General features: G+C 71.7%; 43 protein-coding genes. 17 read left to right on the plus strand and 26 right to left on the minus strand.

Annotation, left to right across the window (positions count from 1 at the left end; translation table 11 throughout):
- Window positions 1–31 precede the first annotated feature (31 nt).
- The gene (locus BIU96_RS13030; RefSeq protein ID WP_071293046.1) at window positions 32–1,561 is read right to left on the minus strand and encodes a catalase; all 1,530 of its coding nucleotides are present in this window, start codon (window positions 1,559–1,561) and stop codon (window positions 32–34) included.
- A gap of 95 nt (window positions 1,562–1,656) precedes the next feature.
- Window positions 1,657–2,100, minus strand: a complete 444-nt coding sequence (locus tag BIU96_RS13035; protein ID WP_071293047.1) for a Fur family transcriptional regulator — start codon at window positions 2,098–2,100, stop codon at window positions 1,657–1,659.
- A 241-nt stretch (window positions 2,101–2,341) separates the two neighbouring features.
- Between BIU96_RS13035 and BIU96_RS13040 the strand changes: the two genes are divergently transcribed.
- On the plus strand, window positions 2,342–3,142 hold the full coding sequence (locus tag BIU96_RS13040; protein WP_071293048.1) for a cytochrome c oxidase assembly protein: 801 nt from the start codon (window positions 2,342–2,344) through the stop codon (window positions 3,140–3,142).
- A 288-nt stretch (window positions 3,143–3,430) separates the two neighbouring features.
- Here BIU96_RS13040 and BIU96_RS13045 read toward each other — a convergent pair whose 3' ends face one another.
- Together BIU96_RS13045 and BIU96_RS13050 are read right to left on the minus strand one after the other, a co-directional pair.
- Window positions 3,431–5,071 carry a DHA2 family efflux MFS transporter permease subunit gene (locus tag BIU96_RS13045; protein WP_083402896.1) on the minus strand — a complete coding sequence of 547 codons (1,641 nt, stop codon included), beginning with the start codon at window positions 5,069–5,071 and terminating at the stop codon, window positions 3,431–3,433.
- Complete coding sequence (locus tag BIU96_RS13050; protein WP_071293049.1) at window positions 5,068–5,676, minus strand: PadR family transcriptional regulator; 609 nt, start codon at window positions 5,674–5,676, stop codon at window positions 5,068–5,070. Before BIU96_RS13050 ends, BIU96_RS13045 begins: the two co-directional genes overlap by 4 nt.
- Window positions 5,677–5,821: 145 nt before the next feature.
- Between BIU96_RS13050 and purS the strand changes: the two genes are divergently transcribed.
- The 4 genes from purS to BIU96_RS13070 are packed head-to-tail and all read left to right on the plus strand — an operon-like array spanning window position 5,822 to window position 10,126.
- Window positions 5,822–6,073, plus strand: a complete 252-nt coding sequence (gene purS / locus BIU96_RS13055; protein WP_071293050.1) for a phosphoribosylformylglycinamidine synthase subunit PurS — start codon at window positions 5,822–5,824, stop codon at window positions 6,071–6,073.
- A gap of 5 nt (window positions 6,074–6,078) precedes the next feature.
- Window positions 6,079–6,774 (plus strand): phosphoribosylformylglycinamidine synthase subunit PurQ, encoded by a 696-nt coding sequence (gene purQ / locus BIU96_RS13060; RefSeq protein WP_071293272.1) that lies wholly within the window; start codon window positions 6,079–6,081, stop codon window positions 6,772–6,774.
- A 32-nt stretch (window positions 6,775–6,806) separates the two neighbouring features.
- Window positions 6,807–9,188 (plus strand): phosphoribosylformylglycinamidine synthase subunit PurL, encoded by a 2,382-nt coding sequence (gene purL / locus BIU96_RS13065; RefSeq protein WP_254786145.1) that lies wholly within the window; start codon window positions 6,807–6,809, stop codon window positions 9,186–9,188.
- A 17-nt stretch (window positions 9,189–9,205) separates the two neighbouring features.
- Window positions 9,206–10,126 (plus strand): 2-hydroxyacid dehydrogenase, encoded by a 921-nt coding sequence (locus tag BIU96_RS13070; protein ID WP_071293052.1) that lies wholly within the window; start codon window positions 9,206–9,208, stop codon window positions 10,124–10,126.
- 118 nt (window positions 10,127–10,244) lie between these two features.
- Here the strand turns inward: BIU96_RS13070 and BIU96_RS13075 are convergent, their stop codons facing one another.
- A complete protein-coding gene (locus tag BIU96_RS13075; protein ID WP_254786160.1) occupies window positions 10,245–11,231 on the minus strand; it encodes a beta-propeller fold lactonase family protein in 987 nt (328 codons plus the stop codon).
- 5 nt (window positions 11,232–11,236) lie between these two features.
- Window positions 11,237–11,560, minus strand: a complete 324-nt coding sequence (locus BIU96_RS13080) for a chorismate mutase (RefSeq protein WP_071293054.1) — start codon at window positions 11,558–11,560, stop codon at window positions 11,237–11,239.
- Between the two features lie 105 nt (window positions 11,561–11,665).
- Here BIU96_RS13080 and BIU96_RS13085 point away from each other — a divergent pair, with 105 nt between their 5' ends.
- Window positions 11,666–12,070 carry a DUF1304 domain-containing protein gene (locus tag BIU96_RS13085; RefSeq protein ID WP_175477550.1) on the plus strand — a complete coding sequence of 135 codons (405 nt, stop codon included), beginning with the start codon at window positions 11,666–11,668 and terminating at the stop codon, window positions 12,068–12,070.
- 131 nt (window positions 12,071–12,201) lie between these two features.
- Here the strand turns inward: BIU96_RS13085 and BIU96_RS13090 are convergent, their stop codons facing one another.
- On the minus strand, window positions 12,202–13,209 hold the full coding sequence (locus tag BIU96_RS13090; protein ID WP_071293055.1) for an iron-siderophore ABC transporter substrate-binding protein: 1,008 nt from the start codon (window positions 13,207–13,209) through the stop codon (window positions 12,202–12,204).
- 56 nt (window positions 13,210–13,265) lie between these two features.
- Between BIU96_RS13090 and BIU96_RS13095 the strand changes: the two genes are divergently transcribed.
- Window positions 13,266–14,132 carry a shikimate dehydrogenase gene (locus BIU96_RS13095; protein ID WP_071293056.1) on the plus strand — a complete coding sequence of 289 codons (867 nt, stop codon included), beginning with the start codon at window positions 13,266–13,268 and terminating at the stop codon, window positions 14,130–14,132.
- A gap of 38 nt (window positions 14,133–14,170) precedes the next feature.
- On the opposite strand, the gene BIU96_RS13100 is transcribed toward BIU96_RS13095, so the two are convergent.
- The 3 genes from BIU96_RS13100 to BIU96_RS13110 are packed head-to-tail and all read right to left on the minus strand — an operon-like array spanning window position 14,171 to window position 15,973.
- Window positions 14,171–15,124 carry an SDR family NAD(P)-dependent oxidoreductase gene (locus BIU96_RS13100; RefSeq protein WP_071293057.1) on the minus strand — a complete coding sequence of 318 codons (954 nt, stop codon included), beginning with the start codon at window positions 15,122–15,124 and terminating at the stop codon, window positions 14,171–14,173.
- A 27-nt stretch (window positions 15,125–15,151) separates the two neighbouring features.
- Window positions 15,152–15,538 carry a YchJ family protein gene (locus BIU96_RS13105; protein WP_071293058.1) on the minus strand — a complete coding sequence of 129 codons (387 nt, stop codon included), beginning with the start codon at window positions 15,536–15,538 and terminating at the stop codon, window positions 15,152–15,154.
- A gap of 9 nt (window positions 15,539–15,547) precedes the next feature.
- Window positions 15,548–15,973 carry an organic hydroperoxide resistance protein gene (locus BIU96_RS13110; protein ID WP_071293059.1) on the minus strand — a complete coding sequence of 142 codons (426 nt, stop codon included), beginning with the start codon at window positions 15,971–15,973 and terminating at the stop codon, window positions 15,548–15,550.
- Window positions 15,974–16,226: 253 nt separating this feature from the next.
- Here BIU96_RS13110 and BIU96_RS13115 point away from each other — a divergent pair, with 253 nt between their 5' ends.
- Window positions 16,227–16,898, plus strand: coding sequence for a hypothetical protein (locus tag BIU96_RS13115; RefSeq protein ID WP_071293060.1), 672 nt, complete (start codon window positions 16,227–16,229; stop codon window positions 16,896–16,898).
- A gap of 157 nt (window positions 16,899–17,055) precedes the next feature.
- Window positions 17,056–17,787, plus strand: coding sequence for an SOS response-associated peptidase (locus tag BIU96_RS13120; RefSeq protein WP_071293061.1), 732 nt, complete (start codon window positions 17,056–17,058; stop codon window positions 17,785–17,787).
- A gap of 87 nt (window positions 17,788–17,874) precedes the next feature.
- Here BIU96_RS13120 and BIU96_RS13125 read toward each other — a convergent pair whose 3' ends face one another.
- The 7 genes from BIU96_RS13125 to BIU96_RS13150 all read right to left on the minus strand — a co-directional run bounded on the left by BIU96_RS13125 (window position 17,875) and on the right by BIU96_RS13150 (window position 25,297).
- The gene (locus BIU96_RS13125) at window positions 17,875–18,201 is read right to left on the minus strand and encodes a hypothetical protein (protein ID WP_071293062.1); all 327 of its coding nucleotides are present in this window, start codon (window positions 18,199–18,201) and stop codon (window positions 17,875–17,877) included.
- 88 nt (window positions 18,202–18,289) lie between these two features.
- The gene (locus BIU96_RS13130; protein WP_071293063.1) at window positions 18,290–18,619 is read right to left on the minus strand and encodes a hypothetical protein; all 330 of its coding nucleotides are present in this window, start codon (window positions 18,617–18,619) and stop codon (window positions 18,290–18,292) included.
- A gap of 212 nt (window positions 18,620–18,831) precedes the next feature.
- Window positions 18,832–19,266: a hypothetical protein gene (locus tag BIU96_RS13135; protein ID WP_071293064.1), complete on the minus strand. Its 435-nt coding sequence runs from the start codon at window positions 19,264–19,266 to the stop codon at window positions 18,832–18,834.
- A 63-nt stretch (window positions 19,267–19,329) separates the two neighbouring features.
- Window positions 19,330–19,887 carry a low molecular weight phosphatase family protein gene (locus tag BIU96_RS13140; RefSeq protein WP_175477551.1) on the minus strand — a complete coding sequence of 186 codons (558 nt, stop codon included), beginning with the start codon at window positions 19,885–19,887 and terminating at the stop codon, window positions 19,330–19,332.
- Between the two features lie 2 nt (window positions 19,888–19,889).
- Entirely contained in the window at window positions 19,890–21,182 is a 1,293-nt protein-coding gene (locus tag BIU96_RS13145) for an adenylosuccinate synthase (protein ID WP_071293066.1), read from the minus strand.
- Between the two features lie 200 nt (window positions 21,183–21,382).
- Entirely contained in the window at window positions 21,383–21,553 is a 171-nt protein-coding gene (locus BIU96_RS19895; RefSeq protein ID WP_158521898.1) for a hypothetical protein, read from the minus strand.
- A 108-nt stretch (window positions 21,554–21,661) separates the two neighbouring features.
- On the minus strand, window positions 21,662–25,297 hold the full coding sequence (locus BIU96_RS13150; RefSeq protein ID WP_071293067.1) for a S8 family serine peptidase: 3,636 nt from the start codon (window positions 25,295–25,297) through the stop codon (window positions 21,662–21,664).
- A gap of 159 nt (window positions 25,298–25,456) precedes the next feature.
- Here BIU96_RS13150 and BIU96_RS13155 point away from each other — a divergent pair, with 159 nt between their 5' ends.
- The 3 genes from BIU96_RS13155 to BIU96_RS13165 are packed head-to-tail and all read left to right on the plus strand — an operon-like array spanning window position 25,457 to window position 28,889.
- Window positions 25,457–26,107 (plus strand): TetR/AcrR family transcriptional regulator, encoded by a 651-nt coding sequence (locus tag BIU96_RS13155; protein ID WP_071293068.1) that lies wholly within the window; start codon window positions 25,457–25,459, stop codon window positions 26,105–26,107.
- Window positions 26,104–26,823, plus strand: a complete 720-nt coding sequence (locus BIU96_RS13160; RefSeq protein WP_071293069.1) for a hypothetical protein — start codon at window positions 26,104–26,106, stop codon at window positions 26,821–26,823. The genes BIU96_RS13155 and BIU96_RS13160 overlap by 4 nt, the downstream gene beginning before the upstream one ends.
- Window positions 26,820–28,889, plus strand: a complete 2,070-nt coding sequence (locus BIU96_RS13165; RefSeq protein ID WP_071293070.1) for a YhgE/Pip domain-containing protein — start codon at window positions 26,820–26,822, stop codon at window positions 28,887–28,889. Before BIU96_RS13160 ends, BIU96_RS13165 begins: the two co-directional genes overlap by 4 nt.
- A 140-nt stretch (window positions 28,890–29,029) precedes the next feature.
- Here the strand turns inward: BIU96_RS13165 and BIU96_RS19495 are convergent, their stop codons facing one another.
- A complete protein-coding gene (locus BIU96_RS19495) occupies window positions 29,030–29,833 on the minus strand; it encodes an NAD(P)-dependent oxidoreductase (protein ID WP_071293071.1) in 804 nt (267 codons plus the stop codon).
- 10 nt (window positions 29,834–29,843) lie between these two features.
- Window positions 29,844–30,521 carry an endonuclease domain-containing protein gene (locus BIU96_RS19500; protein ID WP_175477552.1) on the minus strand — a complete coding sequence of 226 codons (678 nt, stop codon included), beginning with the start codon at window positions 30,519–30,521 and terminating at the stop codon, window positions 29,844–29,846.
- A 470-nt stretch (window positions 30,522–30,991) separates the two neighbouring features.
- On the opposite strand from BIU96_RS19500, the gene BIU96_RS13180 reads away from it, so the two are divergent.
- Window positions 30,992–31,990, plus strand: a complete 999-nt coding sequence (locus BIU96_RS13180; protein WP_071293073.1) for a LacI family DNA-binding transcriptional regulator — start codon at window positions 30,992–30,994, stop codon at window positions 31,988–31,990.
- 251 nt (window positions 31,991–32,241) lie between these two features.
- Here BIU96_RS13180 and BIU96_RS13185 read toward each other — a convergent pair whose 3' ends face one another.
- Together BIU96_RS13185 and BIU96_RS13190 are read right to left on the minus strand one after the other, a co-directional pair.
- Window positions 32,242–32,883 (minus strand): TrmH family RNA methyltransferase, encoded by a 642-nt coding sequence (locus tag BIU96_RS13185; protein ID WP_071293074.1) that lies wholly within the window; start codon window positions 32,881–32,883, stop codon window positions 32,242–32,244.
- Window positions 32,884–32,962: 79 nt separating this feature from the next.
- Window positions 32,963–33,655, minus strand: coding sequence for a TetR/AcrR family transcriptional regulator C-terminal domain-containing protein (locus tag BIU96_RS13190; RefSeq protein ID WP_175477553.1), 693 nt, complete (start codon window positions 33,653–33,655; stop codon window positions 32,963–32,965).
- A gap of 163 nt (window positions 33,656–33,818) precedes the next feature.
- On the opposite strand from BIU96_RS13190, the gene BIU96_RS13195 reads away from it, so the two are divergent.
- Together BIU96_RS13195 and BIU96_RS13200 are read left to right on the plus strand one after the other, a co-directional pair.
- A complete protein-coding gene (locus tag BIU96_RS13195) occupies window positions 33,819–34,616 on the plus strand; it encodes an HAD-IIA family hydrolase (RefSeq protein ID WP_071293075.1) in 798 nt (265 codons plus the stop codon).
- A 2-nt stretch (window positions 34,617–34,618) separates the two neighbouring features.
- On the plus strand, window positions 34,619–35,395 hold the full coding sequence (locus BIU96_RS13200) for a methyltransferase domain-containing protein (protein ID WP_071293076.1): 777 nt from the start codon (window positions 34,619–34,621) through the stop codon (window positions 35,393–35,395).
- Window positions 35,396–35,523: 128 nt separating this feature from the next.
- Here BIU96_RS13200 and BIU96_RS13205 read toward each other — a convergent pair whose 3' ends face one another.
- The 3 genes from BIU96_RS13205 to BIU96_RS13215 all read right to left on the minus strand — a co-directional run bounded on the left by BIU96_RS13205 (window position 35,524) and on the right by BIU96_RS13215 (window position 39,328).
- Complete coding sequence (locus BIU96_RS13205; RefSeq protein WP_139200033.1) at window positions 35,524–36,402, minus strand: L,D-transpeptidase; 879 nt, start codon at window positions 36,400–36,402, stop codon at window positions 35,524–35,526.
- Window positions 36,403–36,474: 72 nt separating this feature from the next.
- The gene (locus BIU96_RS13210) at window positions 36,475–38,274 is read right to left on the minus strand and encodes a phosphatase PAP2 family protein (protein WP_071293078.1); all 1,800 of its coding nucleotides are present in this window, start codon (window positions 38,272–38,274) and stop codon (window positions 36,475–36,477) included.
- A 169-nt stretch (window positions 38,275–38,443) separates the two neighbouring features.
- Window positions 38,444–39,328, minus strand: a complete 885-nt coding sequence (locus tag BIU96_RS13215) for a CPBP family intramembrane glutamic endopeptidase (protein ID WP_071293079.1) — start codon at window positions 39,326–39,328, stop codon at window positions 38,444–38,446.
- A gap of 22 nt (window positions 39,329–39,350) precedes the next feature.
- Here BIU96_RS13215 and BIU96_RS13220 point away from each other — a divergent pair, with 22 nt between their 5' ends.
- Window positions 39,351–40,040: a metal-dependent transcriptional regulator gene (locus BIU96_RS13220; RefSeq protein ID WP_071293080.1), complete on the plus strand. Its 690-nt coding sequence runs from the start codon at window positions 39,351–39,353 to the stop codon at window positions 40,038–40,040.
- Window positions 40,041–40,164: 124 nt separating this feature from the next.
- Here BIU96_RS13220 and BIU96_RS13225 read toward each other — a convergent pair whose 3' ends face one another.
- Both BIU96_RS13225 and BIU96_RS13230 read right to left on the minus strand, forming a co-directional pair.
- The gene (locus BIU96_RS13225; RefSeq protein ID WP_254786146.1) at window positions 40,165–41,472 is read right to left on the minus strand and encodes a sodium:proton exchanger; all 1,308 of its coding nucleotides are present in this window, start codon (window positions 41,470–41,472) and stop codon (window positions 40,165–40,167) included.
- 374 nt (window positions 41,473–41,846) lie between these two features.
- On the minus strand, window positions 41,847–42,491 hold the full coding sequence (locus BIU96_RS13230; RefSeq protein ID WP_071293082.1) for a HEAT repeat domain-containing protein: 645 nt from the start codon (window positions 42,489–42,491) through the stop codon (window positions 41,847–41,849).
- A 94-nt stretch (window positions 42,492–42,585) separates the two neighbouring features.
- Here BIU96_RS13230 and BIU96_RS13235 point away from each other — a divergent pair, with 94 nt between their 5' ends.
- On the plus strand, window positions 42,586–43,539 hold the full coding sequence (locus BIU96_RS13235) for an aldo/keto reductase (RefSeq protein ID WP_071293083.1): 954 nt from the start codon (window positions 42,586–42,588) through the stop codon (window positions 43,537–43,539).
- The last annotated feature ends 43 nt before the right edge of the window (window positions 43,540–43,582 follow it).

Genomic DNA, 43,582 nt, shown 5'->3' on the forward strand with positions numbered 1-43,582 from the left:
GCCTCCCGTCCGTCAGGTGGTGGACCGGGGCTTACGCCTCGACGGCGACCTTCTCGGGGTCCTCGTTGGACCCCGGGGCGCTCGGTGAGACCGCGGCGCGCACGCGCGCGCCGAGCTCGGCATCGACGTTGGTCCAGTAGGCGAACACGCGCTCGCGCAGGTCGTCGCGCGTCACCTTCGAGACGTGCCCGGCGATGTTGCCGACCAGGCGCTCACGGGCGGCGTCGTCGAGGACCTCGCGGACGAGCGTGCCGGCCTGGCCGAAGTCGTCGTCCTCGGGGTGGAGCGTCGCGGCGGAGCGCTGCAGTGCACCGTCGGACTCCCAGCCCGGGGCGTCGTCGGTCGCGTTCGGGTCGGCGTGCGCGCCACCGAGCGAGTTCGGCGCGTACACGGGGACCTCGGACTTCTGGAAGTCGAAGCGCATGGCGCCGTCCTTCGAGTACGAGTGCACCTCGTTCTTCGGGGCGTTGACCGGCAGCTGCGCGTGGTTCGTGCCGACGCGGTAGCGGTGGGCGTCCGCGTAGCTGAAGATGCGCGCGAGGAGCATCTTGTCCGGGCTCGCCGCGATGCCGGGCACGAAGTTCGAGGGGGCGAAGGTCGCCTGCTCGATCTGCGCGAAGTAGTTCTCCGGGTTGCGGTTCAGCTCCATCGTGCCGACCTCGATGAGCGGGTAGTCGCCCTTCGGCCACACCTTCGTCAGGTCGAACGGGTTGAAGCGGTAGCTGGCGGCGTCCTCGTAGGGCATGACCTGCACCTTGAGGGTCCAGCGCGGGTTGTCGCCACGCTCGATCGCGGCGTGCAGGTCGCGGATGTGGAAGTCCGCGTCCTCGCCGGCGATGCGGTCGGCGTCCTCCTGCGTCAGGGTCTTGTGGCCCTGCTGGGTCTGGAAGTGGTACTTCACCCAGAAGCGCTCGCCCTCGGCGTTGATCCACTGGTAGGTGTGCGAGCCGAAGCCGTCCATCTCGCGCCAGCTGGCCGGCAGGCCGCGGTCACCCATCAGCCACGTGACCTGGTGCGCCGACTCGGGCGACAGGGTCCAGAAGTCCCACTGCATGTCGTGGTCGCGCAGGTGCGAGCCCGGCAGGCGCTTCTGCGAGCGGATGAAGTCCGGGAACTTGATGCCGTCGCGGATGAAGAAGACGGGGGTGTTGTTGCCGACGAGGTCGTAGTTGCCCTCTTCGGTGTAGAACTTCAGCGCGAAGCCACGGGGGTCGCGCCAGGTGTCCGGGGAGCCCTGCTCACCGGCGACGGACGAGAAACGCGCGAGCATCTCGGTCTGCTTGCCCGGCTGCAGGAACGCGGCACGGGTGAAGCGGCTGATGTCCTGCGTGACGGTGAAGGTACCGAAGGCGCCGCCGCCCTTGGCGTGCACGACGCGCTCCGGGACACGCTCGCGGTTGAACTGCGCGAGCTTCTCGACCAGGTAGTGGTCGTGGAGGGCGATGGGGCCGTCGGCGCCGACACCCATGGAGTGCTGGTCGCTCGAGACGGGGGCGCCGGAGTTGGTCGTCGTGGTGGGGGTGCCGGCCGGCTGGCCGGTCGTCGTGTTCTGGTCGGACACGGTTCCTCCTCAGGTGGAACGGTTGGTTCGGTCAGGGTGCTCGGGTTGTCTGTGGGGCCGGTCCGCGTCCGACGCGCTCGTCGCCGCGGGGCTGGCTACGCCGTGACGGGCTCGGCGTCGTCGCGTTCCGCCGCTGCGCACCGCTCGCAGATCCCCCAGTAGGTGACCTCGGCGGTGGTGACGGCGAAGCCGTGCGTCTCGGACGGCGTCAGGCACGGCGAGTGACCCACCGCGCAGTCGACGTCCTCGATCGTGCCGCACATCGTGCACACGATGTGGTGGTGGTTGTCGCCGGTGCGCCGTTCGTAGCGCGCGGGGCTGCCGGCCGGCTCGATCCGGCGGACCAGCCCGACGCCGGTGAGCGCCGCGAGGACGCCGTACACCGCCTGGTGGCTGGTCGTCGGGAGCTCGGCGGCCAGGGCCGTCACGATGTCGTCGGCCGTGGCGTGCGGCATCGTCTCGGTCGCGCGGAGGACGGCGAGCCGCGGGGTCGTCACCCGGAGTCCGGCGGTGCGGAGCAGGTCGGCATCGACATCCATGAGGACCCCTTCTTTTGCAGCGATCAAGACAACAGCCACTGTACACGCTCCCGGAGGCGGTTCGGATCTGAACCGGTTCTCACCACCCGGAGCCCGGCGCAGACCCTCGGGACCGCGCTCCGGGCGGAGGATCGTCATCGGCCGCACGATCCGCAGGAGGCACCCCACGCCGTCGACACCCGAGTTCTGGAGCTCCTGGCACGCCGATCCGCTGGCTGCCGTCCTCATCGCCGTCGCCGCGGTGGCCTACGGCTGGTGGGTCGTCGGCGCGGCGCGGCGGGGGACGCCGTGGCCGTGGTGGCGGAGCCTGGCGTTCCTCGCGGCGCTCGTCCTGTTCGGGATCCTGCAGTTCGGCATCGTCGGCCTGTACGACCGCGAGCTGCGCTGGGCGTTCGTGCTGCGGCTGGCCCTGCTCTTCTTCGCGGTCCCCACCTTCGCCGAGCTGGCCGCGCCCGTCTCGTTGCTCCGGACTGGAGGCCCCGCTCGCCTCGCGCAGGCCGCCACCGCGGTCCTCCGGTCACGTCCGGCGCGGTTCCTCGGCAACGCGATCGTCTCGCCACTCATCGCCCTCGCGTTGTTCTGCGTCCTGCTCACCCCGCTCGCGGCCACCATCCGCGAGTCCGCCGGGTGGGCGACGGCGATCACGGTGCTGGTGCCCATGCTGGGCTTCGGGCTGCTCACACCCCTGTCCGAGCCGGGGATCCTGCGCTCGTCGACCTTCGTCACCGTCGAGTTCCTGCTCGCGTTCGTCGAGCTGCTGGCCGACGCGGTCCCGGGCATCGTCCTGCGGATCACGAACCACGTGATGGACCACTCGGTCGTGCAGGCGGTCGGGCAGTCCTGGTTCCCGTCGCCGCTGCGCGACCAGCACCTCGCCGGCGACCTGCTCTGGTTCATCGCCGAGGTCGCCGACGTCCCCGTGCTCATCGCGCTGTTCGTACGGTGGCAGCGGAGCGACCGCCGGGAGGCCCGCAGCGTCGACGCCCTCAGCGACGAGGAGATGGAGGCGCTGACGCGGGCGCACCTCGAGCGGCGCGGCTGAGGGGGCGGGCGGAGGGGCGGGCGGGCGCGCGCGTGCGGCGGCAGGCCCCGCTGGCGCGGCTGAGCGTGCGGCGGCGGCGACGTGCGTCGAAACATCACACGCATCTGCCGACAAAGCACGCGTCGATCAACGGGTGCGGTGTCGGAACATGCGTGTACATGTTTCGATAGGGCCCGACCCTGGCCCCGACCCGACCCCGACACCGACGCCGACCCCGCGGGCGCGCACACGAACGGGCCCCGAGCCGCTCGTGTGAGCAGCCCGGGGCCCGTTCAGCGACGACGCTACCTAGGCGTCGGCGTGCTTGCCGTGGTGGTCGATCGACGCGAGTTCGTCCTCGGGCGTCGACGGAGCGGCAGCCGCAGCGTGCACGCCGTGCCCGACCTTCGGCGAGCCCTCGGCATCGGCGTCGGCGTCCGGCTGCGTCGCGACCGACCCGGTCTGCTGCCAGGCGACGGTCTGCTTCGGCTTCGCCAGGAACAGTGCGGCGACGATCGCGATGACGAGCACCACGGCCGGCAGCACGAGCGCCTGGCCCATCGCGGTGGCGAACGGCTGGAGCAGGAACTGCGGCAGACCGCCGACCTGCTGCTCCGCACCGCCGGCCGAGACCCCGCCGGACTGCGCCGGGAAGTTCGCCGTGATGCGCGCCTCGATCAGCGCCGCGATGCCCGCCGAGCCGAGCACGGCACCGATCTGCCGCGTGGTGTTGTAGACGCCCGAGCCGGCACCGGCCAGGCGCGGCGAGAGGTTCCGCGTCGCCGAGACGGACAGCGGGCCCCACATGCAGGCGTTGGCGAGGCCGAGCAGCGCGCTCGGCAGGAGCACCCAGCCCCAGTCGGCGCCGGACGCGAGGAGCGCACCGAACCAGAACAGGCCGGCCGAGAAGCAGGCGAGGCCGAACGACGCGACCCAGCGCGGGTTCCACACCGTGAGCTTCTTGCCGATGAACGGGGCGAGACCGGCGGAGATGACGGCCTGCGGCACGAGGAGCAGCGCAGCGCCGGTCGGCGAGAACTTCTCGACGTCCTGCGCCCAGAGCATGATCGGCAGCGCGAACGACGAGATGGCGACGCCGACCGCGGTGATCGCGATGTTCGCCAGCGTGAAGTTCCGGTCCTTGAACAGGCCGAGCGGCAGCAGCGGCTCGCCCTTCTGCACGCCCTGCCAGACGACGAACGCGGCGAGCACGACGATGCCGGCGATGATGAGCGACCAGACGCTGATCGGCCCGGTGATGGTGCCCCAGTCGTAGGTCTCGCCCTCTTGGATGCCGAAGACGAGCAGGAACAGACCGGCGGCGGAGAGCACGATGCCGAGGTAGTCGAACCGGTGGCCGTGGCGCTCGAACTTCGGCACGAAGCGCTGCGCGAGGATGAACGCGACGACGCCGACGGGGACGTTCACGATGAAGATCCACTCCCAGCCGAAGCCGTCGACGAGCAGGCCGCCGAGGATCGGGCCGACGAGGGACGCGACACCGGCGACGGCACCCCAGAGACCCATCGCCGCGCCACGGTTCTGCGGCGGGAACATCCGGGTGATCACGGACATCGTCTGCGGGGTCATCATGGCGGCGCCGAGGCCCTGCACGACGCGGGCGACGATGAGCATCTCGATCGAGCCGGACAGCCCGCACCAGAGGCTGGCGAGCGTGAACACGACGAGCCCGGTCTGGTAGAGCACCTTCGGGCCGAAGCGGTCACCGAGACGGCCGGTGATGAGGAGCGGCACGGCGTACGCGAGCAGGTACGCGCTGGTCACCCAGATGACGGCGTTGATGTCGGCGTCGAGCTTCTCGGCGATGGTGGGGGTCGCGACGGACACGATGGTCGAGTCGACGAGGATCATGAAGAAGCCGACGACGAGCGCCCACAGGGCGGGCCACGGCTTCTTCTCGGTCGTCCGCGGAGGCGTGACGGTGGTCATCGAGTGGTTTCCTTGCTGTTCGGTTCGGTGTCGGTGGCGAGCGCCGGTCCGTCCCAGGGGACGTCCCCACGCTCGATGCGCTCCGCGGTCGCGGTGAGCCACTCGAGTTGCGCGGTGAGCATGGCACGGACGTACGACACGTCCAGCCAGTAGCGGGTCGCCAACCCCTTGGCCTGGAGGCCCGTGGCCGCTTCCGTGAACCCGGCCAGTCGGGCGCGGATCGCGTCGGCTCGGGCCCGGAGCGCGGTGACCGCGTCGTGGTCGCTCAGGTTGTCGACGTGGGAGAGCGCCAGGTGGAACTCGGGGTACTCGTCGGCCGGTTCGGCGACCATGCGCCGCAGTCCGGACTCCAGGGCGGCCCGCCCGTGGTCGGTGATCGCGTACGTGGTGCGCTCGGGACGGTTGCCCGCGCGCTCGGTCCCGAGCGGTTCGGCGTACCCGAGGTCGACGAGTCGTCCGATCTGGTGGTAGAGCGTGCCCGGTCGGACCTTGACGTTCTCGTCCTCCCGGCGCTGGAGCATGAGCTGGAACATCTCGTAGGGGTGCATCGGCGCCTCGTTGAGGAGCCCGAGCGCGGCGAACGCAAGCGGCGTGAGTGACGCCATCCGTGCCTCCAGTCCGGTGTTCCAACGTGACTATTCGACTTCGAATATACGCCTTCGATCACTTCTCCACAAGCGTGCGGGCGCGACGCGCCCGCCACGTAGACTGGTCCGGTCCCACCCACCCCCCAAGTGCTGGAGTGAACACGTGCCAACGATCGTCGTCGAGGTCATGCCGAAGGCCGAGATCCTCGACCCCCAGGGCAAGGCGGTGGGCAACGCCCTCGCCCGCCTCGGCAAGGCCGACCTGACCAACGTCCGCATCGGCAAGCGCTTCGAGGTGTCGGTCGACGGCCCGGTCGACGACGCCAAGCTCGCCGAGGTCCGCGAGATCGCGGCCGACGTCTTCTCCAACGCGGTCATCGAGGACGTCGTGTCCGTGACCGTCGAGGGTCAGTGACCCGGATGCGCATCGGCGTCATCACCTTCCCCGGCTCCCTCGACGACCGCGACGCCCAGCGCGCCGTCCGGCTCGCCGGCGCCGACCCGGTCGCCCTCTGGCACGGTGACCACGACCTGCAGGGCGTCGACGCCATCGTGCTCCCGGGCGGGTTCTCCTACGGCGACTACCTCCGCGCCGGCGCGATCGCCGCGAAGGCCCCGATCATGGCCGAGGTCATCGACGCCGCGGGCAAGGGCATGCCCGTGCTCGGCATCTGCAACGGCTTCCAGATGCTCGCCGAGGCACGACTCGTGCCCGGCGCGCACACCCGCAACGCGCACCAGCAGTTCATCCGGCGCGACCAGAAGCTCCGCGTCGAGACGACCGGCACCGCGTGGACCTCGGGCTTCACCGCCCAGCAGGAGATCACGATCCCGCTCAAGAACGCCGACGGCCGCTTCGTGGCGGACGCCGACGAGATCAAGCGCATCGAGGACAACGGCCAGGTCGTGTTCCGCTACGTCGGCGTGAACCCGAACGGCTCGATCGACGACATCGCCGGCGTCTCGAACGAGCGCGGCAACGTCGTCGGCCTGATGCCGCACCCCGAGCACGCGACGGAACCCGGGTTCGGCCCGGACACCCCCGCGGCGATGGCCTCCGGCACGGACGGCCTCACCTTCTTCACCTCCGTGATCGAGTCGACGCTCGTCAAGTGACGACGACTCCAGTGACAGGGAACAACGACACCGTGACCACTTTCGTGCGCCCGAAGCCCGACACCGTGCAGGACGCGGCGGCCACCCCCGACAAGGACCAGCCGTACGAGGCCCTCGGGCTGAAGGCCGACGAGTACGCGAAGATCCGCGAGATCCTCGGCCGCCGCCCCACCTCGGGCGAGCTGGCGATGTACTCGGTGATGTGGTCCGAGCACTGCTCGTACAAGTCGTCGAAGAACTACCTCCGGCAGTTCGGCAAGAAGGTCACGCCGGAGATGACCAAGAACCTCATGGTGGGCATGGGCGAGAACGCCGGTGTCATCGACGTCGGCAACGGCTGGGCGGTCACCTTCAAGGTCGAGTCGCACAACCACCCGTCGTACGTCGAGCCGTACCAGGGCGCCGCGACCGGTGTCGGCGGCATCGTCCGCGACATCATCTCGATGGGCGCACGCCCCGTCGCCGTGATGGACCAGCTCCGCTTCGGCGCGATCGACCACGAGGACACGGCGCGCGTCGTGCACGGCGTCGTCGGCGGCATCTCGTTCTACGGCAACTGCCTCGGCCTGCCGAACATCGGTGGCGAGACCTACTTCGACTCGGTCTACCAGGGCAACCCGCTGGTGAACGCCCTCGCGGTCGGCGTCCTCCGCCACGAGGACCTGCACCTGGCCAACGCCTCGGGTGCCGGCAACAAGGTCGTGCTCTTCGGCGCCCGCACGGGTGGCGACGGCATCGGCGGCGCCTCGATCCTGGCGTCCGACACCTTCACCGAGGGCGGCCCAACCAAGCGCCCCGCAGTGCAGGTCGGCGACCCGTTCGCCGAGAAGGTCCTCATCGAGTGCTGCCTCGAGCTGTTCCAGAAGGAACTCGTCGAGGGCATCCAGGACCTCGGAGCCGCCGGGATCTCGTGCGCCACGTCCGAGCTCGCCTCCAACGGCGACGGCGGCATGCACATCTCGCTCGACGACGTCCTGCTCCGCGACCCCACGCTCACCGCGGAAGAGATCCTCATGTCGGAGAGCCAGGAGCGCATGATGGCGGTCGTCCGCCCCGACAAGCTCGATGAGTTCCTCGCGGTCGTGGACAAGTGGGAGGTCGAGACCAGCGTCCTCGGCGAGGTCACCGGCACCGGCCGCCTCGTCATCGACTGGCAGGGCCAGGAGATCGTGAACGTCGACCCGCGCACGGTCGCCGTCGACGGCCCCGTCTACGACCGCCCGGTCGCCTACCCGACGTGGATCGACGCCCTGCAGGCAGACGGCGCGGAGTCGCTCGAGCGGCCCGAGACCGGGCCGGCGCTGAAGGCGCAGTTCCTGCAGCTCCTCGGCTCGCCGAACCTGGCGTCGAAGAACTGGGTGACGAACCAGTACGACACCTACGTGCTCGGCAACACCGCGCTCTCCTTCCCCGACGACGGCGGCATGATCCGCGTCGACGAGGAAACGGGGCTCGGTGTCACCATCGCGACCGACGCGAACGGCCGCTACTGCCAGCTCGACCCGAAGCAGGGCGCGCGCCTGGCCCTCGCCGAGGCGTACCGCAACGTCGCCGTCACCGGTGCCGTCCCCGCGGCCGTCACCGACTGCCTGAACTTCGGCTCGCCGGAGAACCCCGAGGTCATGTGGCAGTTCGCCCAGGCCGTCGAGGGTCTCGCGGACGGCTGCATGGAACTCGGGATCCCGGTCACCGGCGGCAACGTGTCGTTCTACAACCAGACCGGCTCGACGCCGATCCACCCGACCCCCGTCGTCGGTGTGCTCGGGGTCATCGAGGACGTCGCACTCCGCGTGCCGTCCGGCTGGCAGGACGACGGCCACAACATCTACCTGCTCGGCACCACGTCGCTCGAGCTCGACGGCTCGGCCTGGGCCGGCACCGTGCACGACCACCTCGGTGGTCGCCCGCCGGCGGTCGACCTCGAGCGCGAGAAGGCCCTCGGGGACCTCCTGCACGCCGCGGCGACGGAGCAGCTCCTGACGAGTGCGCACGACCTGGCGGACGGCGGCCTCGGCCAGGCCCTCGCCGAGTCGGTGCTCCGGTTCGGGCTCGGCGCCCGCGTGGTCCTCGACGAGCTCGAGTCCCGCGACGGTGTGGACACCGCGACCGCGCTGTTCTCCGAGTCGACCGGTCGCGTCATCGTGACGGTCCGGCGCGAGGACGACGTCCGGTTCCAGGGCCTCTGCGCCGGCCGCGGCTTCCCGGTGCTCCGGATCGGCGTGACCGACGCGGCGTCCGGATCGCTCGAGGTCCAGGGTGCGTTCGAGGCGACGCTCGACGAGCTCCGCGGCACCCACGACGCGACCCTGCCGAGCCGCTTCGGTGACGTCATCGTCTCCGACGTGACCGAGGGCTACGTCGGCCGGGGTCCGCTCGACTCCGACGGCGCGTTCTCGCCCCGCTCGGACGCCTGAGTCCGGCCGCCGACAGGATGCCGATCGTCACCCTGCCCTTCGCGGAGCTCGTCGACCGGTTCGGCCCCGTGCCGGACGGCGTCGAGCTGGACGTGTGGGACGTCGAGGAGCCGTACACGCGCCCCGACGACGTCGCCATCGCGTTCCTGCCGTTCTACTTCGGTGGACGGCACCGCTGGCAGTACGTCCACGACCTGCCGAACCTGCAGCTCCTGCAGCTGCCGAGCGCCGGGTACGAGCACGCCGTCCCGTACGTCCCCGGACACGCGCAGCTCGCGAACGGGCGCGGCATCCACGACGACGAGACCGCCGAGCTCGCGGTCGGGCTCGCGCTGACCTCGCTCCGTGAGCTCGGTGCGTTCCAGGCCGACCGTGCGAACGGCGTCTGGGACGTCCGCACCACGCGGTCCCTGGCCGACCGCCGGGTCACGGTCGTCGGCTACGGCGCCATCGGCTCCGCCATCGCCACACGGTTCGAGGCGTTCCGCACCGACGTGACCGTGGTGGCCCGCACCGCTCGTGAGCAGGACGGTCGGCACGTTCGTGCGTTCGGCGATCTGCCGGCGCTGGCGGCGGACACGGACGTGCTCGTCCTCATCACGCCGCTGACCGACGAGACCGAGCGACTCGTCGACGCCGATCTCCTCGCGGCCCTGCCCGACGGCGCCCTCGTGGTGAACGTCGCCCGTGGCAAGGTCGTCGACACCGACGCGCTCGTGGCCGAGCTGCAGTCGGGGCGGTTGTCGGCAGCGCTCGACGTCACCGACCCGGAGCCCCTCCCGGCCGGGCACCCGCTGTGGACCACGCCGAACACCGTCCTCACGCCCCACGTCGGCGGCAACACGGACCTCAGCGTGCCGCGGTCGATCGAGCTCATGCGTCGGCAGGTGGCAGCGCTGGCCGACGGCCGTCCGTTCGAGAACGTCATCCAGTCCTGACGCGCACGGTCACCGCTCACTGAGCGGGGTGGTCGCGACCACCGACGGACTGGAGGCGCGGTGCCGGCTGGCACCGCGCCTCCAGTCCGTCACGGGGTGCGGACCGCCGGCCGAGTCGTCAGAGCGGGACGATGCAGGTCGGCGTGCCGACCGGGATCTGCGCGACGGCGTCACCGGGGACGCCGTCGTCGCCGACGGGCAGCACGGCGACGGCGTCGGACATCTGGTTCGCGACGAGCACGAAGCCGGGAACGCGGGCGAAGTGCCGGGGCCACACGCCCCCGGAGGACGCCGAGCCGACCAGGGTGAGTCCGCCCTCGGCGGCGTCGAGCACGACGATCAGGTCTCGCCCGCGCACGGCGACGGACACCAGGCCGCGGTCGTCGACCTCGATGTGGCTGAGCAACGACTCGCCCACCGCGCCGTCGAAGGTCGGAGTCGAGGCGATCGTCACGAGCGACCCGGACTCGTCACGGCGCAGGCGGTGCACGTGCCCGTCGAGCTCGCCGGCGACGATGAGGTCGCCGTCGTACCAGGCCATGTGTCGCGGGCCGGCGCCGGGTGCCACGTGGTGCACACGGACCGGTTCGATCGAGGGGGCGTCGGTGATCCGGTACTCGTGCAGCGCGTCCCCGCCGAGGTCGGCGACGAGCACGGTCCCGTCGGGCGTCGCGACGGACTGGTGGGCGTGCGGGCCCTCCTGCCGGTCCTCGACCGGGCCGGTCACGTCCGGGAGGAGCTCGGTGACGACCGGAGCGCCGTCGGGCAGCGACACCGCGGTGACGGTGCCGGAGACGTAGTTCGTCACGACGAGGGTGCCGGACGGGTCGAGCCGGACGTGGCAGGGGGCGTCGCCACCCGCAGGTGCGTCCCAGAGGTGCTCGAGTTCGAGGTCGTCACGACGGAAGGCGGAGACGCTGCCGTCGGCCTTCTCGGAGACCGCGTAGACCCGGTCGCCGGAGACGGCGAGGAACGAGGGGTCGTCGATGACCGCGACGGTGCGGACGTCCGGGGCCTCGGGATCGCCAGCAGCGACGATCGAGATGCCCGTCGCGGTGCCGCCGCCGGTCGCCGTGTACGAGCCGACCAGCAGGGCGGGGAGCATCGTGCTCACGCGTCGCCGCCGGCGATCTGCTCGTGGTGGTGGATGACCTCGGCGACGATGAAGTTGAGGAACTTCTCGGCGAAGGCGGGGTCGAGGTGCGACTCGGCCGCGAGCGACCGGAGCCGTGCGACCTGGATCTGCTCCCGACCCGGGTCGGCGGCGGGCATCCCCGCGGTGGCCTTGAGGTAGCCGACGCGCTGCGTGTACTTGAAGCGCTCGGCCAGCATGTGGATCACGGCGGCGTCGATGTTGTCGATGCTCTGCCGGATGCTGCGGAGTTCGGCGACGGCGGCCTGGTCGTACTGGGGCGTGGTGACGTCGTCGCTCATGCCCCGAGCCTAACGGCCGAGGCTGGCCGACCGGTGTCGGTTACGCCGCTGCCCGGTCAGTGCCGAGAACCCGTGCTCGGCTCGGGAACTGCGACAATGGTCTCCATGTCGGTCCTGCTCGTCATCTCGGCCGTGTGCGCGGTCCTCGCCGGCCTCGTGCACGTGTTCATCTTCTTCCTGGAATCCGTCGCGTGGACGAGTCCACGGGCGCAGCGGATCTTCGGGATCTCCTCGCGGGCCGAGGCCGATGCGACCCGTGCGATGGCGTTCAACCAGGGCTTCTACAACCTGTTCCTGGCGATCGGGGCGATCCTCGGTGTCGTGCTCGCCGCGACCGGCAGTCCCGCGACGGGCTGGACCCTCGTCGTCTTCTCGACGGCGTGCATGCTCGGCGCCGCCGTCGTCCTGGCCGGCACCGGGCGGAAGTACCTCAACTCGGCCTTCAAGCAGGGATCGCTCCCGCTGATCGCGCTGCTCTTCGCGTTCCTCGCGTCGACCTTCGGGGGCTGACCCTCCGAGCGAGGACGGTTCCTTCCCATCACGCCCGCGGTGGAAAGCGGGAACGGGCGTACCCGGTCGAAAGGATCGACCGAGTACGCCCGTTCCGACCGAGTACGCCCGTTCCGACCAGGCGCCCCGCGTCAGCCGAGCTTCGACGCGAACTCGTCCGGCAGCTTCTGCAGCGCCCACTCGATCGCCGCGGTGGTCCCCATCGAGAACGCCGACGACACGTCCGGGTCGTCGAAGACGATGGAGTGGCCGGCCTCGACCGACGGCACCTTCTGGAACAGCGGGTCCGACTCGGCCTTCGACGCGTCGACGTAGATCGGCAGGATGAGCGTCAGGTCGGCGTCCAGCAGGTCGAGGTTCTCGTCCGACAGGTGCACCGAGAACGCCTTGCCGGCCTGCTCGTCGATGGCCTTCGGGATCATGAACCCGAGGTTCCGCATGAACGTCGAGCGACTGTCGGTCGAGGCGTACGCCCCGAAGCCGTCGGCCGTGTAGGCCCCGACGACCGCGGACTTGCCGTCGAACTCCGGGTGCGCCTTGCGTGCGGCCGCGTAGGCGTCGTCGAGGCCGGAGAGCAGCTTCTTGCCCTCGGACTCCTTGCCGAGCGCCTTCGCGATCATCGTGGTCTGCTGCTCGGTCGAGGCGAGGTAGTTCTCGCCGCCCTTCGGGATCGCCACGGTCGGCGCGATCGCGGACAGCTTCGCGTACCGGTCCTTGTCGCCCGAGGACTTCACGTCGAGGATCACGTCGGGCTTGAGCTTGAGGATGTCCTCGTAGCTCGGCTCGAGCGTCTGGATGATCTTCGGCGACTTCGTGTAGGCGTCCTTGAGCCAGGGGCCCACGCCGTCGCCACCGAACGCGAGCCAGTCGCTCGCACCCACGGGCTGCACGCCGAGCTCGAGCGCGGTCTCGGCGTCGCCCCAGCCGAGGGCGACGACCCGCTTCGGCTGCGCGTCGATCTTCGTTGTGCCGAGCGCGGTCGTGATCGACACCGGGAACTGGCCGTCAGCCGAGGACGTCGAGGCGTCGTCGGTGGAGGAACCGGAACCGGAGGCGCACCCGGCGAGGACGAGGGACGCTGCGACGACGGCGCCTGCTGCGGCGAGGACGCGTCGGAGACGGTGGGGAGTACGGATCACGAAGGGTAGCCTAACCTAAGCGAACGGATCCCCGCTCCTGGCTAGGCTGACTGACCGTGGAGTACCCCGATGCCGACCGCACCCGCCTCGCGGTGCTCGGCTCCCCCATCGCACACTCGCTCTCGCCGACGCTGCACGCAGCGGCCTACGACGTGCTCGGGGTGCCGTTCCGGTACGGGAGGCACGAGGTCGCGTCCGGCGGACTGGACGCGTTCGTCGCGGGGCTGGGTGGGGAATGGCGCGGCCTGAGCCTGACGATGCCGCTCAAGCGCGAGGTGCTGCCGCTCCTCGACCGGACGACCCCGCTCGTCGACGAACTCGGCGTCGCCAACACGATCGCGTTCCGGCAGTCCGGCGACCGGGTGCTCCGCTCCGGCGCGAACACCGACGTCGAGGGACTCGTCCGCCCCGTCGAGGCGCTGGGACACGTCCCGGGTGAGGCCACGATCCTCGGCGGTGGCGCAACCGCCGCGAGTGCACTGACCGCCGCCGTCCGGCTCGGCGCCGTGCTCGTCCGGGTCTTCGCCCGGGACACCTCGAGGACCGGAGCCCTGGTCGACCTGGCGGTCCGGCTCGGCGTCACGCTCGACGTCCTCCCGCTGACGGAACTGCCCGGCACCCGCCACGGCTTCGTCGTGTCGACGCTGCCTGGTGGTGCCGCTGACGACCTCGACCTCGCGCCGTCCGGCGACGATGCCGTGCTCTTCGACGTCGCCTACGAGCCGTGGCCGACCGCCGTCGCCTCGCGCTGGGCGGACGCCGGCGGACGCGTGCTGAACGGGCTCGACATGCTCACCGAGCAGGCGATCGGACAGATCCGGTTCTTCCTCACCGGCAACGACGACGAGCTCCTGCCCGGCGAGGCGGACGTCCGGAGGGCGATGCGCGCGGCCGTGGGCCTGCCTGAGGTCATCGGGGCCTGACACCGCGGCGCCGCGGCCCCCTCGGCACCGCGCGCCGATCAGCGCCGGGAGCGCGCCTCGGCATCGAGCAGCGCGAGCGAGACGTCCCAGAGCCGGTCCGCGTCGTCCTCGTCGAGCGCCCACGGCAGCACGCCGTGCAGCCCGTCGACGATCCGGTCCGTGACGGCCGCCTCGTGGCAGTCCTCGAAGTAGCGGCCGGTGACCCCGGCGAGCTCGGGTGCCGTGGCCAGGAGGACCGAGGTCGCCGCACCCTGCTCGGGCGTCTTCACGGCGTCGGCCGCCGAGAGCTTCGTCGCCGCCAGCACCGCCGGGTCCCAGTGCTTCTGCAGTCCGGTCCAGATGCCCCCGGGCATGCAGGCGTTCGCGGTGACCCCGACGTCGGCCCACCGCTCCCCCACCGCCACGGCGAACAGGACGTTCGCCGTCTTCGACTGTGCGTAGGCAGCGCCGGGCTCGTAGCGACGACGGCGGAAGAACAGGTCGTCGAACACGACGGGCGACCCACCGTGCCCGCTCGACGACACCGAGACGATGCGAGCCGAACCCGAGGCCGCGAGCGGGTCGTGCAGACCGAGCGCGAGGGCGAAGTGCCCGAGGTGGTTCGTGGCGAACTGCGACTCCCACCCCGCCGCCGTGTACGCCTCCGGAGCGTCCATCACCCCGGCGTTGGCCACCAGGACGTCGAGCGGCCCGGACCACCGCGCCGTGAAGTCTTCGACGGACGCGGGCTGGTCGAGGTGCAGCTCGGAGACCACCGGGTGCTGCCCACCGGTCGTGCGGGCGATGTCCGCAGCCACCCGTTCCCCGGCCGCGGTGTCCCGGACGGCGAGGGTCACCGTCGCGCCGGCACCGGCGAGCGCCCGCGCCGTCTCGACCCCGATGCCCGAGGACGCTCCGGTGACGATCGCCGTGCGGCCGGTCAGGTCCACCCCCTCGAGGACCTCGTCGGCGGTCGAGCGGGCGCCGAAGGCGGCGAGGTCACGGTCGGGCATGGTGCTCCTGTCGGGTACGGGACGCGGTCAGACGACCGTCCCGTCCACGTAGGACCAACGACCGTGCTCGCGGACGAACTCGCTCGTCTCCTCGAGTGTGCCCCGCTCGTCTGCGGAACGCCACCACGCGCGGAAGGCGACCGTCCCCCGGGAGTCGAACGGGCCTCCAGAACGCGTCGACAGGACGTCCAACCGTGTCCAGCGCTGCTGCGGGTCCAACTCGAGGGACGCGGGCCGCGTCCGCGGGTGCCACGTCAGCAGCAGGTACTCCGGCAGCCCGAGCGCGAACGCGCTGAACCGTGACCGCATGAGCCGCTCCGCGGTCGGGGCGTCGGCCCCGGCATGCAGGGGTCCGCAGCACTCGCCGTAGGGGTTCCCGCTCAGGCAGGGGCAGCGCGACTCGTCGGTGACCACGCCGGAACGCTAGTCGACGATGGACAGGGCGACGGTGATGTTCCCGCGGGTGGCGTTCGAGTAGGGGCAGATCTCGTGGGCGCGCTCCCCGAGGCGCTGTCGCTGCTCGGGCTGCGCGGACGGCGCGTAGACGTCGAGCTCGACCGCCAGGCCGAAGCCGCCCTGGCCGTTGCCGCCGATGCCGACCTCTGCCGACACCTCGGCGTCCGCGGTGTCCACCCCGAGCTCCTTGCCGGCGGCGTGCAGCGCGCCGAGGAAGCACGCGGCGTACCCGGCTGCGAAGAGCTGCTCGGGGTTCGTGCCCTCGCCGCTGCCGCCCATCTCCTTCGGCGGACGGGTGTCGAGGTCGAGGCGGTCGTCCTCGGTGCGCACGTGGCCGTGCCGCCCGCCGCCGGTGGCGTGGGCGGCTGCGGTGTAGACGATGTCGAGACTCATGGTCTGAGCGCACCGCCCCTTCCTGGGCGACTGCTGGACGCGCCTGCACTGTCGGCCCGGGACACCGCCGCCGGGGCCACCCGCCGGGCGTGTCCGGGCGGGTACGTCTTTCGCTCGCGCCCGTCGTTGCGGGAGCAGAAATCGTCGAGTCGCCGCGCCGCCCCCGACGATTCCTGCTCCCTCGACGGACGGCAGCCGTGCAATCACCGGGCCGACAGCGCCGCGCGCAGCCCGGGCGAGTAGAAGGAACCTCGTGTTCACGCTCGGCTGGCAGGTGTTCCGGGAGCGCCTCGGCGAGGTGGTCGACCCGGCGAGGATCCGTCGCGCCGTGTGGCTCGCGGTCGCCGTGGCGGTCCTGGTGCTCGTGGCGCTCATCGCCCTGCAGCTCGCCTTCCGCTGGGCGGGCGCAGGCCCCGTTCATGCGTGGGTGACGATCGGCCTGCTGAGCGTCGCCGCGGGCGCGGTCGCGTTCTCGTGCTGCCCGACGGATCGGCTTCCGGCCCCGATGAACACGATCAACGGTCGGCAGGTCCGCACCGACTGGCAGCTCAGCGTCCGGTGGTCGGTGCAGCCCTACCTCGGTCGCACGGCGCGCCCGATCGCCCCCGACGACCGAGCGGCTGTGCTGAACGACGTCCCCCTCCTGCAACGAGGGCTGATCCGACGGTTGTCACGGTGGGGTGTGCTGCTCGTCGGCCTCGCGCTGTTGGGCGCGGCCGCGCTGACCGCCGGGGGCACGCCCCCGTACGCCTTCCTCTGGACCTTCATCTACGTCTGGACCGTGCCGGACCTCGTGGTCCGCCTCGGCCGAGCCGAACGCGCCCGCCTGGCTGCCCTGGCGGCTGACGTTCCGGTACCGGGCTCCCCACGGGTTGAACGCCGCCGCGAGCCGAACGGGTCGAAGGTGCGCCTGCCCGACGAGTAGCACGAGTAGCGCGGGCACGCTCGCCCCTTCGTCGGAGGAGCAGGAATCGTCGAGTCGCCGAGCCGACCCCGACGATTTCTGCTCCCTCGACAGACGGCAGCGGCACCCGAGGCGCGGGCCCCGGGCGCCTGTCGGTGGGGACGGGCACACTGGGCGCATGTGTGGAAGGTTCGTCGTCTCCGACACCACGGCCGATCTGCTGCCGGAACTGATCGGTGAGCTCGCCGACCGGACCGAGCACGTCGACGAGGACACCGGCGTGGTCGGCACCGGCCTCGTGCCGAGCTGGAACGTCGCACCCACCGACCCCGTGTTCGCCGTCCGCCAGCGCCACGGCGAACGCGAACTCCCGCAGATCAGCTGGGGCTTCGTGCCGAGCTGGGCGAAGGACTTCCAGAAGCAGCGCCCGAAGCCGATCAACGCCCGCATCGAGACGGTGGCGACGAGCGGCATGTTCAAGCGGGCGTTCGCGACGAACCGGTGCATCATCCCGGCGCAGGGCTACTACGAGTGGGTCGTGCGCGAGGACGGCAAGGAACCCCACTTCGTCCACGAGCCCGGCGGCGCACTGGCGATGGCCGGCGTGGTGAGCGCTTGGCCGGACCCGACCAAGCCCGAGGACGACCCGGACAAGTGGCGGCTCTCGCTCGCGATCATCACCCGTGACGCCCACGTTGCCCCGGGCGAGGTGCACGACCGGATGCCGGCGTTCCTCACCCCGGACGGCTACGACGACTGGCTCGGCGGTGGGCTGGCGACGGACGACCTGCTGGCACTCCTCGACCACGAGTCCCTGACGGTCGCCGCCGGTCTCGAGCAGTACGAGGTCTCGCGCGCCGTCAACAGCGTCAAGAACGACGGCCCGCAGCTCATCGAGCGGGTCGCCTGACGGACTGGAGGCCCGGATCACGTAAGCAGGTCTGCTCACGCGATCCGGGCCTCCAGTCCGGTGCCGGCGTCTGGCCGGTCCGTCGGCTCACGCCGCGCGCATCACTCCGGGGAGGACGATGTGCAGCCGCTCGGCGAGGCGCTCCTGCGCCTCTTCCAGCGACCGAAAGTCCCCGACGTACTGCCCGAACGTGTCGGACACGAAGTAGTGGCTGCCCTGCCGGTCGACCGTGCCGCCGTAGTACCCGGCGTAGTTGGCGGCCCAGAGGCCGGCGTCGGGTCGGGACCAGGTGATCCGGGCGCGCGCGGGCTGAGCGGGAGCGACGACCTCCGCCTCGATCTCGGTGATCGCTTCGATCGTGGCGGTGTCCAGGGTCACCTCGGCCTGCTGGCGGTGGGCGACGGTCGTGCTCATGGTGCTGCTCCTGTCGTGCTGCGGTGCTGTCTGTCGTGCTGCGGTGCTGGTGGTGCTGATGCTGTGGGCCCTCGCTGGTCCGGGTGGCTCAGACGACAGGGCGGATGACGGACGGCAGCATCGTGTGGAGCTGGTCCGCGAGCTGCGCCTGTGCGAGCTCGAGCGACTCGAAGTCGCCGACGACGAGACCGAAGGTGTCCGACGCCACGTAGCGGCCGTCACGCTTGTCGATCGAGCCGCCGAAGTAGCCGCCGTAGTTGGCGATCCACTCGCCGTCCTCTTCCTGGGTCCAGGTGAGCTTCGCGCGGGTCGGGCGGGTGTGCGGCTCGGCCTGTGCCTCGAGGATCGCGATGGTGTCGACCGTGTCGGTGTCGAGCGTGACCTCGGCTCGGGTGTCGGGGGTGACGGTGCTGGTCATGGCGCTCTCCTTCTTCGCGATCCGGGGTACATCTGCTGACACCAGAACGCTACGAGAGAAGCCCCCTCGGACGCCAGCGAGGCCCGTTGATTCACGGTTTCCGTCAATGCGGTCCATGGATGAAGCCCGGGTTTCCGGGGCCGAACGTCACACTTCCGGGGTACAGCACCCGAATCGGGGTACTCGTTTCCCGTCCATTCCCAGCGACGGGGTCAGCGGTCGCGATCGAGGCCGAGCGCGCCGTCGCGCTGACGTTCCCGCTCCCGTTCCCGTTCGATCTCGTCCTCGACGGCGCGGGCGCTGAACCGGCGCTGGCCGACGACCGCGATCACGACCCCCACCACGAACAGGGCGGCCCCCAGCACGACACCCGTCACGAGGTGATCCCGCGGCCGGTCACCCTCCGCGGCCCCGAGGAGCAGGCCGAGCCCGGTGTACACGAGGGTGAACCCGATCGGGTAGAGCCACGGCTGCGGTCGCCACGGCGAGTCAGGGAGCCCCCACTCCAGGAACACGAGGACGAACCACGCGGCCGCGACCGCCGTGCTCACCGGGAACCACATCCCGAGCACGAGCAACCCCCCGATCGTGACCATCGCGCCGCCCATGACCCAGAGGTACCGCTCGATCCGCCCCCGCAACGTCATGCTCAGACCGTACCCACAGCGCGTCGATCCACGCCAGGCCTCATCCCGGCGAGCCTCGGACCGTCAGCGCACGGCGCGCAGCGCGTCCGCGATCACCGCGAGCGCCGCGTCGATCTCGTCCGCCACCCGCTCGTGCGTCGCGGCCGACCGTCGGTACGGGTCGTCGACGTCATCGTCTGTCGGGTCCGATGGCGGCGGGACCGTCCCCCGGAGACGAGCGACCCGGTCGACCAGTTCGGTCGCGGTCGAGACACCGTCGAGGTCGGACGGTTCGAGCGCGTCGAGCACCCGGGCGAACTGCTTGATCGTGAACGCCCGCTGCACCGCGCGGGGCGCGAGGGACACCACGGCCGCACGGTGCGAGCGCTCTGCGGTGAGCACCAGATCGGCCGAGGCGGCGACGCCTGCCGTGAGGTACCGCGAACGGTGCGCGGACGGATCACCCCCGAGCCGGATCGACTGCACGGCCGCCGGTCCGTCCATCGGCGCACCGTCCTGGGCGATGGTTCCGGCCGACTCGACCGTGAACGCCGAGGCGTCACGGCCGAGCCGCGCGGTGAGGACCTGCGCGCCGAGTGGCGAACGGCAGATGTTGCCGCTGCAGACGAACAGGACCCGCACGATCAGGAGGCGTCGAGCAGGTCGTGCCGCACCACGATGGCGTCACGGCCCGGGCCGACGCCGATCGCCGAGATCCGCGCGCCGGACATCGCCTCGACCGCCAGGACGTAGGACTGCGCGTTGGCGGGCAGGTCCTCGAAGGTGCGGGCACCGGTGATGTCCTCGGTCCAGCCCGGGAACTCCTCGTAGATCGGCTTCGCGTGGTGGAAGTCGGACTGGTTCACGGGGACCTCGTCCACGCGGACGCCGTCCACCTCGTACGCGACGCAGACGGGGATCGTCGAGAGGCCGGTGAGCACGTCCAGCTTCGTGAGCACGAAGTCCGTCACGCCGTTCACGCGCGCCGTGTAGCGGGCGATCGGCGCGTCGTACCAGCCGCAGCGACGCGGACGCCCCGTGGTCGTGCCGAACTCGAAGCCGTTCGCGCGGAGGAACTCGCCTGACTCGTCGAAGAGCTCGGTCGGGAACGGGCCGGCGCCGACGCGCGTCGTGTACGCCTTCACGATGCCGATGATGCGTTCGAGCTTGCCCGGGCCGATGCCCGAACCGGTCGCGGCACCGCCGGCGGTCGCCGACGACGACGTCACGAACGGGTACGTGCCGTGGTCGACGTCGAGCATGGTGGCCTGGCCGGCCTCGAACAGGACGGTCTCGCCGCGCTCGAGTGCGCGGTGGATCTCGAGTCCGGTGTCAGCGACCATCGGGCGCAGGCGGTCCGCGAAGGACAGCAGCGACTCGACCACTTCCTCCGGGTCGATCGCGCGTCGGTTGAAGACCTTCACGAGCAGGTGGTTCTTCTGGTCGAGGGCCGCTTCGACCTTCTGCCGCAGGATGTTCTCGTCGAAGATGTCCTGGATGCGGATGCCGACGCGGTTGATCTTGTCGGCGTAGGTCGGGCCGATGCCGCGACCGGTGGTGCCGATCTGGCGCTTGCCGAGGAAGCGCTCGGTCACCTTGTCGATCGTGCGGTGGTAGTGCGTGATGACGTGGGCGTTCGCCGACACGAGCAGCCTGGAGGTGTCGACGCCGCGGGCCTTGAGCGCGTCGAGCTCCTGGAAGAGGACCTCGATGTCGACGACGACACCGTTGCCGATGATCGGGGTGACGCCGGGGGTGAGGATGCCGGACGGCAGCAGGTGCAGGGCGTACTTCTCGCCACCGACGACGACCGTGTGTCCGGCGTTGTTGCCGCCGTTGAACTTCACGACGTAGTCGATGCGGCTGCCGAGGAGGTCGGTGGCCTTCCCCTTGCCCTCGTCGCCCCACTGGGCTCCGATGATGACTGCTGCGGGCATCTGGTTCTCCTCACGTTGGCGGAGGACCTCACGCGACCGTCGGGCCGGTGGTCCACCCGAGTCTATCGGCTGGTCACCTCGACGTCACCCGACACGTGCCCGAGACGGGACCGCAGCACGGACTGGAGGCGCGGTGCCAGCTGGCACCGCGCCTCCAGTCCGTAGGTGGTCGCGTCCCGAATCGCGCCACCTGGTCCGGATCAGCTCCGGAAGAAGTCCTGGTACGACGGGTCACCGACCGGCTGCGAGTGGCCCGGCTCGGCCAGGCGCTGTTCGATCATGGACTGGATGACGTCGGGCGGGGTGAGCCCACGGCGACGCCACTCCATCGGGTTGGCCCGGAGCTGCTTCAGGGTGCTCTGCGTCTGCATGCCGCAATCCTGGCACCGAGTAACTAGTTCGCCTAACTACATGTCCTCTTGACGCACTGGAGGCCCCGGCACGGAGTGCACCGGGGCCTCGAGTGTCAGCCGGACCGACTAGCGGCGGGAGACCTTCGCGGTCGGCTTCGACGTCGCCGAGCCGTCCTGGTACCCCTTCGCCTTCGCGGTGACCTGCACCTGCAGGCGGTGTCCGACGTCGGACGACCCCAGCGTGTAGGTCTGCTTCGTCGCACCGTCCACCACGGCACCGTCACGGAGCCACTGGAACGAGTACCGCACGCCGTTCGCGTCCCACGAGCCGTGGTGCGCGGTGAGCCGCTTGCCGACGACCGTCGAACCGCTCACCGTCACCGCACTGCCCTTGCGGAGCGTGACCGTCGGTGTCGCGACGGTGGCGGACACCGTCTCGGCCTGGTCGCCGACCGCGTTGCCGAGGTGCAGCAGCAGGACCTGGGCGTTCGCGACACCGGTGCCGCGGGTGACCCGGAGCGAACCGCTGTCGGCGAAGAGCACGCCGCTCGTCTGGCCCTGCGCGAACGTGAGCGCCGGAGCCGTCGGGTCGTACGTCGCCTCCGCCGTCTCGTCCACGACGTACGAGCCGCTCGTGGCCAGTGCCGGGGCGTACGCCGACTCGGTGAGGACCGAGTAGGTGAACGGCTTCGTGGCACCGATCGTCGAGGCCTGCACGGTGAGGACCTTGACCGCGCTGTCGAACGTGTTCACGTCCTGCCCGGGGGCTCCGCCGTTGAGCGGCTGCGCGTCGACGGTCTCACCGGTGGCGAGGTCGACCGTCGTGGCGAGCGTGGCGTCCACCGCGGCCGACTTCGCGTCGTACACCAGGTAGTCCGGCGTGCCGTCGCGGTCGGTGTCGATGAGCACCTCGACGTTGGTCACGGCGCCGGGGTTGGCGTCGGGACCGGCCGTCTGCACGCCGAACGCGAGCGTGTCGGAGGCCTTGTCGTAGTTCGCGCCGAAGGCACGGACGTCAGCCGCCTGCAGCGAGCGCTTCGCCGAACCTGCCGGGAAGGACTCCTGACCGTCCGTCCCACCGAGCACGAACGGTGCGACCGCCGCGTGGTAGCCGGTCGTCGCGTCGCCCTGGTCGACCGCGCGCCCGGTGAGCGCGAGGTCGGCCGTGCGCTTCGAGCCGTCGAAGGACACATTCCCACCGTGCACCGCGCTGACCGGCTTCGGGGCCACGTAGGCACCGAGGCGCAGCGGGTTGAGCGACTTGTCCGTGGGCGTGAAGGTCACGACTCCGGACGCCGCGGCGACGAACTCCCGCTGGTACCCCTGCTGCACGGATTCCTGGGTGGGGTCGATGACGCGACGGAGCTGCGTCGGGTCGGCGATCGAGAAGGTGAGCTTCACCGTCGCGGTGCCGTGCGGTCGCACGGTGACGCGCTTCGTGCTGAGCGCGAAGACCACGCCCGGCTGCGACACCTGCGGCTGGTAGGCCACGTCGTAGGTGTGCGGACGGCCGTCGGTGTTCTCGATCTGCAGGGTGCGGCTCTCGCTGGTCTTCGAGGCGACCTCGACGACACCGTACGAGGCGGTGACGAGCTGGTCGTTCTCGATGCTGCGGACCGTGGTGCCGGCGGTGACCGCCTGCAGGGCGTCGACGCGGCCGGTGCCCTGGCGGAGCAGGGTGGCGGTGCCGTCGCCCTGCTTGACGTCGTGCGTCGCCGTGTTCATGAGCGCGGCCTTCACCTGCGGTGCCGTCCACGTCGGGTGCGACTGGAAGGTCAGTGCGGCGATGCCCGCCACGTCCGGCGTCGCCATCGACGTGCCGCTCATCGACATGCGGCCGTCACCGGTGCCGTTGGCCGCGGAGATCACGTTGACCCCGGGGCCGGCGATGTCCGGCTTGACGATGTCGTCGAACGACCCGTGGACGCCCCGGCTGGTGAACGACGCGAGCGTGTTCACGGTCTCCGGGTCGGTGGCGAGCTCGAAGCCCTTGAGCTCGTCGGCGAACTCCACGTGCAGGGTCCCGGCCTGGGCTGCTGCCTGGAGGCTCGACACGCTGTCCTTGGTCAGCTCGGCTCCCGGGATGGTCGCGTTCCCCGCGATGCCCGAGTCGAACGTGTTGATCGTCCCGGCCAGGAGGACGCCGATGCCGCCGGCCGCCTGGACGTTGGTGAAGCGGACGCCGGAACCGCACTCGAGCTGGGCGTCGGTCCACTTGAGCCAGACGACCTTGCCCGCGATCTTCGCGGCCTCGTCGGCGCTGAACGCCGCGCAGCCGTCGATGTTGGTCGTCGGGACGACGACGTCGCCCTCGACGGGCAGGTCACCCGCGTAGTTCTGCGAGTACTGCGCGCGCCAGGTCTTCGCGACGTCCGCCGGTCCGGTCGCCTCGACGCCGTCGTACAGGGACTGGCCGGTGGCGCTCGCGGCGACCGTGAGGGCCCCCTCGGCGTTGCCCGGCGAACCGCCGATGTCGGTGAAGTCGTCGGCGTTGCCTGAGGCGATCACGGGCAGGACCCCGCGGGCGGTGAGGGCGTCGATCTTGGCGTTGTCGGGGTCGTCCGGCGCACCGTAGTCGGAGCCGAGCGAGAGGTTGAGGACGTTGATGTCCTTGCCCTCGGTGAGCGCCTGTCCGACCCAGTCGAGGGCCGCGCCGGTGAGGTCGGTCGAACCGCCGCCGTCACCGAAGACCTTCAGGGCGTAGAGGCCCGCCTCGGGCGCGGTGCCCGGACCGATCCACATGTCCTGGACCTGCTGCGTCGTCAGCTTCGTGTAGTCGCCGTCGTACGTCTGCTTGTCGGCGTCGAGGCCGTAGCCGGCGATGGTGCCCGACACGTGGGTGCCGTGGTCGCCGCCCTTGCCGTCGATCGGGTTCTCGTCCGGCGCCGGAGTGGGGTCGTAGGCGGGGTCGCTCGAGTCCGCGTTGTACGTGGGTCCGGCGAAGTCGTAGCCACCGAGGTACTTGCTCGCGTCGAACCAGCTGGCGTCCGGAGCACCGGTGCTCGCGAGCGCCGCGTCGTAGGCGGCCGTGGTGCCCGGGCCACCGAAGTCGGCCTGGGTGTAGTCGAGGCCGGTGTCGAGCACGGCGACGTTGACGCCCTTGCCCGTGCGGCCGGTCTGCTGCCACGCGTCGAGCGAGCGCGTGTAGAGGTCGCTCGCGGCGTTCTTCGGCGAGACGCCGTCGGCGCCCGGCTTCGCCAGGCTCGGGTCGACACCGGACGGGGCCTTGCCGGAGTCGGCGTTGACCGTCGGGTCAACGACCTTCTTCGGCGTGAGCGGGATCACGCTCTCGACGTCCGAGCGGCCGGCGATCTCGCGGAGGGCTGCGACGTCGGCGACGACGGCGACGCCCGGCACGGTGTACTCGGTCGAGTAGAGCTCGGTCGCGTCGCCGTCGGCCCGCTTGACGGCGTCGGTGACGGCGTCGGTCGTCGAGGTGATGGCCTTGACGCGCTGCTTCGCGGCGGACGACTGGGCCGTCGACTTCGTCAGGTCCCCGCCCTTCGCCTGGGCGTCGACCTCGAGGGCACCCTGGCCGGTCGTCCGCACGAAGGCGGCGATGGTCTTCGCGGGCTTGGCGTCACGCAGCGGCTGCGCGAGCTTGAGGTCCGCCGCGGTCAGGCCCGACGGAGCCGCGGAGGCCGCTCCCCCGACGGCGAGACCGCCGCACGCCAGGGCCGCGGCGGCGATGCCGGCGGTCAGGACGCGCGCGAAGCGGTGTGGTGTGGGATTCGGGTCGGTGTTCGGTGTTGCACGGTTCAAAGGGCGCACTCCCGGTTCGTCCGTGTTTCGCAAGGAATTGCTGTGAAGTTATGCGGTTCCTCTCAGGCGGCGCAGTCCGCTCTTTGGGGGACGCCCCTCGTCCGGGGGTACAGGACCTGATAACTTGCACACACGTGTGCACGTTATTACGATGGACGCGTGACCACCTCCGACCAGCCCGCCCGCGCGCCCCGCCGCGACGCGACCGAGAACCGGGCAGCGCTCATCGAGGCCGCGAAGACCGTCCTGCAGGGCGATCCGGACGCCTCGCTCGAGTCCATCGCCACCGCGGCCGGATTGTCGCGGCGTGCGGTCTACGGACACTTCCCCTCCCGCGACGACCTCGTGCGCGAGGTCGTCACGGCCGGCGCCGCCCGCATCGCCGCCGCCATGCCGACCACCCCCGACCTCGGCGCGCTGCCGCCCGCCGCTCGACTGGCGGCCATCGCTGTGACGCTCTGGACCGAGGTCTCGCACGTCCGCTCGATGGCCCGGGTCGCGATCCGCAGCCCGTTCAGCGAACCGGTCGCCGAGGTGTTCGCCCCGCTGCGTGCCCAGGTCCGCGAAGCGTGCGCGCTCGGGATCGCCGACGGCGCCATGCGCGACGACGTCGACCCCGCCACGCTCGGCCGACTCGTCGAGGGCGCCTGCATCGCCGTCCTCGACGAGGCCACCCGTTCCGGCACCGCGGACGAGGACGGCCGGCGCATGGTGGTCCTCTCGGCACTCGGCATGGCCGGCATCGACTGGCGCACCGCGATGCTCTCCGAGCCCGTCGCCCCCGCTCCCACCCCGAAGGACCCCGCATGACCCTCGAACTCGACCTCGTCGGCATCGGCGAAGAGCCCGGCGCCGCACTGCCCGTCGTCTCCGCCGTCGCCGCCCCCGGACGCCCGGGCGTGATCGCCGTCGAGACGGAGCAGGCTCCCGTCCTCGCCTCCCTCGTCGCCGGAGGCCGCATGCAGCCCGACACCGGGCGGGTCCTGCTCGACGGCCACGACGACCCCGCCGGTGTCCGGCGGGCGCTCGCGCTCGTGGACACCCCCGGCGTCGCCGAACCGTTCCCGGTGATGACGCTCAAGCAGATCGTCCGCGAAGAACTCGCGTACGCCGCGCAGCGTCCCTCCCGCCAGCACGTCGACACGGTGCTCGACGAGCTCGGCCTGCAGCACTTCGCCGACACCCACGTGCAGCGGGTCCCGACCGACGTGCGCGTCCGGCTGCTCGTCGAGCTCGCCCTGCTGCGCGACGGCGTGACCGGGCTCGTGCTCACCTCGCCCGAGCGGCACGGCGGGGCCGTCGAGGGGTGGTTCGCCGTCGTCCGCGACGTCGCCCGCCGCGGCGTGACCGTCGTGCTGGTGACCTCGAAGGCCGCTGCGGCGACCGTCGAGACCCTGCTCGACACCGTCGGCGTGCCCGACGCCACCACCCAGACCGAGGGCCCCGAGGACGCGACCCGACCCGCCGGAGACGACCCGCGCCTCCAGTCCGACACCCACACCCTGCCCACGGAGGCGACCGCGTGACCACCACCTCGCTCGTCCGCGCCGAACTGGCGCGACTCACCGCGACCCCGCTCGCACGACTCGCGTTCATCGCGCTCATGGTCGTGCCGCTGCTCTACGGCGGCGCCTACCTCTGGGCCAACCGCGACCCCTACGCGAAGCTCGACCAGGTCCCCGCGGCGATCGTCGACCAGGACGCCGGCGCGACCCTCGACGGCGACCACGTCGACTACGGCAAGGACGTCACGAAGGAGGCCATCGACGGCGCCGACTTCAAGTGGACGAAGACCACCGCGGCCGACGCGCGTTCCGGCGTGCGGAACGGCACCTACGACTTCGTCGTGACGATCCCGCACGACTTCTCCGAGTCCCTGGTGTCGGCGCAGTCCGACGACCCGAAGCGCGCGAAGCTCGTGATGACGACGGCGGACACGAACTCCTACCTAGCGTCGACCATCGCCGAGCAGGCCGGCAAGACGATGCGCACCGCGGTCGCCGAGCGGGTCGGCAAGCAGGCGGCGAAGACCCTGCTCGTCGGGCTCGCCGACGTCCGCGACAGCCTCGGCGACGCCGTCGACGGAGCCGGGCAGCTCGCGACCGGGGCGTCCGACGCCGCGACCGGGGCGGCGACGCTCGCGGACGGCACCGGCAAGCTGTCCGACGGCGCGTCCGAGCTCGCGAAGGGCACGGCGCAGCTGCCCGCGCAGACGACCAAGCTCGACGCCGGTGCGCAGCAGGTCGCCTCCGGCGCGGCCACCCTGTCGTCCGGGCTCGCGACCGCGAAGCAGCAGACCGCGACGCTGCCTGCCGACACGACGAAGCTGAACGCCGGTGCGCAGAAGGTCGCCGCCGGCAACAAGCAGCTGGCCGACACGGTCGACGCCGCGAGCGACGATGTCGACGCACTGCAGCCGGTCGACGCCGACACCGTCCTCGCCCAGATCCAGGCGAACCTGCCCGAGGGCGTCACCCTGACCGACGAACAGACCGCCGCCATCACGAAGGCCGTCTCCGACGTCAACAGCGCCGGTGCGCAGGCGAAGACCACGTACGAGACCACCAAGTCCTCGGTCGACCAGCTGCGCGACGGCTCCGCCCAGGTGGCCGCGGGCACCGCCGCGCTCGCCAAGGCCGCGCCGACCCTGAGCTCCGGCATCTCGTCGGCCGCGACGGGGGCGTCCGAGCTCTCCGCCGGCTCCGGCAAGGTCGCCTCCGGCACCGCGGCACTCGCGAAGGCCGCGCCGACCCTGTCGTCCGGTGCGTCGGCGCTCGCCACGGGTGCCGCGTCCGCCGACAAGGGCGCGGACTCGCTCGCGTCCGGCCTGACGAAGCTGCAGACCGGGTCCTCCGAGCTCGCGTCGAAGCTCGATGACGGGCGCACGAAGATCCCGGCGTCGACCGCCTCGCAGCGGAACGACCAGGCGTCGGTCATCTCCGACCCGGTGAAGGTCGGGACGGACGACGTCGCCAAGGCCTCGAACTACGGTGCCGGCCTCGCGCCGTTCTTCATCTCGCTCGCCGCGTGGATCGGCATGTACGCGCTGTTCCTCATCCTCAAGCCGATCTCGAAGCGGGCCATCACCGCGGTGCGGAAGCCCCTCGCCGTCGTGTTCGGCGGGTGGCTGACGCCCGCGCTGCTCGGGGTCGTGCAGATGGTGGCGCTGTTCTTCATCGTGCGGTTCGCGCTCGACCTGGACGTCGTGCACGCCGGCGCCACGATCGGCATCATGGTGCTGGCCTCGGCGACCTTCGCGGCGATCATCATGGCGCTCAACGTGCTGCTCGGGTCCGTGGGGCAGTTCCTCGGCCTGGTGCTCATGCTCGTGCAGCTCGTGACCGCCGGCGGGACGTTCCCCTGGCAGACGCTGCCGGGGCCGTTGGCCGCGCTGCACTTCGCGCTGCCGATGACGTACTCGGTCGACGCGATCCGGCAGACGATGTACGGCGGGAACCTCGGCGCGGCGTGGTCGGACGCGGGCGTGCTGCTGTGCTGGCTGCTCGGCGCGCTGCTCGTGTCGTTCGTGGTGACGGCGCGGCAGACCCGCTCGAGGACGCTGCGCGACCTGCGGCCGAGCCTGATCGGGTAGGGCGCGCCGCTCGGGCGCGCCGCGCGGGCGCGCCGCGCGGGCGCGCCGCGCGGGGGGTCTTCCGTCGAGGGAGCAGTAATCGTCGGTCTGCCACGGAGCACCCGACGATTTCTGCTCCCTCGATCGCTCGTGCCGAGCGGTCAGCGTTGCCGACGACCGAGCGGGACGTCCGCCATGCCGCCGCCGATGAACCGCATGTCCTCGTGAGCGAAGTCATCGCGCTCGTCGGGGCCGAGCACGGCCGACGCGTCGTCGAGCGGGCGGAAGCCGATCAGCTCCCCCGCGCCGAGGTCCGCGGGAGAGCCCGTGTTGTCCGAGACGGCCCAGACCACGTGGTGCCCGGGCTCCGTCAGCTTCGTGGTCGCGAGGACCAACCGGGCGAGGTCGTCGGGCGACGACCACAGCAGCAGCGCCCGTCGCGATGACGGTCGCTCGCCGAACGCCCCGATCCGTGCCGAGATGATCGACATGTCGTGCCGGTCGGCGAACAGACTGCCGAGCAGTTCCATGGCGGCCTTCGTGACGCCGTAGTACGTGTCAGGTCGGGGAAGCCGATCCCCCGGCACGCGCTCGTCGCCGTCGGTCGGCTCGGGCACCCTCCCGACCGCGTGCACCGAGCTGGCCTGGACGACGCGTCGGACGCCGGCGACCGCGGCCCGCTCGAGCACGTTCTTGGTGCCCGTCATGTTCGCTGCCACGAGGGCGTCCCACTCGTCCTCCGTCGGGATGCCGGCGAGGTGCACCACCGTGTCGACCCCGATGAGGGCGTTGTCCAACGCGCCCGGGTCGTTCACGGACCCGATGACGAGGCGCTCGCCCGGGGAAACCCGTTCGGCCGGCTCGTGTTCGTCGAGGAGGACCAGGTCGTGTCCGGCTGCGAGGAGCCGCGGCCGCAGTGCCGATCCGATCCGTCCCGCAGCTCCGGTGATGAGGAGGGTCGTCATGCGGCGGACGTTACCCGCGCCCCCGCAGGAGCGTCCCGAGCTGCACGACCGGCTCATCGGCGTCGTCTGCCAGGTCGGACCTCGTCCACCGCAGCACCGTCCAACCGAGGCGGGCGCACTCGCGGTGGCGCCGGACGTCGAGCGCCCACTGGTGCGGGTCGGTCCGGTGGTGGTCCCCCTCGTACTCGATGATGATGCGCTCCGCCGGGTACGCCATGTCGACACGAGCCACGAAGCGGCCTCGCTCGTCGAGGATCTCGACCTGCAGGTGAGGCTCGGGGAGGCCCGAACGCACAATGCGCAGGCGCGCCCGCGTCTCCTGCGGCGACCCTGCGCCCCGACGCACGAGGGTGAGGGCGAGGCGCAGCAGACGTGCGCCGCGGCACCGTCCCCGTTGTGCGAGGGCGGCGTCGAGGTCCTCGATCGTCGTCCGGCATCGCGACTCGGTGACGATCGAGTCACCGAGGACGACCAGGTCGTCGAGTCCGAGCAGCGTCCCGCACTCGACCCACGCCATCGCAGGTGTGCTCGCCGGTACGCCCCACCGGTCCGCGACCACCGCGTGCCTCGGATCGACGTGGTGGCCGACGACCCCGGTCCTCCTCGGCTGCGCGGCGGGGCGGCGACTGCTGATGTGGATCGGGCCGTCCTCGAACGCCCGGGGAAGGGGCAGTTCCCACAGTTCCACCGCGGTCGTGTGGCTGACGAACTGCCCGGGCAGGAGCACTGGCCGGAACGACCTGATCCGTCCGATGCCCTGCGGGGGACGCGCTCGATGCCATCGGACCGACCTGGTCGGACGGATGAGATCCTGCCGGCGGAGTCGCTCGTCGGACACTCCGGCGCGACGGGCGGTCGCGACGTCGAACGGCCGATGTCGGACGGTGGGCGGAAGTGCACGTGGACGCATGCGATGACCCTCGCGCCGAAGCGGGCAGCCGCGCGGTCGACCGCCTGCTCTCGTGGAGAAGCTGTGCGCGCCATCCCTCTGTGGAGGAAGAGTGCTCCGGTCGAGGGAGCAGAAATCGTCGAGACGCCGGGCGGGACTCGACGATTCCTGCTCCCTCGACCGCGCGGGCACCGCACGAGCACAGGCACCGCACGACCACGGGCACGAACCCGCCCCCGCTACGATCGACACGAGAACCACGGAGGTCGATGCAGATCATGGGAGCCGGCAAACCCGCGACCATCTACGACGTCGCCGCGCGCGCCGGGGTCTCGAAGTCCCTCGTCTCGCTCGTGCTGCAGCGGTCCCCCCGGGTGAGCCAGAAGCGCCGGGACGCCGTGCTCAAGGCGATCCAGGAGCTCGACTACCGGCCGAGCACCGCGGCCGTCTCACTCGCCGGCACGCGCTCCCGGACGATCGGCGTGGTGCTCGACGACTTCCGGAACCAGTGGTTCGTCGACCTGCTGACCGGGCTCCGCGAAGCGCTGCAGGACCAGGGTCACCGGCTCGTCGTCGCCGACCGCTTCCTCAACACCGGGCTCGACGTCTCACCCGTCGAGGGCTTCCTGTCGATGCGCGTCGAGGGGCTCGTCATCGCCGGCGAGCCGGACACCGACCTGGCCGTTCCGGCGAGCACACCGCTCGTCATCGCGGGTGGGCGCGTCTCGATCCCCCGCGCCGACACCGTCGCCAACGACGACCGTGCCGGCGGGCGCATGGCCGCGGAGCACCTGCTCGGGCTCGGACACGTCCGCCTCGGGTTCGTCGGAGCACGGTCGGCCGCATCGGCCGAACGACGCGCCGGCTTCGAGCAGCGCGTCGGCGAGGCGGCGGACGTCGCCGTGGTCGTCCTGCCCGGTGAACCCACGGAGGAGGCCGGGTCGACCGCGGTCGCCGAGCTGCTCGACGCGCACCCGGACGTCACCGCGGTCTTCGCCGCGAACGACGTGATGGCGATCGGCGCCCTGTCTGAACTCGCCGCCCGCGGACTCCGCGTCCCCGAGGACGTCTCGGTGATGGGCTACGACGACACCCCGTTGGCCGCGACGCGGTACGTGGGCCTGACGAGCATCGACGACCGCAGTGTCGAGATCGGTCGCGGCGCCGGCGAGCGGTTGCTCGCGCGGATCGCGGACCCGGGGCTCGCGGCGACCGAGGTGCTGGTCGAGCCACGGCTGGTCGCCCGGCGAACGACCGCCGCCCGCTGACGACTGCGGCCCGCGTCCGGCGTGACGCCGACCCGGCCTGGAGGCGCGGCTCGCCCCCGCCCCGCACCGCCCCTGCACGAAAGCGACAGTCCACCGCCGAACTCCGGCGGGCATCTGTCGCTCTGCCGCCTCGGACGCCGGCACCGACGTCGCGGGTGTCGCTTTCGCGGACCGGACTCGGACCCGGACCCGGACCCGGACCGGACCGGACCCCGCCCCGGACCGGACCCGGACCCCACCCGGCCCCGGCCTCAGTCGCCCCCGAGGTCGGCGTGCTGGACGACCCAGCTGTGCATCACGATGGCCGCCGCCGCCGAGGCGTTGATGCTCCGCGTCGACCCGAACTGCGTGATCTCGAGGTGCCCGTCCGCACCGGCGACCGCTGCCTCCGTGAGACCAGGCCCCTCCTGCCCGAACAGGAACACGCACCGCTCCGGGATCGCCGCGGACTCGATGCGTTCGGCGCCCGGGGTGTTGTCGATCGCGATCACCGGTCGGTCGTCCTCGCGCATGGCGGCGAGGAAGGCGTCGACGTCGGGGTGGTAGCGGACGTGCTGGTAGCGGTCGGTCACCATCGCGCCGCGCTTGTTCCACCGCCGACGCCCGATGACGTGCACGGTGCCGGCCAGGAACGCGTTGGCGCTCCGCACGATCGACCCGATGTTGAGGTCGTGCTGCCAGTTCTCGATCGCCACGTCGAAGGCGTGCCGGCGGGTGTCGAGCTCGGCGACGATGGCCTCCATCGACCAGTACCGGAAGCGGTCGACCACGTTCCGGGTGTCCCCTGCGGCGAGGAGCTCCGGGTCGAGGCGGGGGTCGTCGGGCCACGGTTCGGGGTGCGGGCCGACCCCGTTCGTCGTGCGCTCGTGGGACGGCTCGGGCGCGGTGGTCACACCCCCAGCGTACGGCTGGTGCGCGGCCCCCTGGCACCGAGCGAGGGAGCCCCGCACCCCTGCCCGCACGACGACCCCTTCAGCGGACGCGCGACTCGATCCCCGCGATGAGCACGTCGAGCCCGAGCGTGAAGCGGTCCTCGTAGGAGTGCGCCCCGAGGAGTTCCCCGACGAGCGCGTGCCGCTCCGGGCGCCCCGCCTCGGAGGACCCCCGGCCGACCTGCACCCCGGTGTGCCCGACCACGAAGTCGTAGACGACGAAGAACGCGTACATCGCCTCGGCGTCGCTCAGTCCGGCGGAGCGGAGTGCTCCGACGACCTTCGCGACGACGGCGTCGGACTCCGTCGAGACGAGCGCCCCACGGCGGCTGTGCGACTCGAGCACGAGGGGGTGGCGGAGCATGAGGTCGCGGAAGGTGGTCGCGAAGACCCGGACCACGTCGTGCCACTCGGACGGCCAGACGAACGTGGCGGTGAACTCGTCGACGGTGCGCCGCACGAGTTCGGCGTGCAGGTCGTCGAGGCCGCCGATCGTCCGGTGCACGGTCATCGGCGCGACGCCCAGCCGCGCTCCGAGGGCCCGGAACGACAACCGGTCGATGCCGTCCTCGTTCGCGATCGAGGTCGCGGCGTCGATCACCTGCTCGCGGCTCAGCACGTTCGGGCGACCTCGGCGTCGGCGGGTACCCGGCTCGGTCACGGCACCCGCGACGGCGGCCGCGGCGGCCGCGGGTCGGGGCGTGGCGGTCGGGGTTCCGGGTTCGACGAGCACGAGGCGCCTCCTTGATTCGGTACGTGTCCCGAAAAGCCTAGGGCAATGCCGACCGGCATTCGGTGTCTCGACCATCCCCGGTCCTGGAGCAGCGCGCAAGAGCCGATCCGCGCCTCCCGGCCTCCACCCAGGGCGCGCACCCGCGCCCAGTAGGGTGAGGAGCATGGCGACCCGCGACGAAGTCGAGTGCTGGCTGACCGACATGGACGGCGTGCTCGTCCACGAGAACCAGGCGCTGCCCGGGGCGCCGGAACTGATCCAGCAGTGGCTGGACGAGGGGACGGAGTTCCTCGTCCTGACGAACAACTCCATCTTCACGCCGCGCGACCTCAGCGCGCGGCTCCGCTGGTCCGGACTCGAGGTGCCCGAGGAACGCATCTGGACCTCCGCCCTGGCGACGGCCGACTTCTGCAGGTCACAGATGCCCGGCGGCTCGGCGTTCGTGATCGGCGAGGCCGGCATGACGACCGCGCTGCACGAGGCCGGCTTCATCATGACCGAGACCGCTCCCGACTACGTCGTCGTGGGCGAGACCCGCAACTACTCGTTCGAGGCGATCACCAAGGCCGTCCGGCTCATCCGCGACGGTGCGCGGTTCATCGTCACGAACCCCGACGCGACGGGCCCGAGCGCCGAGGGCGTCCTGCCCGCGACGGGCGCGATCGCCGCGATGATCGAGAAGGCGACCGGCAAGCAGCCCTACGTGGTCGGCAAGCCGAACCCGATGATGTTCCGCTCGGCGATGAACCGCATCGGTGCGCACTCCGAGAACACCGGCATGATCGGCGACCGGATGGACACCGACGTGCAGGCCGGTATCGAGGCGGGGCTCCACACCGTGCTCGTGATGACGGGCATCAGCGACCAGGCCGAGATCGACCGCTATCCGTTCCGCCCGAGCGAGGTCATCTCCGGCGTGCACGAACTCGTCCGCACGGAGCCCATCGAAGTCGAGATGTAGTCGTGCGGTGGGACCCGGCCCGCTACGCGGCCTTCAGCGACGAACGGTCGCGTCCGTTCCACGACCTGGTCGCCCAGGTCGGCCTGGAGGCGCCCCGCCGCGTCGTCGACCTCGGCTGCGGCCCCGGGACCCTCACCGCCACGTTGGCAGCGCGGTGGCGTTCGTCGACGGTGGTCGGGATCGACTCCTCGGCGGAGATGCTGGCGTCGGTGCCGGTTGCGCCGAACCTCGCCTTCGAGCTCGGCGCGATCGAGGACTGGACGCCCGGCCCCACCGACGACGTCGTCGTGACGAACGCCGCACTGCAGTGGGTGCCGTCGCACGTGTCGCTGTTGCCGCAGTGGCTCGGCGCGATGCCGACCGGCTCGTGGTTCGCGATGCAGGTGCCGGGCAACTTCGGGTCGCCGTCGCACGCGCTCATGCGGTCCGTCGCGGCCGACGGCCCGTGGGCGTCCGCGCTCGACGGCGTCCTGCGCGCGGACCCGGTGCTCGACCCCGCGGGCTACCTCGGGATCCTGCTCGACGCCGGGTTCGAGGCGCGCGCGTGGGAGACCACCTACGCGCAGCTCCTGCCGGGGGTCGATCCGGTGTTGTCGTGGGTGCGCGGGACCGGGCTCCGACCGGCCCTGGCCGCGCTCGACGCCGCCGACCCATCGGGTGCGCTGACGGCGGCGTACACGGAGCGGTACGCGGGGGCGCTCCGCGAGGCCTACCCGGCGAGCGCCCACGGCACGGTGTACCCGTTCCGCCGCGTCTTCGCCGTCGGTCGCAAGCCCTGACCCGTCCCGCCTCGGCGGAACGCCGCATCCGGATTCGAGATCGGCCGTTCCGGTTCACGATCACCGGCGTTCGAGAACCGGGACGGTCATCCGCGAATCGGAATGCCCTGTCCCGGGAGACGACGCGGCTACTCGACGGTGACGAGCGTCCCGAGCGGCAGGGCGTTCACCGCCGCGACGGCCTCGGCGGACAGCCGCACGCAGCCGTGCGACACCGCACCCGAGGTCGTCGCGTTCCAGTGCAGCCCGATGAGTCCGCCGTCGTGGCCGCCGTACGGCTCGTCGGCCGCGCTCGAGTGCAGGGAGGTCAGCTGGATCGGGTGGTCGCCGGTGCCCTGCGCAGGGTCGACGTACCGCTGCTCCAGGTAGCCCGTGACCCCGGTCGGCGTCGGGGTGTCCGCCGTGCCGACGCCGGCGTCGAAGCGGTGGACGACGTGCCCGCCGGCGGTGACGACCGACACCGTCTGGTCCTTCGTGGAGATGACGACGCGTGCGGTCGGGGTCGCCACCTTCCGCAGCGACGACAGGGGCACCCAGCCCGAGGTCTGTGCGGGCGCGCCCGCGCTGCCACCAGCAGACGGCAACTGCTGCCGTGCCGGGGTGAGGACGAGTTCCCAGTCGCCCTCGCGGCGGAGTCCGACGACCGTCGTCGGCTGGCGCAGGAAGTCCGTCGCGGCGAACCGCGCGACGGGCGTCGTCCGCGCGGCGCCGAACAGGGCTGCGTCGGCACGGAGGTGGAACACCGTCGCGGTGGTGACCGTGCGGTCGGACGGCATGAGGCCGGCGATCACGGCGGAGTACTGCGCCTCCGGCAGTGCGGCGAGCGCGGCTGCTGCGACGTGCGGGACCGCGGGTGCTGCGGATGCCGAGACCGACGGCGTCCGCGAGGGGACCGACGCAGACGACGAGGACGGAGAGCTCCCGAGCAGCGGCACGGCGACCGCGGCGGTCACGGCGACGACGGCCGCGGCGACGCCCACGGTCATCCAGGTGGTTCGAGTGCGCATGGCGGGTGCTCCAGGCAAGAAGAGGGACGAGCGGGAGGCCGGCGCCCGCGGGGTGCGGACGCCGGCCGAGCGTCAGCCGGAGACGACCGGCAGGTGGACGCCGGTACCCGGGTCGACGACGGTGCCGGAACCGGAACCCGAGCCGCCGCCCGCACCGGAACCACCACCGGCAGCAGCCGGCGTCACGGTGATCGCGAGCGGCGTCGCCAGCACCGAGGCACCCGAGGCGTCGACCAGGTCGATCGTGTGCGCTCCCGCGGCGGTCCCCGCGGGGATCGTCACGCTGCCGGCGACCGTGCCGTCCGCGGCGACGGTGAGCGTGCCCACAGTGACGGGGTCGGAGTGCAGCACGACCCCGAGCGTCGCACCGGCGGTGAAGCCGGTCCCCGCCAGCGCGAGCGACGACCCCGCGGCGACCGAGGTGCCGTGCGGCGCGGTGAGCACACCGGTCAGGACCCGAGCGGTGCCACCGGTGGCGAGCACCTTCACGCTGCCGTCGGCTGCGACCGAGACGGTGGCGCTGGTCGCTGCCGCCAGATCGAGTCGCTCCCACGAGCCGTTCGCCGTGCCGCTCTGGTCGAGCGGGGCGCCGGACGGGGTCTCGGTCTGCGCGAGCACGGCGGTGCGCTGCGCGTCGGTGAGCGTCGGGAACGCGGTGAGGAGCAGGTTCGAGGCGCCGGTCGGGACGGACGGCGCGAGGCCGGTCTTCCCGGTCGCCGCGAAGCCGTACGTCATGCGCTCGCGGTAGACCTTCACGGCTGAGGCACGGTCGGTGACGACCTGCGCGGTGCCGCCGGGGATCGCTGCGCCGCCGTAGGGGTCGTCCGTGTACGGCTTCTGCGCGGCGATGCACGTCGCGAGGGTGCCGCCGCACGCCTTCTCGAGGTAGGACACGAGCTCCTTCCGCGCGGGTTCGAGGACCTCGGTCCGGTACTGCGTGTCCGACCAGCGGGCCGCGAGTGCCGCCTCGCCGTCGATGCGTCCGCCCATGATGTCGAGCGGGTAGTGCACGCCGAGCACGATGCGGTCGTTGCCGGCCTCGGACGCCCGGGCGAGGAGCTCCGGCGCGAGCTCGGGGACGAGCGTGGCGAGGGTGATGCCCGCCTGGTACGCCGTCGTGGTGTGGCCGGAGGGGAACGAGCCGCCGGTGCAGATGCCGGCGGTGCCGTACCCGGCGTCGAGCACGACGTCGTTCGGCGAGAACTCGTGCGTCGTGTCGGTCACCGTGGGCACGCGGGTGATGTCGAGCGTGCCGTCGGCGGAGGCCCACGGCTTGCCGGCACGGTTCGCGGCGAGGGCGGAGGCGTTCACCGTCGCCGGCGCGCAGCCGGTCTGGTCGTCCGTCGCGGGCAGCGTCGCCGTCGTGGTGCCCGGCAGGTAGGGACGCGGGTAGCTGAAGTGCGCCTTCGCGTCACCGGTGCTGACGTACGCGCCGCTGGTGCCGTTCGAGCTGTTCACGAGTGCCGAGGTCAGGGGCAGCGCGCCCGTGGTCCGACCCTGCACGTAGAGCTTCTCGAGCGTCGCGCCGAGCCCCTGCGACACCGTCGACGACTGGTCGTACCCGGTGTTCGTTGCGTTCTGGTACTGCGAGTCCTGCAGCGCCTTGAGCTGCTGGGCCTTCGTGGCGTGCTGGTTGATCCAGGACGTGAGCTGGTCGTTCTTCGCCAGGGTCGCCGGGTCCTGCACGGTGCCGTGCAGGTCGTTCTTCCCCGTCGACTGCCAGAACTGGTCGTAGCCGTTCAGCAGGGAGACGAGGTCGGGCTTGCTCGAGTCGCTCGGGTAGCCCGCCGCGTTCGCGACGGGCGGCGAGCCGAGCACGAGTGCGGTCGCGACCGTCGCGACGGTCACCCCGCGGAGTGCGGTTCTGCGCATGTGGTGTGGTCGCCCGCGAGCGGGCGACGCTCCTCTCTTGGTACCGGCTTGGAATCACCGGAACGCTAAGGAGCAGCGGTTGCGGGACGGGGAACGGACGTCGACCGTGAGGTGAACCGGGCCGCAGGCTGTGCGCACTCGCAGCCCCGCGCCTCCCGTCAGGCGGTGGTCACCACGTGACGGCCTGGAGGCGCGGCTCGTCCCCCTGCACCGCGAGGGCCGCCATGGGCGGTACCGTCCGCCACCGGCGCCGCAGGCGGCGCGGCCGGTCGTCCCGCCACGCGATCACCCCGCCGGCGACGACGCCGAGCGCGAGCACCCCGAACGAGAACAGCCCGACCAGGCCGACGAGCGCGAGCTTCGACGGGTCACGGACGTCGGTCGTCGCGGAGAGCGCGATCGACCCGAAGTCCCAGAACGCGTGCAGCAGCACCGGCAGGAGGAGGTTGCCCGTCAACCGCCGGGCGACGTAGAGCGTCGAGCCGAACGACGCGGCGAAGACCACCTGCACGAGCGTCGCGCCGAGGCTCGCGCCGGCCAGGGCGTTGAGCAGGTGCAGCAGGCCGAACAGCAGGCACGAGGCGAGCCACACGCCGAACTCGGGCAGTCGACGCCGGAGGCCGACGAGCAGGACGCCGCGGGTCAGCAGCTCCTCGAAGACCCCGACGAAGAGCACCCCCACGGTGAGCAGCAGGAAGTAGCGGACGGGCAGCGCGGACCAGTCGACGAGCGGCAGTCGCACGACGCACACCACCAGGATGAGCAGCGGCGCGGTCATCGTCCAGCGGAGCCCGGTGCGGGTCGGGTCCACCGTTGCGATCCGCCACCAGCCGAGGCCCGTCACGACGAGGCACAGCGCCACTGCCGCGATGCCCTCGGGGACCACGAGCGACCGGACCACGCTCTCGACGGTCTGCCCGAGCGTCGGGTAGTCGTCGCTCGGACGGGACCGCCAGGCGCTGATCGCCGCGAACACCACGAGCGGTGCGAGACCGACGAGCAGCGAGGGCGGGACCGGCCAGCGGCGGCGACGGGCGGGGGCTGCTGTGGTCACCTGCTGTTTGTACCATTGGGGCATGCGCCTGCCCTCCCTGTCCACGATGGCGGAGGACTACGTGAAACTCGTCTGGAAGGCGAGCGAGCGCGGAGGGCCGGGGCTCGCGACCAGGGACATCGCGGCGACGCTCGGGGTGTCCGCGTCGACCGTGTCGGGCAACCTCCGGAAGCTCGACCGCGACGGCCTGATCGAGCACACCCCGTACTACGGCGTCGTCCTCACCCCGCTGGGCCAGCAGGTCGCCGTCGCCATGGTGCGCCGGCACCGGCTCATCGAGTCGTTCCTGGTGTCCCGTCTCGGGTACACGTGGGACGAGGTCCACACCGAGGCCGAGGCGCTCGAGCACGCGGTGTCCGAGACCTTCCTCGACCGGGTGGACGCCGACCTCGGACACCCCACGCACGACCCGCACGGCGACCCGATCCCGCGCTCGGACGGCACGGTCCCGGACTCCTCGGGCACGCTGCTCGGCGCGGTCGAACCCGGTGCGTGCGGCACCGTCGACCGGGTCTCCGACGACGACCCGTCCCTGCTCCGGTACTTCGACGAGCTCGGGGTCGGGCTCGGCACGCACCTGCGAGTGGAGCGGGTGCGGGACTACGCGGGCGTGATCGCGGTGTCACGCCGCAGCGCCGACGGCGAGGAGTCCCTCGTCGACCTGCCGGCGGCCGCGGCCTCGGCGATCTGGCTCGTCCCCGACGCCGACTGACGCCCGACGCCGGCGGGCGCCCGGCGCCCGGCGCCCGCGCCCGGCGTCCGGCGCCCGCGCCCGCGCCCGCTGAGATCGCACTTCGCCGCCCCGGGCGTTCCAGCGAGCGGCACGAAACGCGATCTCAGTCGCGGAACACCGGGGACGACGGCCGGCGGAACGGTGCCGTCACCGTCGGCAGGACGTCCCGCCGGTTGATCCAGAGCACCACGAGCGCCACGGCGACGTGCACCCCGCTCAGCACCCACCGCCCGTCCGTGTCCGTCACGAAGAACTGCACCGCGAACAGCGCTGCCAGCGCGATCGCCGACCACCGGTGGAACCGCAGCGCGATGATGATCGCCACGCCGAGCACGGTCTGCGACGCGGTCAGCACGAACTCCTCGACCTGCCGCCCGTCGAGCGGCAGCCCGCCCGTGGTCCCGCCGCCGAGCACGTGCGCGATCGGCAGCGACCCGACGAGCAGGGACCACTGGTTCACCTTCGACGCGATGAGCGTGCCGATCGCGGCACCGCCCATCCCGCGCAGGGCGAAGAGCGCGGCGACGATGAACTCGGGCGCCTCGGTCGCGAGCGGCGCGAGCCACTGCACGAGGAAGTAGCTGTCGATGCCGAGCGCACCGCCGGACTGCACGAGGGCGTCGGCGAACGGCTCGGCGGACGACAGGATGACCGCGGCCGCGACGACGAACAGCGCGACGATGGTCCACCGACGGGCCCGCTGCGGCATCGAGGCGATGTTGCCGGCCATGCCGACGAGCTCCTCGTCGTCGTCCCCGTCGACGACCTTCGAGGCGCGCCAGAGGTACCAGACGAACGCGGCGAGCAGCACGGCGCCGAACCACACCGGGATCGACCCCATCAGCGGGATGAGGAACGCGACGACGGCCAGCAGCGCCAGGAACCCGATGTCGAGTCGCGAGGACCGTTCGAGCTCGAGCACGCGGGTGGCCGCTGCGGGGAGCGACCCGGTCCGGACGAAGCGCCGTGCCACGAGCAGCGAGACGACCACCACGAGCGGCCACCCGAACCCGAGCAGCAGCCGGTTCGACCCGGTCATGTTCGCGGCGGCGAACTGCTCGTAGGCGGGGTCGTACCCGGACCGGAACGCGTAGTACAGGTCGACGGCGTACTCGGGCAGCACCGCGATGAGCGCGAGGATCGCGATGGCGAGCGCACCGGCGATGTCCTTCTGGGCGGCCTCGGCGGCCCAGGCGAGCAGGAACGACGCAGCGACGACGGCTGCGCCGAACACCACCAGGTCGACGAGCGGGGCCGGGGCGAACCCACCGATCCGGAACACCACGGCGGGCAGGGCGACGGCGATGCAGATCGCGATGCGTCCCCACGCGGAGGCGTGCATCCGGGGTGCGGGCGTGGTGGGCACCGGCGACGTGGGCGTGGGCGTGGGCGTGGGCAGGGTGTTCGTCATGGAGGTCCTCGTGCTGGAGCCATGACGCAGCACACACTCGAGCGGCTTCGGCCATGGCGGAACGGCCGAAGGTCTCGCTCGCCCGGTCGGACCGCCTGCTGCGACGGTGTCCGGGTGCTGCACCGGGCCGATCGTCGTGATGGCCAGTGTGTCGATGCACGCGCTGGGAGCTACTCCCCTTCGACACCCACCTTGGCGCGCTCCGATCCGCAGATGCAAGCCGATCCGCCCTCTTCGGCAACCCGAATCCAGGTCTTCCCCGACCCGCCGCTCCCCGCCCCGGATCGCCCCGCGTCGCCCCGCATCGTCGAGGGAGCAGGAATCGTCGCTGGGGCCGATCCGCCCCGACGATTCCTGCTCCCTCGACCGCAGCGCTAGCCCGACGCGCGCTTGGTCCGGCCGAGCGCGACCTCGCGGCGTGCACGCTCGAGCGCGAGTCCCGCGGCGGCGTCAGGGTCCCGCAGGAGCCGTCGGACGTCGGCGGCGTGCTCCCGGACGCCCTCGTCACGGCGGTCCTCGGCCGCGTCGAGCACCGGACCGACGGTCTCCTCGCCGAGTGCGACCATCGCCCGGCTCAGCGCGAGACGGGTGTCACGATCGCCCTGCCCGAGGTCACGAGCGAGCCGGCGTGCCAGGTCGGGGCGTTCGGCGTCCGGTGCGAGCCGGACCGACGCACGCCAGGCGGTCCGGACGACACCGCGGTCGACGTCCTCGAGCCGCGCCACGACCGCCGCGTACACCGAGCGGTCGCCGATCTTCGACAGGGTGTGCAGCGCCTGGCTCCGTGCCTGTGCCTCCGGCCGCTCCAGCTCGGGGAGGAGCCGGGGGACGACGGACTCGGCCGGCAGCCGCACGAGCGCCCACGTGAGCATCTCCCGCACCTGCAGGTCGGGTTCGACGGCGCACTGCTCGACGAGGACGTCGAGGTCCGTCGGGTCGGGGGTCGTGCCGGCCTCCATCACGGCCCGGAGCCGGACGGTGGGACGGGGGTCGCTGAGGGACGAGGTGAGCGTGGACATGATCGCCCCCAGCAGACCCCACCGACCTGAAAGCGCACCCGGTGGCGGGCATACCGTGGCGTCGTTCGATCGTTCCGACCTGAAAGGACCTCGCATGCCCCACATCGGTACCAGTGACCTCACCGTCTTCCCGCTCGCCCTCGGCGGCAACGTCTTCGGCTGGACCGCCGACGAGCAGACCTCGCACCGGGTGCTCGACGCCTACGCCGGTGCCGGCGGCGACTTCGTGGACACCGCGGACGTGTACTCCGCCTGGGCCCCCGGCAACGAGGGCGGCGAGTCGGAGCGCGTCATCGGGTCGTGGCTCCGCGCCTCCGGCAAGCGCGACGACGTGGTGATCGCCACGAAGGTCTCACAGCATCCGCGGTTCTCCGGCCTCAGCGCCGAGAACGTCGCCGCTGCCGCGCGCGCCAGCCTCGAGCGTCTCGGTTCGGACCGCATCGACCTCTACTACGCGCACTTCGACGACGAGTCGACCCCGCTCGAGGAGACCGTCCGCGCGTTCGACCAGCTCGTGCGCGAGGGACTCGTCCGGTACACGGCGATCTCGAACTACTCGCGCGACCGCGCCGAGGAGTGGATCCGCATCGCGAAGGACAACGGTCTCGCCCTGCCTGTCGCGATCCAGCCGCACTACAACCTCGTCACCCGCGAGCCCTACGAGTCGGACATCGCCCCGCTCGCCGCTGCCGAGGGCCTCGGCGTGGTGCCGTACTTCTCGCTGGCCGCGGGCTTCCTCACGGGCAAGTACCGCACGAAGGACGACTTCGCCGGCAAGGACCGCGAGGGGCAGGTCTCGGGCTACTTCTCCGACGAGGGCCTGGCCGTCGTGGACGCCCTCTCGACCATCGCCGAGGCCCACGGGGTCGAGGTCGCGACCGTGGCCCTGGCGTGGCTGCAGGCGCAGCCGGACGTCGTCGCGCCGATCGCCAGCGCCCGGAACACCGAGCAGCTGCCGGCACTGCTGGCGTCGGCGGAGCTGGAGCTCACCCCGGAGGAGCTGCGCACCCTGTCCGACGTGTCGGCGAAGGTGCCCGCCGCGGCCTGACGCCGCCGGCACCGTCCTGGAACGACATCGTCGACGTCGTACG

Origin of the sequence: Curtobacterium sp. MCBA15_008 (assembly GCF_001865065.1) — a bacterium.
Lineage (GTDB): Bacteria > Actinomycetota > Actinomycetes > Actinomycetales > Microbacteriaceae > Curtobacterium.

What these genes read in the sequence shown, in the direction of transcription:
- BIU96_RS13035 (WP_071293047.1), bottom strand. Translation starts at nt 2,100, where the DNA reads ATGGATGTCGATGCCGACCTGCTCCGCACCGCCGGACTCCGGGTGACG.
- BIU96_RS13045 (WP_083402896.1), bottom strand. Translation starts at nt 5,071, where the DNA reads ATGACCACCGTCACGCCTCCGCGGACGACCGAGAAGAAGCCGTGGCCC.
- BIU96_RS13050 (WP_071293049.1), bottom strand. Translation starts at nt 5,676, where the DNA reads ATGGCGTCACTCACGCCGCTTGCGTTCGCCGCGCTCGGGCTCCTCAAC.
- purQ (WP_071293272.1), top strand. Translation starts at nt 6,079, where the DNA reads ATGCGCATCGGCGTCATCACCTTCCCCGGCTCCCTCGACGACCGCGAC.
- BIU96_RS13070 (WP_071293052.1), top strand. Translation starts at nt 9,206, where the DNA reads ATGCCGATCGTCACCCTGCCCTTCGCGGAGCTCGTCGACCGGTTCGGC.
- BIU96_RS13075 (WP_254786160.1), bottom strand. Translation starts at nt 11,231, where the DNA reads ATGCTCCCCGCCCTGCTGGTCGGCTCGTACACGGCGACCGGCGGCGGC.
- BIU96_RS13080 (WP_071293054.1), bottom strand. Translation starts at nt 11,560, where the DNA reads ATGAGCGACGACGTCACCACGCCCCAGTACGACCAGGCCGCCGTCGCC.
- BIU96_RS13085 (WP_175477550.1), top strand. Translation starts at nt 11,666, where the DNA reads ATGTCGGTCCTGCTCGTCATCTCGGCCGTGTGCGCGGTCCTCGCCGGC.
- BIU96_RS13100 (WP_071293057.1), bottom strand. Translation starts at nt 15,124, where the DNA reads ATGCCCGACCGTGACCTCGCCGCCTTCGGCGCCCGCTCGACCGCCGAC.
- BIU96_RS13110 (WP_071293059.1), bottom strand. Translation starts at nt 15,973, where the DNA reads ATGAGTCTCGACATCGTCTACACCGCAGCCGCCCACGCCACCGGCGGC.
- BIU96_RS13120 (WP_071293061.1), top strand. Translation starts at nt 17,056, where the DNA reads ATGTGTGGAAGGTTCGTCGTCTCCGACACCACGGCCGATCTGCTGCCG.
- BIU96_RS13125 (WP_071293062.1), bottom strand. Translation starts at nt 18,201, where the DNA reads ATGAGCACGACCGTCGCCCACCGCCAGCAGGCCGAGGTGACCCTGGAC.
- BIU96_RS13130 (WP_071293063.1), bottom strand. Translation starts at nt 18,619, where the DNA reads ATGACCAGCACCGTCACCCCCGACACCCGAGCCGAGGTCACGCTCGAC.
- BIU96_RS13135 (WP_071293064.1), bottom strand. Translation starts at nt 19,266, where the DNA reads ATGACGTTGCGGGGGCGGATCGAGCGGTACCTCTGGGTCATGGGCGGC.
- BIU96_RS13145 (WP_071293066.1), bottom strand. Translation starts at nt 21,182, where the DNA reads ATGCCCGCAGCAGTCATCATCGGAGCCCAGTGGGGCGACGAGGGCAAG.
- BIU96_RS19895 (WP_158521898.1), bottom strand. Translation starts at nt 21,553, where the DNA reads ATGCAGACGCAGAGCACCCTGAAGCAGCTCCGGGCCAACCCGATGGAG.
- BIU96_RS13160 (WP_071293069.1), top strand. Translation starts at nt 26,104, where the DNA reads ATGACCCTCGAACTCGACCTCGTCGGCATCGGCGAAGAGCCCGGCGCC.
- BIU96_RS19495 (WP_071293071.1), bottom strand. Translation starts at nt 29,833, where the DNA reads ATGACGACCCTCCTCATCACCGGAGCTGCGGGACGGATCGGATCGGCA.
- BIU96_RS13180 (WP_071293073.1), top strand. Translation starts at nt 30,992, where the DNA reads ATGCAGATCATGGGAGCCGGCAAACCCGCGACCATCTACGACGTCGCC.
- BIU96_RS13195 (WP_071293075.1), top strand. Translation starts at nt 33,819, where the DNA reads ATGGCGACCCGCGACGAAGTCGAGTGCTGGCTGACCGACATGGACGGC.
- BIU96_RS13205 (WP_139200033.1), bottom strand. Translation starts at nt 36,402, where the DNA reads ATGCGCACTCGAACCACCTGGATGACCGTGGGCGTCGCCGCGGCCGTC.
- BIU96_RS13210 (WP_071293078.1), bottom strand. Translation starts at nt 38,274, where the DNA reads ATGCGCAGAACCGCACTCCGCGGGGTGACCGTCGCGACGGTCGCGACC.
- BIU96_RS13220 (WP_071293080.1), top strand. Translation starts at nt 39,351, where the DNA reads ATGCGCCTGCCCTCCCTGTCCACGATGGCGGAGGACTACGTGAAACTC.
- BIU96_RS13225 (WP_254786146.1), bottom strand. Translation starts at nt 41,472, where the DNA reads ATGACGAACACCCTGCCCACGCCCACGCCCACGCCCACGTCGCCGGTG.
- BIU96_RS13230 (WP_071293082.1), bottom strand. Translation starts at nt 42,491, where the DNA reads ATGTCCACGCTCACCTCGTCCCTCAGCGACCCCCGTCCCACCGTCCGG.
- BIU96_RS13235 (WP_071293083.1), top strand. Translation starts at nt 42,586, where the DNA reads ATGCCCCACATCGGTACCAGTGACCTCACCGTCTTCCCGCTCGCCCTC.